Consider the following 57,671-nt stretch of genomic DNA (forward strand, 5'->3'; position numbering starts at 1 on the left):
CTTCACGCCGACACCGGCTACCCGGTGACGGGCCACGGGCTGGCCGGAGGAGCGTGAACGTCGTGCGGTGGGGGGGCGGCCCCCCCCCCCCCCCCCCCCCCCCCCCCCGGCGGGGGGGGGGGGGGGGGGGGGGGGGGGGGGGGGCGGGGCGCCCCCGCCCCCCCCCCCCCCCGCCCCCCCCCCCGCCGCCATCCGGCCCCAGGCGCACCCGTTCGGGGGCTGGCGGGCACGACATCCGCCGGCGAGTGGCGTGTCTCGATCATGCTGGCAATGGTTCGGAACGACTCTGGTCCGGCAGGGCCGGGGTCCGGGACGGCTGTGCCCGACGTGATCGAAGGAGAACGGGATGCCCAATGACACTGTCACGCGGTTCCTGACCGCCCTGAGCCCGGAGGACCGAGAAGAGGTCGGGCGACGGACGGGCAACGAGCAGGAGAGGCTGGCCGCCGCCTGGGAGGCGGAGCTGGCGAGGGACGACCTCGACACGCTGGACGAACTGTCGCCGGCCGCCGCCGAGAGCGAGGCGGCGCGGCGCGTGCTCGGCGGAACGGTGCCGGAGGCGGAGTAGCCGGCCCGTTCCGCCTGGGGGGGGAGGCCCGGTGCGGGGGTGCCACGCCGCTCACGGACGGAGGCCAGGAGGCGAAAGCCCACTCCAGCCGGTGGGGCGGGCCGGCCCCCGGTCCGTGCGGACACCGAGCACACACCCGCTACACGCGCCACCTCGTCGATGCCCCGACCCAGGTGTCGAGAACCCGGCTGGCCCAATCGGTCTACCGCCTGTTAGCGGGGAAGGCCGAAAGGGCAGCACGGGTGTGTGATGTGGATCCGCCACGCAGTCCGGCTCCTGCCCACACTGCTGATCGTCATGGGCACGGTGTACGCGCTGGCGACACCCCGGCAGTTCACGGCGGCCCCCTTGTTCGCCGCCGCGCCACTCATCGCCGCCCCCTTCTTCTCCTTCACCGGAACGCTGCTGACCGGACTCGCCGCGACGATCACGATGGCCGGCCTGCACGTAGAGGACAGCTCGCAGGACGAGGCCCATGCCTACACGGAAGAGTTCACGATCCTGACCGTCTCCGTGCTGGCGCTGGCAATCAACCGGATGATCCGCCGCGGGGGCGAACAACTGGCCTCCGCCCGGCAGGTCGCCGAAGCCGTACAGAGCGCGGTCCTGCCTCCCCCACCCGAACGGCTCGGCGGCCTGCTGGTCGCCGCTCGCTACGAGGCAGCCGCGTCGGAGGCGCTGATCGGGGGTGACTTCTTCGCCGTGCAGAACACCCGGCACGGGGTACGGGTGGTGCTGGGAGACGTGCGGGGCAAGGGCGTGGGAGCGGTGGGCACGGTCGCGGTGGCCGTGGGCGCGTTCCGCGAAGCCGCCGAACGCGAACAGCGGCTGGAGGCGGTCGGCGACTGTCTCGACGGAGCGCTGACCCGTGAGGCCGTCCGGCGCGGCGGCCAGGACGCCGAAGAACTCTTCGCCACCGCCGTCCTCGCCGAGATCCCCCACGACGACACGACGGTGCGCCTGGTCAACCGCGGCCACCCCGCCCCGCTGCTCCTCCGACCCGGACACCCGCCCCGCCCGCTGACACCCGAACGGCCGGCCCTGCCGCTGGGTATGGAGGCGCTGGGCGGGGACCCGGTCCGGGCGCGGGAGTATCCGCTGCCCGCGGGCGCGACCCTGCTGCTCTTCACCGACGGTCTGACCGAGGCGCGGAACGCCCGCGGCGCCTTCTACGATCCGGTCGCCGCACTCACGGGCCGCCGGGGCACCGATCCCGCGGCCCTGCTGGACTGGGTCGTCACCGATGTGACGCGGCACACCCGCGGCGGCATCGGCGACGACATGGCACTCCTCGCCCTCACCGCCACACCCGACCCGGAGCACGGCGCCGCCGACCGGGTCCCGCGGAACCCCACTGCGTGACCACTGGAAGGGGAAGTGGGAAGGCCGGAACATGCCTCCGGGGGCCCGTACCCGGTCGCCGATCGAGGTGCGGTACTTTCGTCCGGTCCGTTCCCGGCACCGAAGACGAACGGCCGGCCGAATTCCGGGAAGTACCGGAAACGACGGACGCGCCGGGCGTACGGTCGGTTCGCGGAGGCGTCCGTGGGGCGAGCCGCTGGCGGAGACGCCGTCGCCCGGCAGGCGCACCGGGACCATGGGGCAACCGGATCACGGCGGTACGGAGAAGGCGGGGCAGTGGACGATCTCGGCACATACCTCTCGATCGCGCTGCTGCTGGCGCTGGCCTTCGCCCTGGTCCGCGGGGTGCGGCGACTGGCCGCCGCGGGCCGCCGCCGCGTCGAACTCCCCGTGCGTCCGCCCGAACTGCCCCTCTCCCAGCCGTGGCCAGGAGAGATCTGGTGGGCCATGATGCCCTTCGCCGATGGGTCGGGAGCCAAGGACCGCCCCTGTCTGGTGCTGTCCGTCAGCGCCCACTCCGTGGTGGCCGCGCAGATCACCAGCAAGTACCACCCCCACGCGCGGGACGCGATAGCGCTGCCACCGGGCAGTGTGGATGACCGTCTGGACCGCCCGAGCTACCTCCGGGCCGCGGAACGCCGCGAGGTTCACCTGTCGGCGCTCCGGCGCAGGGTCGGACCGGTGTGTCCGGAGGTCTGGCGCCGGACGCGTTCCCGCTTCCTCTGACCGCGGTCAAGACGCCAGCAGGTCAGCCCGCGAAAAGTGGGTCGTACGGCTCGCCCTCCGAGGTGAGGACCAGGATGAAGTGCTCGCCCGACGCCGTGGCGGTCTCGCGCATGCGGCGCAGGGCGTCGACCTCGGTCGGAAGGTCGAGGCCGAGAGCCGCGGCGGCGCGGTCCCGCCGGGCCGCCAGGTCGGGCATGTCCGCCAGGTATTCGGCGGCCAACTCCTGGCTCTCCTCCGCGGTGAACTCCCGGCAGTCGCGCCACCACGGTGCCACCAGCAGGAGTCGCAACAGCTCGGGCAGGCCGATGGCGACCAAGGCCGCGCCGCCCTCGGAGTCCGCGTACAGGACCGGGCGTTCCTCGCCCCCGGCACCGCAGAAGAAGTACGTGCCCCCGGCTCCGTCGCCCGCAAATCCTTCCAGGGCCGCGCCCGATGCAAGGTGGACGTCCTCGCCGTGGTCGGCCCGGTCGGGTTCGAAGTCGCCCGGCCAGGCCAGGTACTGGGCGGCGGCGTCATACTCCCGAACAGCGGTGATCAGCGATTGCATGAGCCGCACCCTAACCGCCGGGGGTGACAGCCGGTGGCGCCGACGACCGGACCGGCTTGGGCGACGGGTTCCGGCCGCGCGGGACGCCTCGGTGGTCCGGCCCGCTGGGCGTCGGCGCATGACGGCACGCACGCCTCGTCCCCGCGGCGGCCCGGGTACCTGACCCGTGACCGTCCGCGAGGACGAGGTGTTCATGCGAGCGGTGTGCGCCGTGCCGTCAGCCGGTGACGCGGAGCAGACGGTTCGGAGAGCCCGCACCCGGGTTGGTCACGACACCGGGCGTGGCCGCGGCCACGAGCGCGGCGGAGACCTGCGCGGGCGTGGCGTTCGGGTTGGCCCCCAGGTAGATGGCCGCGGCACCCGCGACGTGCGGGGACGCCATCGAGGTACCGGAGATGGTGTTGGTCGCCGAGTCACTCGTGTGCCACGTCGAGGTGATCGAGCTCCCCGGGGCGAAGAGGTCGAGGACGGCACCGTAGTTGGAGAAACTGGAGCGGGCGTCGGTGTTCGTCGTGGACCCGACGGTGATGGCCTCGGTCACCCGGGCCGGAGAGTAGCCGCTCGCGTTGGCGTTGTTGTTGCCCGCCGCGACGGCGAAGGTGACCCCGGCCGCGATGGCGCGGCGCACGGCGGTGTCGATGGTGGTGTTGGCGCCGCCGCCGAGGCTCATGTTGGCGACCGCGGGCTTGACGTGGTTGCGGGCGACCCAGTCCACACCGGCGACGACCTGCGCGGTGGTGCCGGAGCCGCTGTTGTTGAGCACCCGTACGCCGTAGATCCGCACGTTCTTGGCGACACCGTAGGCCGTACCGCCGACCGTGCCGGCGACGTGCGTGCCGTGCCCGTTGCCGTCCTGGGCGACGTTGTCGTTGTCGACGGCGTCGTAGCCGTTGAACGCCTGACCGCCGAAGTCGCTGTGAGATATCCGGACGCCGGTGTCGATGACGTAGGCGTTGACACCGCTGCCCGCGGAGTCCGGGTAGGTGTATCTGCGGTCGAGCGGGAGGTTCGGCTGATCAATGCGGTCGAGGCCCCATGACGGCGGGTTGACCTGCGTGGCCTGGATGGAGACGGTCTGGTCCTGGGCGACGGAGACGACTGCGGGGTCGGCCGCGAACTTCTTCGCCTGTGCCTCGGAGAGTTGTACGGCGTAGCCGTTGAGGGCGGTGGTGTAGGTCCGCTTGATCTTCGCGCCGTACTCCTTCGCGAGCGCCTTGCCCTGGGCGGAGGTGGACCGGACCTCGCTGTCGTGCAGGGTGACGATGTAGCTGTTCTTGATGGCGCCGGGCGCGCCGGCGTCCAGGATCCGGCCCTCGCGCTGCTCGGAGGCGGCGTTCGCGGGGAGCGCGGAGATCAGACCGAGGGTGAGCGCCGTGACGACGGCGGCTCCGAGGGCGGCGTGCCGGCGCCCTGCACGGGCGCGGGTCGGCCGACCGGTGTGATTCAGTGCCATGTGGGGGTTCCTCCGCATCGATGGTGCGTGGGGGGAGGCGTGCGGTTCCGTCGTCCGTGGGTAGGCAGACGTACGGGCGCACGCCGGTACTGACGGTGCGATTGGCAAGTACATGTCAATCTGGCACCGGCTCAAAGATTGAGGGGTACATAGGAATTCCGCAAGGGGGTGTGCCCACGCGACACGGAGACGACACGTGCGCGACATGAATCGCCGTCACCACCGAGGCCAGGAAAGCCCTGATGGGCCGAGGGGGAAGCACCTCCCGGGTCCTGCCATCCGGAGGACGCATGTCTGTGCACCGGGGCGGCACGGGCCTCCGTGCGATCCTGACTCCGCACTCCCCCACGTGGGCACCGAGGTGGAGCGGGTCACGGTTCGACGGCCGGACCCGGACCCATGGGTGCGGCCCGGGCTCCACCGGCCGACCGCCACGGGTGACATCCGTGCGACGGCCGGCCAGTGGCGCGCTGGACCACCAGGGCGTGCCCCGGTCCGCGCCGGGCCGGGATTCCGGATCGTGCCGAAGCCGCGCGCGCTCGTCCTTCAGCAGCACCTCGCAGGAGTCTTCCGCGAGATCGAGAGCGACCAGGGTCCCGTCGGGAGTGGTCGGTCAGTCCCGCGGACCCGCGTACACCGCCCCGTGCGGGAAGCCGCGTATCCGACGGCCGGGAGCGACCCGCCCGGTGCGACGGCTGCCGCCACGGTCCGCGGATCTCCTCAGGCGGGATGTCCTCCCGTGGAGTGGCGGAACCGCGCGGACACCAGACCGTATACGCCGTCCGGGAGGGAGGTGGCGAGGTCGCATCACTGCCGGTCGATCTCGTCGGCGCCCGCGGAACCCCCTGGTGGCGCGGGTCGGCGTGACGGCCGAGATGGCGGTGGCCGTGGCGGTGGCGGTGGCCCACTGTCCATGTCGGGCGGGCCGGCTCGCGTCGGCCCCGTCACCACGCGGCCCGGGTCGAGGCCCCCGCCGCCGGAATCGGCGTGAACACCTCGCGGACGGACACCGCATTCACCGCTCCGGATCCGCCCGGTCCCGCTCCCTGGGGGGTACCTCTCACCCCAGGTTTCCTGGACGGTCCACCCCACCGGTCAGCGGCTGCTCCCGACGTCGCGGGCGGCAGTGGGCAGGTCGAGCCCGTGGCGTCGGTCGCCGAGCACCTTCTCGCAAACCTCGCGCTCGGCCCCAGCGGAGAAGGGGGCGCGGCGCGCGGCGACCGCCCGGCCGGTCTCCTCCGCGGTCAGGTTGGCGTTGATCGCCGCTGCCGCCCGTACGGCCGCGGCGGCCGCCCCGATCACCTGGTCGGTCGGGCTGGCGACGTTCCCGGCCGCCCAGACACCGGGGACGTCGGTCGCCCCAGCGGGGTCGGTGGCGATATGAGCACCGATCACGTGGCCGTTCCATTCCTGTGGGGTGGCCTTCAGCCCCAGTCCGGCCACCACGCCGGCGCGCGCAGTGAAACGTGGGGCGACCACCAGCGCCTGGACGGGTATCACGGGCCCCGCGGCGAGCCGCACGCCGGAGAGCCGGTCCTCGGTCACGTCCAGGCCGGTCACCTCGCCATCCACCACCGTGACACCGCGGGCGGCCAGTTGCTCGTACTCCTCGTCGGTGATCTCCGGCGCGGTGTGCAGGAAGAGGGTGACGTCGTTACTCCACTGCCGCCAGAGCAAGGTCTGGTGCACCGCCATCGGACCGGTGGCCAGCACGCCGATCGGCAGGTCCCGCACCTCCCAGCCGTGGCAGTACGGACAGTGCAGCACCTCCCGACCCCACCGCTCAGCCACCCCGGGAACCGCGGGCAGCTCGTCGACCAGTCCGGTCGTGATCAGCAGCCGGGCCGCCCCGACGGCGTGCCCGTCGGCCAGTTCGACATGGAATCCGCCCTCCGCCGCGCGCTCGACGGCCGTCACCGTGCCGTGCACGATCTCCCCGCCGTACCCCGTGACCTCGGCACGGCCCACGGCCAGCAACTCGGCGGGCGGGGTGCCCTCCCGCCCCAGATAGCCATGGATATGCGAAGCCGGTGCGTTGCGCGGCTCTCCGGCATCGACCACCAGCACCGAACGCCGCGCCCTCGCGAGCGTCAGCGCCCCGCTCAGCCCCGCCGCCCCACCGCCGATCACCACGACGTCGTACCGTCGTTGACCCTCGTATCCCGTCATAGGAAGTACCTCCATTCACCGGAGATCGTCCGTCCGAGCTCGCATAAATGGCAAACATATTTGCCGATACGGCAAGTCCGCGCACCCGGACGAGCCCCCCGAGCGCCGGACTGGCGGGGGGCGCGCGACGGACGGACACCCGCGGTGATCACCGCGGGTGTCAGGGGTGTCCGTCCGTCACCGGCCCATGTCGGGATGTCGCCGGCCTAGGCCGGAATGACGTGGGAGAGCCCGTGAGAGGCGAGCGGTGCCCGGAACGGCTTCCAGACAGCCGGGTCGGACAGATTGGTGAAGAGTCCTGTGCAGGTGTTCGTCTCCCCGGTCACGAGGCCGTACACGACAGCCCTTCCGGATCCCTTCATATCGAACAGCGGCCCTCCGCTGTCGCCGGGCGCAACCCTCGACTCCGCGGTGCCCGCGCAGATGAACTTCTTGTCCCAGATGCCGCCCTCGGTGTCGAACGCGGTGACGGGAAGCCGCGCCTCGCGCAGGCGGGACGGCTTGGTGGGATCGTCGAGGGTGGTACGCCCCCAGCCGGCGGCGCTCATGAGACGCCCCGGCCGCAGTGTCTTCCGCAGCGGCGGAAGGACCGCACTCGTCTGGTCCGCGGGCCTGTCGAGCACGAGGAGACCCAGGTCCGTGTTGGTCTGCGTCGAGAACGAAGGATGGCTGTAGACGGAGAACTGATCATCGGTCACCACCGTCCCCCCGGTGGCGTTCGCATCGGCCCGCCCCATGACGAGCCGGATTTTGATCTTGCCCTGTTCGGCCATGTTGGCGCAGTGCGCCGCCGTGGCGACGACCCGGCTGTCGATGAGCGCCGCGCCGCAAAATTGCGACCACGCCCCGTCGTCGCCCTGCCGTTCGATCCGCACGACGAACGAGCGTTGGCCGTCCGCGACCGGATCCCCGCCGACGATCGCCGAGGCGGAGGGCGCGGCGGTGAGCATGATGCCGAACGCCCCGACGCCGGCGAGGGCGGTGACCGCCCGTCGGCCCGCTGATCTGTTCACGAGCGAACTCACTTTCATCTGTTGCCGGGGGTGCTCCCCGGCAAGGTGCTGGTGCGGCGCCCGGCCGCTCTTACCGACCCCGATCCTGGGCCCGACAGTCATCCGTCCGGCCTCGGCCGGGTGTCGGACACGTCGGGGTATCCCATCGACCGTGTATCAGCCGCGGGCGGCACTCCCGGGCGGTCGGGGACGGACAGCCCATCCGGGGCGTCAACCGCGCCCGGGCTCGCACGCCACGTACACAGAACTCTTCGCGTGGTACGGCAATGACGGCAGCGGACAGCACCACTGCTCCCGGCGCGGTACGGCGATCACGACCGGGCGGCGGCCACCGCTTCCACCGGGCGCGGCCGTGGCCGCCGTTTGGCCGGGGGCGTGGTTTGGCCGCCAACCGGTTCGGTTAGAGCTGAGAGCGCATGTGCACCCGTCGCCGAGCCGCTCTGGGGATCGAGGGATGGATCGCCTCACCGCCCGGTGGCCGTACACACGATGGTTTCCGCTGGCCCTGATCGGCGTCGCGGCCGTCGTCGACGCGCTGACACCGAACACGTACACGGGTGTGCCACTGATCGCCTCCGGGTGTGTGCTGGCCGGTGCGACGCTGACGTTCCGCGGTGCCGTACGGGTCGGAGTGATCGCCCTGGCGGTCACGGTCCTACTGAGCTGGCGGGCCGGGGAGCTGTTCAGCACCACGGTCTGGACGGAGGACGTGTTCAACGTCCTGCTCTCCGCGCTCATCGGCCTCGACGTGAACCGCATGCTCCACCGCCACGGCAGACGCCTGGCCACCGCCCGGTCCGTGGCCGAGGCCATACAGCGCGCGGTACTGCCCACCCCGCCCGTACGCATCGGGCCGTTGGAGGTGGCGGCCCGCTACGAGGCGGCGGACGCCGAGGCGCGGATCGGGGGTGACGCCTATGCGATCCAGGACACCCCGTTCGGCGTCCGGATCCTGATCGGGGATGTACGGGGCAAGGGCCTGGGAGCCGTCTCCACGACGTCCACCCTGATCGGCGCGTTCCGTGAGGCGGTCCACTACACGCCCGACCTCGGGGAACTCGCCGTCCGGCTGGAGCACTCCCTCGAACGCGACAGCGCGCAGCGCCCGCACGACGACAGCTCTGAGGAGTTCACCACCGCCCTCATCGCCGAGATCGACCACGGGGAACACGTCCTGCGCGTGGTCAACCGGGGGCATCCGGCCCCCTATCTGATCCGCGCCGGCCGGGTCACGGCGCTCACCGCCACCACGCCCGATCTCCCCCTGGGCATGGGAGGGCTCACCGACCGGCGCGCCGGACCCGATTCCTTTCCGCTGTCCCCGGGTGATGTGCTGCTCTTCGTCACCGACGGTGTCACGGAGGCCCGGAAGCCCTCCGGGGACTTCTACGATCCGGTGACCGACCTCTGTCTCCTCGGGACCGGACCCGCGGATCCCGCCGCCGTGCTCGATGAACTCGCCGCCGCCGTCCACCACTGGACCGGCGGGGCCCACGACGACGATATGGCGACCCTCGCCGTCGCCACGACTCGGGAGACCCTGCGGACGGACCCCGGCGCCCCCGCCCCGGGGTACCGGCCGCGCCACGGGTGAGACGGACGCCGGTCTCCCGTCCCGTGCCGGTCCGGCTGTGCGGAAAGGCCGGGCGTGCGCAATCCGGTGGAGCCGCAGGGCGCCCGACGTCATGATGACGCCATGAATGATCATGTGATTCCCGTGCAGGCCCTGCTCGTTGTGGATGTCCAGTCGGCGTCCGTCCATGGTGCCGGGGCCGTGCCCGGGGCGGCCCGGCTCCTGGACCGGACGGCGGACCTGATCGCACGGGCCCGTACCGGCGGGGCGCTCGTCGTCCACATCCAGAACGACGGGGCGCCCGGAGCAGGCGACGAGCCCCACACACCGGGCTGGGCACTTCACCACGGCGTCGGGTCCGGCCCCGCGGAGACCGTGATCCGCAAGACCAGGGCCGACAGCTTCGAAGGGACCGCGCTGGGCGACCTATTGACCGATGCGGGCGTCCGGACCGTCGCCGTCTGCGGCATGATGTCCGAGATATGCGTTCAGGCGACGGCCCGCACCGCCCTCACCCTCGGGTACCGGGTCGTGCTGCCCCATGACGCGCATGCCACGCACGACATCCCGGCTGCACCCGGGATCAGCGCCGGGATCCCGGCCGCCACCGTGTCGCGCGTCGCCGCCTGGGCCCTCGGCAGCAGGGCCGATGTCACCGCGCGGGCAGCGGACGTCACCTTCACGCCCCCGCCCCTACCGGCCGCCTAAATCGAGGGCGTCGGCGTCGGGGAGGGCGTTCTCCGACGACTCCGAAGCCCCCGGGAAACAGGGGGCGGTGGGCGACGGCCGGTGGCAGGATCACCGGCATGGAGATACTCGTTATCGGCTCGACCGGGACCATCGGCGGCGCGGTCGTCCGAGCCCTGGGGACTTCCCATCAGGTGATCGGCGCGTCACGTCATGGCCGGATCCATGCGGACCTGGAGGACCCGTCCTCCCTGGACGCGCTGTTCGACGCGGTGGGAGACCTCGATGCGGTGGTGTGCTGCGCCGCCAGTGGTCCCCTGCTGGCCCTGGACTCGGCGACGGACGACGAAACCGCGTCGGGAACCCGGGGCAAACTACTGGGTCAGGTGGCCCTGGTCCGGCGGGCGGTGCGGCATCTGCGCGACGGGGGTTCCGTCACCCTGACGGGAGGCACGTTCGCCGCGCCGATGCCCGGGGGTTCGCTGGGTGCTCTGATCAACTCCGGTCTGGAGGGCTTCGTCCGCAACGCGGCGAGTGAGCTGCCGCGCGATCTGCGCCTCAACCTGGTCAGCCCCGGCTGGATCAAGGAGACCCTGCGCAGCATGGGCAGGGACGACACCGGTGGTACGCCGGTGTCCGAAGTCGCACAGTGCTATGTGCGGGCGGTGGAGGGGGCCTCACAGGGGCGGATCTTCCGCCCCTGACCCCCCCAGGCGGAGGGCGCGGGCACGACCGACGTGGCTGACGCGGGGTCACCATCCGGCGCGGGGGCTCACGGCGCCGGGTACTGAGCAGCCCGGCGCGTCACGGACGGAGCGGTGCCTCCCGCCGACGGATGTGCGTCGGCGGGAGGCACCGCTCATGTTCCCGTGGGTCTCCCACCCGGGAGGGGGAGGCATCCGGGGCCGGGCGCGTGGCGCCCCGGGGTCAGCGGACGTCGACGCGGTCGCTACCGCTGCTGCTGCCCAGCCGCACCGACGTCGCCTTGAACTCCGCCTTCCAGCTACCGTCCTTCTTCGCGGTGAACGCCTTGGAGAAGACGCCCTTGCTGTTCGTGCGCGTCGTGGACTGCTTGGTCCAGGTCTTGGCGCCGTCGGCCTTGAACAGGATGGTCAGGGACTGGCCGGAGGTGGCCTTCCAGGTACCGTCCAGGCTGCGCAGGGTCCCGGTCACGGTGATCGGCTTGCCCTTGCGGACCGGCTCCGGCTTCGCGTTGAAGCCGGCGATCTCGGTGCGGAGCTTGACGTCCACGGTGTCACCGCTGCCGACGGAGGCGGCGCGGTCGGGGGTGCCGGCGTAGCGGGCACGCCAGTCGCCGTCCTTGGTGGCGGTGGCCGTCACCGAGAAGGTGCCCTGGGAACCGGTGGTGGCGCTGGTGGCCTTGGTCCAGGTGGTGCCGCCCTTGGTGCGGAACTCGATCACCACGGCACCCTTGGCGAGCGGGCGCCAGGTGTCGTCCGTCGCGCCCGCCGTCTGGAGGGTGCCGGTGAGGGTCAGCTTGCCGCCCTTGGCGACCGGCTCCGGGGCGGCGTTGAACCCGGTGATCCGGCTCGGGACCGCAGTCACGGTGAGCGTGGCGGATGAGCTGGCCACGGAGCCGGCCGCGTTGGTGAAGACGGCGCGGTAGCGGCTGTTGTGGACGGCGGCGGTCGCCTTGACCGAGAGGGAGCCCGAGGTGGCTCCGGCGACGGGGGTCCAGGTGGTGCCGCGGTCGGTGCTGCGCTCCCACTGGACCGCGTCGGCGCCCTTGGCGGCGGCGGTGAACGTGGTGGAGGCACCCGAACGCACCGTGCGGGACTTCGGAGCGGTCGTGACCGCGGCGGAGCCGAAGAGGACATTCCGGGCGACGTCCTGGGCGCGGGAGGCCATCCAGGACTGGTCCTGGCCGTCGTGCGAGTTGAAGCTGACCACGAAGCAGGCGGTGGTGCGGCAGTCGGTGGTGGCACCACCGGCGCCACCGGCCGGGACGAAGGTCTCGGTCAGCTTCAGGGTGGTGGTGAAGGTGCCGTCGGCGCCGACCTGGCGCACATAGGCAGCGTTGCCGAAGACGCTGGGGTAAGTGTTGCCGGGCAGGGCGACGGTCTGGGCCAAGTAGAGGCCGCGGCCGGGCCGGTAGCCGGTGCCGGTGACCGTCACCTGTGTCTCGGCACCGAGGCCGGAGACCTGGCTGACGGTCAGGGCGGGGGTGGTGGCGGTGCCGTTGACGGCGAGCGTGTCGAGCACCTCACCGGGCTCGTACATGGAGTCGCCGTCGAATGCGAAGGTCTTCGCGCCCTCGGCGGTGAGGGCGGCGGAGATGCCGTTCCAGTCGAGGCGGGAGTCCTTCAGCGCGCCGGCGGTCGCCGTGAGGGTGGCGAAGGGCACGGCCTTGGTCGTGGTGGGCGCGGCACCCTCCACGGCACTGGTCACATCCAGGAAAAGGGTGCCCTTACCGTCGACCAGCTCGACCCGGGGGTTGGCCAGGGTGATTCCGGTGATCTTGTGCGCAGGGGCGGCGTAGGTGACCGAGCCGGCGAAGCGCACATCGGCGTCAAGGCCGGTCGGGTTCACCGCACCGTGCTTGACCGGGTAGGAGATGACGCCGTCGGCGGCCTTGGTGGCGCCGTCGGCCACGGTGACGGTGCCACGGGCGGGACCCGTGATGTAGCGGTACCAAGATGCCTTGAAGCCCCAGCCGGCCTGACCGGTGATCAGGATCGGGGAGGAGGCGGTGGCCGTCCCTGCCTTCGGCGCGACGGGGGCCGGGTCGGCGGCGGCGGGCGCGACGGGGGCAGCGAAGGCGGGGGCGGCCAGGACGCCGGTGCCCATCGAGACGGCGGTCAGCGCGGCGAGGGCGGCCAGACGGGTGGTACGGAACGTGGACATGCGCTGCATGTCTCCTTCGGGGAGCAAGGGCACGCGAAATGCGGGCGGGGGCTGTGTCGGTGCCCGGGTCACCTGCCTGCGCAGGCACGCGGAGCTGGGCACACGGAAAGGAAGACCGGTTCATCGGAGTGGGGGACCCGAAGTCGACACTGATCATATTAGGTGAGCCTTACCTAAATTGTCACGACCGGGGTTCCTTACGGTGGAACATGGCCTAAGCGCCCGCCACTTTCGGAGGGTCGGTGCACCGTCGGTGCGAGGGGAGATCGGCGCAGCTACATCCTTCGGTGTAGCCGTCGATCATCTCCGGTCATGACGTGTACGGCCGAGGGCGCCGAGACGATGAGGGCATGACCGAGACCCTGCCCGTACGGGCCACCCCGCCGGGGACACCGACCCGGCTGCCCCTGCTCGACGTCGTTCGCGGGGTCGCGATCCTCGGCACACTGCTGACCAACGTCTGGATCTTCACCGGCCCCGGCGCCGAGTGGGGCATTCTCAGCGGTGACATGACCGGGATGTCCTTCGCGTCGTTCCCGGAGGCGGTCGAGAGCGTCGCCCGGCAGTTGGCGAACGGCAAGTTCCTGTCGATGCTGACGATCCTGTTCGGCGTCGGCCTGGCCATCCAGTACGCCTCCGCCGCCCGGCGCGGTGAGCCCTGGCCCGGCCGGTACCGGTGGCGGGCGCTGTTCCTGTTCGCCGAGGGAACGGCGCACTTCCTCCTCGTCTTCGCCTGGGACGTCCTGATGGGGTACGCGGTGACCGCGCTGCTCGTGGCCTGGCTGCTGACCCGGTCCGACGCGGCCCGGCGCCGGGTGATGTGGTGGGCGGCGGGCTTGCACCTGGCGGTGATGGGTCTGCTGACGGCCGTCCTGGCGGCGGACGGCTCGGGTGGTGGCGGCGAACCGGTGTCGGACACGGTGATCGACCTGTACGCGCACGGGAGTTACGCGGAGCAGGTCGCGTTCCGCTTCGAGAACGCCCTGGCCCTCCGGCTGGAGCCGGTGCTGACGTGCTTCCTCCTGCTCTTCCTGTTCCTGCTGGGCGTACGGCTGATGCGGGCGGGCGCGTTCGGCGCCGACGCCACCGGGCGCCGGATCCGGTCGCGGCTGCTCATCTGGGGACTGGGCCTGGGCCTGCCGCTCGATCTCCTCGCCTCGCTGGCCGGCGCCGACTTCTTCCTTGTGGGCCGGTATGTCGCGGGCCCGCTGACGGCGCTCGGCTACCTGGGTCTCATCGGTGTGTTGATGGACCGGGTGCGACGGCCGGGCCCGCTGCTGAACGGACTCGGTTGCGTCGGCAGGACCGCGCTGTCGGGGTACGTCCTCCAGAACGTGCTGTGCGTGTTCGTCGCGTACGGCTTCGGCCTCGGGCTCGCCCACCGGCTCGGCGACGCCTGGCGGCCGTGGTGGGTGCTGGCGCTGTGGGCGGTGGTGTGTGCGGTCCTGATGGTCGGTTCGACGCTGTGGCTACGGCGGTTCCGGGCCGGACCGCTGGAGTCGGCGCAGCGGTGGGTCCTGCGGCGCTGACGTCGCGTGGCCGGGGGGCGGTCGCGAGGCGTGGGTCAGTGCGCCGAGGGGTCGGCGGCCCGGATGAGCCGGCGCAGACCGGAGTGGTAGACCTCGTGGTCCACGACGGCGGGCAGGATCGCTTCGAGGTGGCCGGTCAGGACCGGGAAGTCCCCGGGGTCGAGGGCGGCCAGTGCCGTACGGGTCGTGGTGAGCGCCGACGCGGGGTTCGCATGGTCCACGAAACTCGCCGCCCCCAGCGTGAACAGATACATCTGCCGGTAGGTGGCGATCGACTCCCCCGGGGTCATACCGGCCGCGATGTTCGCGGCGAGTTGGGGTTCGACCAGCCGGGCGAGGAGTGCGCGGCTGAGCCAGGGGCGGGTGCCCCGCAGGGCCATCAGTCCCGGGTGCCGCGCGAGCAGCTCGTACAACCGCGCGAAGCGGGTCTCGGTGGCCACCGCCCACGGAATGTCGGGGCCGACGTCCGGGAGCTGGGCGGCGAGATGGTCGGTGCACAGGTCCACCAGGCCCGCCAGGGTGGACCCGCAGCGTCGGTGGACCGTGGTGTGGGAGACCCCCAGCCGGTCCGCGAGGGCGCGCAGGTTCAGCGCCTGCGGGCCCCCTTCGTCGATCAGCGCCAGCGCGGCGATGGCGATGGCGCCGGGGGTGGCGCTGTCCAGGGATGCTGACTGCCTCGGCATGAGAAACAATGTACGTTACGTTGTAACTAACCGCTCCCGCCCCGGGGACACCGCGCCGGACGGCTCGTGACACCTCCCGGGACGGGCAGGCCCCCTCGACACCCTCGGAGGACCCGTGCAGCAGCTCAGCCACGGCGACGTCACGGCGGCGGCCGAACGCGTCCTCGGCCGTGTCCGGCCGGTCACCGTCGCCCCGCTGGACCCCGGAGCCGTACGGTCCGAGGCCCCTGGCGGCCCGGACCCCGAGGTCTGGCTCGCGCTGGAGTACCTGCAGCACACCGGGAGCTTCAAGGCCCGCGGCGCGGTCAACTTCCTCTACGCCCACCGTGCGGCCGGTACGCTCCCCGACACCGGTGTCACCATCGCCTCCGGCGGCAACGCGGGTCTGGCCTGCGCATGGGCGGCCCGGACCCTGGGGGTGACCGCCACGGTCTTCCTGCCAGCCGGGGCCCCGCCCGTCAAGATCGCCAAGCTGGAGGAGTACGGCGCCTCCGTGCGACTCGTCGACGGGGAGTACGCGGACGCCGCCGACGCGTGCGAACGCTTCGCGGAACAGTCGGGTGCGCTGCGCAGCCACGCCTACGACCATCCCCTGGTGGCCGCCGGGGCGGGCACCCTCCTGGAGGAGCTGCGCGCACTGATCCCCGGTCTCGACACCGTCGTCGTCGCGGTCGGCGGCGGCGGGCTCTTCGCCGGTGTCGCCACCGCAGCGCAGCGCCACGGCCTGCGTACGATCGCCGTGGAGCCGGAGAACAGTCGCGCGCTCAACGCCGCCCTGCTGGCCGGGCGGCCGGTAGACGTCTCGGTGGACAGCATCGCCGCCGACGCGCTCGGCGCGCGGCGGGCCTCACCGATGGCGCTGCGCGCGGCCCAGGACCCCGGCTCACGCTCCGTCCTGGTGCCCGACCGGGCCATCGCCGCCGCCCGGCGCGCGCTCTGGGACCGGAGCCGGATCGTCACGGAGCTGAGCGGCGCGACCGCGCTGGCCTGTCTGCCGCTGGCGGGCACGGACGGGGCCGGGTACACACCCGCCCCCGGCGAGCGCATCGCGGTCGTCCTCTGCGGAGCCAACACCGACCCGTCGGACCTGGTCGCCCCGGCTCCCGGCCGGCCGGCCTGACGGTCCGTACCCCCCGGCGGGGGGACCGACGGCGCGGCCCCACCGAAGGTCGGGTGGTCGACCTCGACACCGGTGTCGGCCCTCCTGGCGTGCCGGCACGGCTTCCCCAACCGCTGCTGCCACCGATTCCGTCGATCTCACGGGTCGGCGTGGTGGCGCCGGTCCGGCCTGCCCGAGGCTGACGACGCGGCGCGGCCGGCGGCCTGACGATCCGCACCTGTAGCGCTCTCCTCACCCATGACCCGACCGGCCGGGACGGCGGTGTGCCGGCGCTGTTCCTCGCGGAGGTGGGTGGGGCGGGCGCGGCCGGCACCGTGCCGCGCGGGCGCCTGACCGACCGCGCCGGGGGGCTGACCGGACACCGCTGGCGGCGTTCAGCAGGTCGGGCGGGGGCACCGGTGTGGCTGGTGGCGGGGTCAAGAGCGGGGGCCGTCCTCGGGTCGGACGGATTCTGTGACGGCCGCCGCCACTCCGTCGCTGTGCCGGGCCAGCCGGTCCCGCAGCTCCCGCAACCGGGCGATGCGTTCGTCGATCAGGGCCAGTCGCCGTTGGGCCGTGTCGAGTTCGCCCGCGCAACGGTCGACGTCGACCAGCGGCCGCTCCAGGCAGCCGTGCGCGATGTACGGACGGAGGTCGTCCACGGTCAGCCCGGCGTCCAGCAGGCCCTTGATGTCGCGGGCGCGGACGGCGCCGTTTCACCGTACTCCCGGGTAACCATTGGCGTTCCTGGCGGCTGGAATCAGCCCCTGCTGCTCGGAGTAGCGCAGCGAGCGGGGGTTGGCGCCGACGCGTTCCGCGAACCGGCCTCTGCACATCTTCGTCTCGGTGTGCATGACGGCACCTTAGCGGGATCGACCCCTCGGCCACCGAGTCAGAAACCCTGCACCCGACCGCAGTTAGCACGGTCACGTTCGCAACGAACCACCCGATAAACGCCCCTGACCAGGCCGTACTCACGACTGGGCACGGATAGCCGGTCCGTGCCACAGGGGAACCGTCGACTCCGACCGAGAACCCTCACCGCCGTACGAGGCCCGCTGGCGTGGACCCCTTGTGTGCCCCCGGGGGCACGGTTACTTTTCTCTCAGCCACGACCCGATCTTCGTCTCGGGGGACGCGGCCACTGCTTGAGGGACATCATTCGAGCCACTGAACAAGGGAGTTGCTCCACCGCTCCGACCCCGCTGCGACCCCGCCCCGGTCGTGTCGTGGAGCCGTCTCCCGAGCCACCTCGCGGGAGGCGGCTCCGTCATCGCACAGGAGGGCGACACCTCGCCGCGTTGGCCGAAACACCCCCATCCCGGGCAACCCGCGCAGTCATCAACGAGGAACTGGTCCAGACCTATTGACCTACTGGTCTAGTCCTTTTAATCTCTGCGTCACCTCCTCCGAGGACCGGTTCCGGGTGTGCGCACCACCATGGCGCCCACTCCGCCTTACCCCCCGCACTTCGAACGAGGCCGAACATCCCGCACCCCCCACGGGTGCGGCCCCCCACCAGGAGGATCCGACCGTGCAGTCCCCCTTCCGTACCAGAGCCTCGCTGCTCGCGGTCGGCACAGCAGCAGCCGCGCTGCTCGCCGGCTCGCTCTCGGCGGGCGTCTCTCAGGCCGCCACGCCGACGGCCACCACGGCCACCACGGCCGCCACCCAGGAGTCCTGTCGCCCCGACGGCCTCTACGCCACACCGGGCGTCGACGTCCCGTACTGCTCCGTCTACGACGCCGAGGGCCGCGAGAAGATGGGCGCGGACCACCAGCGCCGCGTCATCGGCTACTTCACCGGATGGCGCACCGGCAAGGACGGCACCCCGGCCTACCTCGCCAACGACATTCCGTGGAACAAGATCACCCACATCAACTACGCCTTCGCGCACGTCGACGGCGCCAACAAACTGTCAGTGGGCCCCGATGGCGTGAACAACGCCGCCACCGGGATGACCTTCCCCGGTGTCGCCGGTGCCGAGATGGACCCGGCCGTGCCGTACAAGGGTCACTTCAACCAGCTCACCAAGTTCAAGAAGCTGCACCCGAACGTGAAGACGCTGATCTCCGTCGGCGGCTGGGCCGAGACCGGCGGCTACTTCGCCGCCAACGGCGACCGGGTCAACTCCGGCGGCTTCTACTCGATGGCCACCAACGCCGACGGTTCCGTGAACCAGGCCGGCATCGACACCTTCGCGGACTCCTCCGTCGCGTTCATCAAGAAGTACGGCTTCAACGGTGTCGACATCGACTACGAGTACCCGACCACGATGAAGGACGCCGGCAACCCGCTGGACTGGCAGGTCGCCAACGCGCGCCGCGCCGGTCTGGTCAAGGGCTACGCCGCGCTGATGAAGACCCTCCGCGAGAAGCTCGACCGGGCCGGTGCCGCCGACGGGAAGCACTACCTGCTGACCGTGGCAGCGCCCTCCTCCGGGTACCTGCTGCGCGGGATGGAGACCTTCCAGGTCCAGAAGTACCTGGACTACGTCAACATCATGTCCTACGACCTACACGGTGCCTGGAACGAGCACGTCGGTCCGAACGCCTCGCTCTTCGACGACGGCAAGGACAGCGAACTCGCCGCCGCCGGCGTGTACTCGACCGCGCAGTACGGCGGGGTCGGCTACCTCAACACCGACTGGGCGTACCACTACTTCCGCGGCTCGATGCCGGCCGGCCGCATCAACATCGGCCTGCCGTACTACACCCGCGGCTTCAAGAACGTCCAGGGCGGCACCGACGGCCTGTGGGGCAAGGCCGCCGCGAGCACCTGCCCGGCCGGGGCGGGCCTGACCAAGTGCGGTGACGGCGCCGTCGGCATCGACAACCTGTGGCACGACAAGGACACGGCGGGCCAGGAGTCCCCGGCCGGCTCCAACCCGATGTGGCACGCCAAGAACCTGGAGAAGGGTGTCGTCGGCGACTACATCACCCGGTACGGCTTCGCCGCCAACACCCAGCTGACCGGCACGTACGTCCGCAAGTACGACGCGACGCTGGTCGCGCCGTGGCTGTGGAACGCGCAGAAGAAGGTCTTCCTCTCCACCGAGGACGAGCAGTCGGTGGCCGCCAAGGCCGACTACGTCGTGAACAAGGGCATCGGCGGCACGATGATCTGGGAGCTGGCGGGCGACTACCGCTGGAACGCCGCCAAGGGCCAGTACGAGGCCGGCGACACCCTGACCACCGCGATGTACGAGAAGTTCAAGGCGGCGACCCCGTACGGCGCCAAGAAGTCGAACATCGCGCTGCCGACCGAGGCCATCAAGGTGGACGCCGACTTCGGTCAGTTCGCGCTCGGTGACTCCAACTACCCCATCAGCCCCAAGCTGACGATCACCAACCGCACGACCACGGCGCTGCCCGGTGGTACGGAGTTCCAGTTCGACTACGCCACCTCGGCCCCGGCCAACGCGAAGGACCAGTCCGGCTTCGGCACCTCGATCATCCGCAGCGACCACACCGGCAACAACGTGGGCGGCCTGAAGGGCGACTTCAACCGCGTCTCGCTGAAGCTGCCGGCCTGGCAGTCGCTGGCCCCGGGCGCCTCCGTCGCGCTGGACTTCGTCTACTACTCCCCGACCTCGACCCCGTCCAACTGGACGGTGACGTTCGGCGGCAAGACGTACGCGATCACCGGCGACCTGGCCCGCGGCACGACGGTCGTCGAGCCGGGTGGCGGCAACGGTGGCCCCGGCCCCGGCAACGGCACCTGCACCGCCCCGGCCTGGACCCCGGCCGGCGAGTACGGCACCGGTGTGACCGTCTCGCACACCGGGCGCAACTGGAAGGCCAAGTGGTGGACGAAGGGTGACGCGCCCGGCACCACCGGTCAGTGGGGCGTCTGGCAGGACCTGGGTGCCTGCTGACCTCTGACCCATCGACGCGAAGGCCCCTCGACGGCACGGTCCCTGACCCCGCCGCCGTCGAGGGGCCTTCGTCATGCCCGGCACCCCTGCCGGTGCGGAGGGGCCGACAGCCCCCGGGGGGAGGCACCTTCCGGGGTCGCCGCACTGCCCCCCGGCTGGGGGCAGCCGTTCCGCCGGGGGGCGCGGACCGGCGTGACCGTCCACCCATGGGTGGACGCGACGGCCTCGGAACAGCGACCGCGGTCTGACGCGCCAGGGTACGGCGCCGGTCTACCGTCCACGCATGGTCAGACTCACTCGGGCGGCCACGGCCGTCGCACTCGCGTTGACTCTCGCTCTGCCCGTCGCCGTGGCGTCCACCGCCTCCGCCGCCCCACCGACCGCACCCGGCCCCTCCGCCGTGGCGGCCGATCGCCCGGAACTCCCCCGCCCGACCGGGAAGCACGCCGTCGGAAGCACCGTGATCCCGCTCCTCGACAGGGCGCGCACCGACCCCTGGGTGCCCACCGCGGCGGGCCGTGAACTCATGGTCACCGTCCACTACCCGGCCGCGCGCCCGGGAGCCGGACGGCCTGCCCCGTACGCCACCACCGAAGAGGCCCGGCTCTTCGCGAAGGGACTCGGTTTCGACGCCGCCGTACCGGCCGCGGAGCTGAGCGCGATGCGGACCCACGGGCGGACCGGCGCCCGCCCCGCCCCGGGGACGTACCCCCTGGTCGTCCTCTCCCCCGGCTTCAGCGTCTCCCGGTACACGCTCACCCATCTCGCGGAGGACCTCGCGAGCCGGGGTTACGTCGTCGCGTCCGTCGACCACGCGTACGAGTCCTTCGGTATCGCCGTCCCCGGCCGGCAGATACTGACCTGCGTCGCCTGCCCGGCGCTGGAGTCGGGTACGACCCATCCCGGGGTCGTCACGGCGACCCGCGCCGACGACGTGTCGTTCGTGCTGGACAAGCTCACCGGGCACCGTCCGGTGTGGCGGCACGCCGGCATGATCGACAAGAAGCGGATCGGTATGGCGGGCCACTCCATCGGTGGCGCGAGCGCCGCCACCGCGATGGCGGGCGACCACCGGGTGCGGGCGGGCGTCAACATGGACGGGGCGTTCTGGGAGGAGCTGCCCCCCGAAGGGCTCGGCGGGCGGCCGTTCATGATGCTGGGCACCGACGACGATGTGCACCGGCCGGGGGGCCGGGACGCGACCTGGGACCGGATGTGGCCCAGGCTGGACGGCTGGAAGCGGTGGCTGACCGTCGCCGGTTCCGAGCACTTCACCTTCTCCGACAGTCCGGTCATCCAGCGGCACTTCGGGCTGCCGCAGCCACCACTGTCCGCCCGGCGCGCGCTGGCGATCACCCGTACCTATGTCGGGGCCTTCTTCGACCAGCATCTGCGCGGGAAGCAGCAGCCGGTGCTGTCGGGGCCGGGCGCCGCCAACCCCGAGGTGGTCTTCCACCATCAGTGAGCCCCCCGCCGGAGGGCGCGGCCCCGCGTGGTGCCGTCCGGGAGGGTCCGGACGGCACCACGCGGGGCCGCGGGCCCACGCCCGCTCCGATCCGTGCCGCCATCGGAGGTGTTGTTGGCGGTGTCCGCGGTGTTCACGGTGTCCGCACCCGTGATCACGCGGGGGCCGCGTCATCATGTCCGGAAGCACTCGCGGACGATCGAGGAGACCACCTTGGACAGGACCATGAGAGCCGTCGTGCTCGACGAACCGGGTCCGGTGGAACGCCTGCGGGTGCGGGAGCTGCCGATCCCCGAACCGCCCCCGGGCTGGGTGCGCGTCAAGATCGAGGCGTTCGGTCTCAACCGCTCCGAACTCCACACCCGGCTCGGTCTCGCCGAGGGAGTGACCTTCCCCCGCGTACTCGGCATCGAGGCCGTCGGTACCGTCGACGCCGATCCGGACGGCGGCCTGGAGCCCGGCCAGCAGGTCGCCGCCCTCATGGGCGGCATGGGCCGGACCTACGACGGCGGCTACGCCGAGTACACGGTGGTGCCGCGCTCCCAGCTCGTCCCCTTCCGTTCGGGACTGCCCTGGGAGACGCTCGGGGCCATCCCCGAGACCCTGCAGACCGCCTACGGATCGCTGACGACCGGACTCGATCTCCGCCGGGGGCAGACGTTCCTGGTCCGGGGCGGCACCTCGGCGCTGGGCCTCGCCGCCGCGGCGCTCGCCAAGGACCTCGGCGCGACCGTGCTGTCCACCACCCGCAACCCGGACCGCGTCAAGGCCCTCGCGGCGCACGGCGTCGACCATCCGCTGGTGGACGACGGCGATATCGCCGCGCGGGTGCGGGAGATCGTGCCGGAGGGGGTGGCCGCCGCGCTGGAGCTGGTCGGCACCCCCACGCTGCCCGACACCCTGGCCGCCACCCGCGTCCACGGCACGGTCTGCTTCACCGGGATGCTCTCCAACCAGTGGATCGTCCGGGACTTCTACCCGATCGACTATCTGCCCACCGGCGTGCAGCTCACCGCCTATGGTGGTGGCGCCGCCGACCTGCCCGCCAATGTGCTCCAGGGTTTCCTCGACCGCATCGAGGCCGGAGAGCTCTCCCTCGGGCCCGTCCATGTGTACGCGCTGGACGACATCAGGAGCGCGCACCAGGATCTGGAGAACGGGCGGCGCGCGGGGAAGCTGGTGGTCCGCACCGCGACCGATGGTGCCGCCGGAGCCGATTGAGCGGGCTCACGGCCGGGGCAGTGCGCGGGGTTCGATCCGTTCCTCGACCGCCGTGTCTCCGTCGCGGGTGACGAGATAGGCGCCCTTACCCGGGATCTCGGTGACCGCCTCGGCCAGTTCGGTGCCCCGGTAGACCAGGCCGACCCCGTCGTCGGTGCAGTGGGTGGTCGGCAGGGTGCCGTCCGCCACGAGCTGGTGGATGAGGGGCCGGCGGCCCTTGTCCACGTCGTAGTGCACCCCGTTGCCGTACGGCAGCAGGCCGAGTGCGTCGGTCAGCGGGCGCAGTTCGGGGCCGAAGGAGTCGGTGGTGCCACCGGTGAACCAGCAGAGGGAGCCCGCGCTGACCCCGCCCAGGACGACCCCCGCCCGCCAGGCGCGCCGGAAGATCGCGTCGAGGCCGTGGACGCGCCACACCGCCAGCAGGTTCGCCACCGAACCGCCCATGACCCAGACGAGGTCCTGGTCGAGGACCGCGCCCTCGATATCGTCGAGGTTCGGCATGGGGAAGAGGTGCAGGGGCGTCAGATCGAATCCGGCGACCCGGGCGGCCTCGGTCATCCGGCTGGTGAAGTGCTCGGCGTCGCCGATGGCGGTGCCGACGTACAGGACGCGGGGGCGGCGACCGTGGGCCCCCGACAGTTCGACCCCGTGGTGCACCAGGGAGTTGAACTCCACCATGGTGCGCCCGCCCAGGCGGTGTCCTCCGGAAGTGGCCAGGATGGTGGGCTCGGATGCGCTCATGCTTCATGATCCTATCGACCCGCCGTCCCCCGCGCGGGGGCACGGCCCCCCGGTGGTCAGCCGCCGAAGAGCCTGCGCCACCAGGACGGGTCGGCGGCCCGTTCCAGCGACGCCTCGGCCCCGTCCGCGGGCGTGGCGGCCGGCAGGGGTTGCGCGGCCGACGGGGCGGTGTCCCCAACCGCAGGTGTGGCCTGCTGGGCCGAGGGGCCCGAGAACCGTACGGGCAGCGTGGTGAGCCTGCTCGACATCCAGGACGCGGTCATCCGCAACTCGGCCTCGGGCACGGCCAGCCGCAGGTCGGACAGGCGCGAGAGCAGGGTGTCGATACCGGTGTCGATGATCGCCCGGCCGACGTCCATGCCCGGGCATTCGTGCGGTCCGCCCCCGAAGGAGAGGTGTGAGCGGTTGCCGTGCATCGAGGCGCCGAGATCGAGCCGGATCTCCGGGTCGACGTTACCGGCCGCGATACCGAGCATCACCATGTCCCCGGCCTTGATCCGCTGGCCGCCGAGGGAGGTGTCGCCGGTCGCCCACCGGTTCGGGATCACGGCGAGCGGCGGATGGTTCCAGAGCACCTGGTCCAGCGCGTCCGGCAGGGTCATCTGGCCGCCTGAGAGGTTGCCGCGGAAGCGGGGGTCGGTCAGCGCCATCCGCAGCGTGTCGGAGATCAGGCTGACCGTGGTCTCGTTCGACGCGACCAGCGCGTACCGCAGGTGTTCACAGACCTCGTCCTCGGTCAGGGCCGACGGATGGGCGAGGAGTGAGCTGATGAAGTCCTTGCCCGGTTCGTCCTTCTTCCGCTGGACCACCCTCCGCATGACGTCCATGACGTAGTCACTGCTCCGGAAGGCCGTCCCGGTGCCCTGAACCAGGTCGCGCACCGCGGCGCCCAGTGGCACGCAGTACCGCTCGGGTATGCCGAACAGCCGGCTCATCACGAGCACCGGCAGCTTCTCGGCGAAGTCGACGACGAGATCGGCCTCACCCCGCCCGGCGAACTCGTCGACGAGCTGGTGGGTGTAGCGGACGACATGACGGCGGACGCCATGGCGGTTGAAGAGCGCCAGGCTGTCGGTGATCGCGCTGCGGAGCCGGGCGTGCTCCTCCCCGTCGGCGAAGGCCAGCAGTGGCTGCCATGCGGTGACCAGGCGCAGTGGGGAGTCCGCGGAGACCCGGCCCTCCTGGAAGGCGTTCCAGCGGCGGGAATCGCAGGAGTAGAGCGACGGGGCGCGCATCACCTCCAGGTTCTCCCGGTGGCCGAGCACCAGCCAGGCGGAGAGGTCTCCCGGGAGGAGGACCGGCGCGACCTGTCCGTGTTCCCGGCGCAGGCTCTCGTACAGCGTGTGCGGAGAGCCCTCGGCCTCGGCCCCGTACAACCGCCGTGGACCGCCGAGCCCTTGGGCGTGCGCGGGGCACTCCGGGGGTGGGACGGGCACGGGTGAGGTGCCGGTCGGGTCTGGGTACGGGCTGGTCACGATGCCTCCGGGGAGCAAGGGCACGGGTGGTACGGCCGGGAGCCGGCAGCATATCGCCGGACGATCATCCACCCGTATGTGATCCCCCCGGCGTGAATTCAGCTCCTCGAAGGGCGACTTGGCCACCGCCCCCCGCCCGGCCGGAAACACCCCCTGTCGGTCCGGCCGCGCCGGCCCTGAGCCGCGCTCCCACCGGGCCGGTCTGGCCGGCGCCTGGCGGCTGACCCACACTGTCCCCATGACGGATGAGGTCACGCTTCAGCTACTCGATCGGTTCGTCGGTGATGTCCGGGACCTCCTGTCGCCGCTCTCGGTCTGGGCGCATGGGTCGCTCGGCGGCGGCGACTACCGGCCGGGCCGTAGCGATCTCGATCTGATCGCCGTCCTGGCGCAGCCGTGCACGCACGCGGAGCGGGAGCGGCTCGGCGGACTCCATCGACGGCTCACGGCCGATCTGCCGCTCGCGTCCCGGCTGCACTGCGGCTATCTCGTGGCCGCGGAGGCGGATGACACCGACCGCGCTCATCTCACATGGGCCCATGAGGAGTTGTCCGAGCGGCCGGTGAGCCCGGTGACCCGGCGCGAACTGCACGAGTTCGGTGTCGTCCTGTACGGCCGGCCACCGGCAGGAGTGCTGCCCCCGGTGACCGACCGCCGGCTCACCGAGCATGTCCTGCGGGATCTGGGGGGCTACTGGCGCCCCCTCGTGGACCGGCCCGAGCTGTGGCTGGCGGACATCTGGGTCGATCTCGGCCTGCTGACCCTGGCCCGGGCCACGGTGACCCTGCGGACCGGCGCGCTGATCACCAAGGCCGCGGCGCTCGATGTGCTCGCCGGGGAACTCGGTGCCCCCGCCGAGGTCGTGGCGGACATCCGACGGCGCAGGTACGGCGATCCCGAGCCGGCCACCCCGGAGTGGCTCGCCCGCCGGGCGGAGCTGACCACGGCCTTCCTCGGGCCGGCGATCGACCGGACGGTGCGGGACGGTCGCTGAACCCGGGCCGTACGGGAGAGCGGTCCCCCCGGCCGGGTGCCGGGATCAGCGGGAGCGGATCGCGGTGCCCCCCGGCGGTGCCCGGAGCGGGGGCCCTGCGCGATCGGCGCCGAACCGCCGTGAAACGTGGGCTGGTTCACACCCGGTCCGCCGGGTGAAACATTTCCGGGGCACCACCGCATCTCTGAGGTGAGGGGCGAATGAGCCCCCGCACAACCACAGGGATGGACGGGGAGGGCATGAGAAAGTCCCGCGAGGACGAGTTCATGGAGTTCGCCAGCGGTCTCACAGGCCATCTGTATCGCTCGGCGTGCCTTCTGACCAGCGGTGACACCTACCTCGCGGAGGATCTGGTGCAGGAGACCCTGGGCCGGATGTACGCGAGGTGGGGCCGGATCTCCGAGGTGGACAACCCCACCGCATACGCCCGGACCGTGCTCGTCCGCACCTACCTCTCCTATCGGAGGAGGCGGTCGTCGGACGAGCGGCCCGTCGGAGAGTTGCCCGACCTCCCCATCGTCTCGGGCAACGATCCGCTGCTGCGCCTGGCGCTCCTCGAAGCGCTGCGGCGGCTGTCGCCCAAGGACCGCGCCGTGGTGGTGCTCCGCTACTGGGAGGACCGCAGCGTCGAGGAGACCGCGGAGGCGATGGACACCAGCCCCGGCTCCGTACGCACCCGTTCCACCCGCGCGCTGGCACGGATGCGCATGCACCTCGGCGGCAGCCTCTCCGCCTTCTTCTCGGTCACCTGAGACCTCCGCCCCACCCGTACCCGTGTCACCGACAGGAGACCGTGATCCACCATGCCCATGGACGACGACCTGACCTCTGAACACGACCACGACCACGACGAGTTCGCCCACCGGCTCGGCGAGGCGATGCAGCGGACCGGTGGCACCTTCCCCATCGATCGGATCGCGCTCCTGGAGGAGGGGGTGCGCCGGGGCCGGTCGCGGGTGCGCCGCCGCAGAGTGACCGCCGTGACCGGCGGGCTGCTGGCCCTCGTCGTCACCGGTACGGCCGGGGCGTACGGGACCGGGGTGTTCGACTCCTCCCAGGAGGCGTCGGTGGCCTCCTCGGGGCCGAGCGGGGCCGCGAGCTGGCGGCCGAGCCCGGATGCGAGGAATCCGGACGATCCCAAGAATCCCCGGACGACGGAGAAGTCCGACCCCCGCTGGAACGACCCCAAATGGCATATGCGCGCCAGCGCCCGCGAGATGATCCGCCTGCTGGAGATCGCGCTGCCCGAGGGGAGGTTCAGCGAACAGCGCGGCACCAGCCACTTCGGCGGCCCGGACAATCAGGCCGAGGCGTCGCTGGTGTACGACGACGGCTACGGCAAGGCGCTCGTCCAGATCTCCGCCCGGCGGGCGGATCCGAAGAGCGCGGCGGAGCAGAAGTCGATGAAGTGCCATAAGGGAAGGGGCCTCTTGAAGGATTGGGTGGACTGCGAAGCGGAGACCCGGCGTCCGGTGCCCGGCTCGCCGGGCGTGGTCGTGGCACAGAGGTCCCGGCTCGTCAACGCCGGTTTCCGGGTGGATGTGCGGCAGTACAACGCGCCCGCGGCGAAGGGCGCCGCGCCCAGCCGGAGCAATCCGCCGCTGGACCCCGTGCAGTTCATCAATCTGGCGCTCTTCGTGGGGAGCTCGTTCACCGAATTCGGCGTGCTGAACGCCGGCGTCTTCGCCGAGCCGAAGCGATATCAGCTCACTCACGACGGTCAGCGCCTGCGGGAGACTCTCGCCCGACTGATCCCCCCGGGGCACTCGCCCCGGGGTGGCGGTGGCTCCCGCGACGAGGCATATCACCTGGTGTACGACATCAAATTGAAGGTCAAGACGTATCTACGGGTCACCGTCGAGAAGGCCACTCCGGACGGCGGCAAGGTGACCACCGAACAGAAGGCGGGTCAACGGGAGGGCGTCAAGGAGTGGTCGGCGTCCACCGTCACGCCGGACGGGCTGCGGGTCACGGCCACCTCCTTCAACGCGGAGTATCCGCACTCGGCCGCGGTCCGGGAGAACCCCGCCCTCACCCTGGAGCAGTTGTCCGGGATCGTCACCAGCCCGCGCTGGCACCGGTTCAAGTAGCGGCACGGACCGGGCGCCCCCGCGGCTCATGGGCCAAGGACTCCCGGTCGCGCGCCCTCACGAACGGCCGGCACCGCGCGCCCTCGTCCCGTTTCCGGGCGCGCGGTGCCGGTCCGCTCCCCGTGGCCGGCCCGGGTCGCCGCGGAGAGAGGGTCCGGCGCTCTTCCGCCGACCGCGGCCCGTCAGGAACACTCCAGGGGGATCAACCACCACGGAGGACCCGGTGACGGGAGTGACGGGAAGGGCGGGAGTGACGGTGTCGAGCAGGCGCACGGCCCGGGGAACCCACCCCGGCCCCCGACCCGTCGTCGCTCCCGTCCGAGGGACGCCGACACCGCCGACGGACGCCCCCGCTCCCCGTGTCGGGACACCCGGACGCGTCCCTCGCCTCCCCGCCGAGGGGGCCGGCGTCCTCCGGATGGTCCTCCCCGTCCGATGTGTCCCCCGCCGCCCCCACGGCGGCGTGGCGGACGCGACCCGTCCCCTGAGGAGCCAGCGTGACCCGGTCCCCCCTGCCCGTCTTCCGGGCCCAACCGAAATCGATCCTGCTGTGGACGACCGTCGCCGTGGCCGGCGCGATCTGCTGGGGCGTGCTGGCCCTGGCCCGCGGTGAAGAGATCTCGGCCGTCTGGCTGGTCGGCGCCGCCCTGGGCTCGTACGCCATCGCCTACCGCTTCTACTCGCGCTTCATCGCCACCCGGGTGCTCAGGCCGGACGACACCCGAGCGACTCCCGCCGAGCGGCTGGAGGACGGCGTCGACTACCAGCCGACCGACCGCCGGGTGCTGCTCGGTCATCACTTCGCCGCCATCGCGGGCGCGGGCCCGCTGGTGGGTCCCGTACTGGCCCTGCAGATGGGCTACCTGCCGGGCACGATCTGGATCGTCTTCGGAGTGATCTTCGCCGGGGCGGTGCAGGACATGGTGGTCCTGTTCCTGTCGATGCGCCGGGACGGCAAGAGCCTCGGGCAGATGGCCCGGGAGGAGATCGGCGCGGTGGGCGGCGCCGCGGCACTCATCGCCGTCTTCATCATCATGATCATTCTGCTGGCGGTGCTGGCACTGGTCGTGGTCAACGCCCTCGCCCACTCGCCGTGGGGCACCTTCTCGGTCGCCATGACCATCCCGATCGCCCTGTTCATGGGCTTCTATCTGCATATCCTGCGCCCGGGGCGGGTGTTGGAGACCAGTCTCATCGGGGTGGTCCTGCTGCTGCTCGCGATCGTCGGCGGCGGGTGGATCGAGAACTCGGGGCTGAAGGACACCTTCACGCTCAGCCCGACCACGCTGGTCTTCTGTCTCGTCGGGTACGGATTCATCGCCTCGGTCCTGCCGGTGTGGATGCTGCTGGCGCCCCGCGACTACCTCTCCACCTTTATGAAGATCGGCACCATCGCGCTGCTCGCCCTCGGCGTGCTGTTCGCCGCACCGGTGCTCCAGGCGGACGCGGTGAGCTCGTTCGCGTCCTCCGGGGCGGGCCCGGTGTTCGCGGGGTCCCTCTTCCCGTTCCTCTTCATCACCATCGCCTGCGGCGCGCTCTCCGGCTTCCACTCGCTCGTCTCCTCGGGCACCACTCCGAAGCTGATCGCGAAGGAGTCCCAGGTCCGCATGATCGGGTACGGCGCCATGCTGATGGAGTCGTTCGTCGCCGTGATGGCGCTGATCGCCGCAGCGGTCCTCGACCCGGGCCTGTACTACGCCATGAACGCGCCGGCCGGTCTACTCGGCTCGACCGTCGAATCCGCCTCCCGGGCCGTCGCCGATCTGGGCTTCACCATCTCGCCGGAGGAACTGGCCGCGGCGGCGAAGGCGGTCGAGGAGAGCACGCTGGTCGCGCGCACCGGCGGGGCACCGACGCTCGCGGTCGGCATGTCGCAGATCTTCTCCGACGTCATCGGCGGGGAGGGCATGAAGGCGTTCTGGTACCACTTCGCCATCATGTTCGAGGCCCTGTTCATCCTGACGACCGTGGACGCCGGTACCCGGGTGGGTCGCTTCATGCTCCAGGACATGCTGGGCAACGTCTGGAAGCCGCTCGGCCGGGTCAACTGGAAGCCGGGGATCTGGCTGGCGAGCGCGCTGGTCGTGGCCGGGTGGGGGTACTTCCTGCACGCCGGGGCCACCGACCCGCTCGGCGGGATCAACCAGCTCTTCCCGCTGTTCGGGATCGCCAACCAACTGCTCGCCGCCGTCGCCCTCACCGTGGCGACCACCGTGCTGATCAAGTCCGGCCGGTTCCGCTGGGCGTGGGTGACCGGTGTCCCGCTCGCCTTCACCGTGGCCGTCACCTTCACCGCGAGCTGGCAGAAGGTCCTCTCATCCGACCCGCGGGTGGGCTTCTTCGCCCAGCGGGACAGGTTCGCGGACGCCATCGACGCCGGCAAGGTCCTGCCGCCCGCCAAGAGCATGGACGATATGCACACCATCGTCACCAACTCCACCGTGGACGGGGTGCTGATCGTCCTCTTCGTGGTGCTGGTCAGCACGGTCATCGTCAACGCGGCGGTGGTCTGCGTCCGGACGCTGCGCTCCTCGGTGCCGCCGACGACGTCCGAGGCACCGTATGTGGCCTCGAAGCTCGACGCCCCGGCCGAGGAACTCACGGGGGTCCGCCCATGAGCGCGGGAAGCCTGCTGCGGGGCGTGGGCCTGCGCGTGCGCGCCGTCCACCGGTATCTGCGGGAAGTCACCGGGGAGACGGCGTACGAGCGGCACTGCGAGCGGCTGCGCCGCGACCGTCCGGGGGTACCCCCGCCGACCAGGCGCGAGTTCCAGCGGATCCTCGCCCGCCGGCAGGAGGCGGAGCCGGGGTCCCGCTGCTGCTGACCGGCCCGCCACTGCGGTGGTGGTGGCACGTCCGGCAGGGCGCGCCACCACCACCGCCGTACTCCCTCCGCCCCCGTACGGACCCGGCTCCGCCCGCTCCCCCGGAGCGCGGCGCTGCCGCCTCGTCGGCTACTCGTCCAGGCGTCTACTCGTCCATGGTCGGGGAACTCAACCAGCGGGCGACCGCGTCGGCGATCGGCTGCCCGGTCTGCAGCTCGATGAAGCCGAACTGGCCGCCCTGGTTGCACTCCAGGAACCACCAGGTGCCGTCGCCGTCCTCGGCGAAGTCGAAGGCGCCGTAGGCGAGCCCGGAGAGCTTCCGGTACAGCGTGACGGCCCGCTGGACGCCCGCGGGCACGGCCACGGCCTCCCAGTCGTGGCCGGTCTCCCCGTACCGGCCGTCCACCTGGCCGGGTTCGGCGACCTTCCGCGCCGCGAACGTCTCGTCACCGACGCTCGTCAGCCGGATGTCCGCCCGTTTGGCGACGTACCGCTGGAGCAGCGTGGGGCCGGCCGCCACCTCGGAGAAGTCCGTGCCGGGCGGTACGAGGGTGGTCGGCAGCGCCATCGGCGGATCGTTCGGCGGCTTTCCGGACACCGCCTTCACCACGACGTGCCGGTACTGGTCCGCGAACTGCTGGGCGACCCGCGGATAGGTGGTGACGACCGTGGCGGGCACGGGGAACCCGCTGCGGTGCGCGAGGCGTAGCTGCCACGGTTTCAGTCGCGCCCTGGCGGCCGCGCCGGGATCGTTCATCCAGCGGGCCGCCGTGCACTCCAGCACGCCGTACAGCGCCTGTCCGCTCTCCGCGGTGAGCCAGGGCGAGGGCTCGCCGGCATGGGCGGCCGGCTCACCGGGTCTGCGCACCCAGATGGAGCGCAGACCGTCCATGCTCACCACGCGTCCGCCCGTGGACAGATAGCCACGGAACTCACCCCGGACGAACTCGGCGGACAGGGCACCCTCGCCAGGAAGGTCGGCGGGGTCGAAGCGGACCAGCGGGGCGCCTCGCTTGTGTAGCTGAGCCACCACCATGTCCGCGGTCACATCCTGCTCACAGGTCAGGATCAGAACGGTCATCGTGTGTCGTGAAATCTCGGTCGTGATACTCGGTCGCGGCTTCTCAGTCGTCGAAGTGGGTCGCCGAACCGGCGGTCGACGTGGTGGTGCCGACCGCGGCGAGCAGCGCCCTGTCCATGATGGCGGGGCGCCCGTCGGGCAGCACGTTCAGTTGCAGAGTGGCGTCATACGAGTACTGGTCGATGACAGGCGCCAGCTCGGCCGGACGTGCGTAGTTCCACGCGAACGGTTTCATGCTTTCTCCCTGGCCCACATAAGACTGTCCGGGGGCCACTACGTGGCCACAATGAGGAGCAATACACGGATGCGATGTAGTCGTTTCATCACGTACCGTCATATTGCCGAAAACTGCCAGCCAGTCGTACGTCCTCGAACCGAGTGGCTGTACACCCACACCGCGAACACCTACACGCGCACGGGTCGTTGACGTTTTCCTGACACTTATAGAGACGCTCGAACACGCAATTCCGTGCACCGGATCGGGAGGTGACCTCCGTCACCATTCGCCACAGCAGTCACTCTGGGCACGATCGCACCAATAGTCATATGGATCTCCCCTCGTTCCATGAGCACAGCGTGATATCGCGTTTCTGATGCGTGAGCCCCAGCCGCGGGCCGCCTGGGCGACACGGGCCCCGACCTGATGATTCCCCCTTGTCGGCGAGGGATCCCCCGGAACCGGCAGGAGCTGACAGGATCGACGGAACCCAGCGGGATCGTACGAGGAAAGGCTGTGAAGACGGTGACGAGCACCCATCCCCCGACCGCCGGCGTGCGGGTACCGGACACCCGGCTGGCCCGGGAGGCCACCGAACTGGTCCGTGACACCACGAGCCGGCTCATCTACGACCATTCGCGCCGGGTCTACTTCTTCGGCGCGCTCCAGGGCCGCGCACGAGATCTCTCCTTCGATCCCGAGCTGCTCTACATCGGGGCGATGTTCCACGATCTCGGTCTCGGCGAACGATTCCACGACAGTGGCCGGCGCTTCGAGGTGGACGGCGCCGACGAGGCGCGCCGCTTTCTGCGGAGCCACGAGGTTCCCGAGGACAGTGTCCGCCGAGTGTGGACCGCCATCGCCCTGCACACCACGCCCGGCATTCCCGCGTTCATGGAACCCGAGGTGGCACTGGTGACCGCGGGAGTCGAGTACGACGTACTCGGTATCGATTTCACCGGAATCTCCGCGGCGGACCGTGCCGAGGTCGTCACTCTGCATCCCCGGCCGGACTTCAAACGACGCATCCTGGATGCCTTCGCCGAGGGAATCCGGCCGAAGCCGGAGACCACGTTCGGCAATGTGAAGGCGGATGTCCTCGCGCACTACGCGCCGGGATTCGAGCGCGGTGATTTCGTGCAAACGATTCTGGACTCCCCCTGGCCCGAATGAACTCCGCCCGGAAGTCGCGCCGCGGCCCCGGCCCGGCCGATCCGCCGGGGTACGGGGGCGGCGACCGGATCCGGCCGGGGCGCGGGCGCGCGAAGTGACGCCGGCGCCCCCGGCCGGCCGGGCACACGGCACCAGGGGCGCGGTCCCTCCGGACTCATCCCTCATACGGCCGAAGCTAACCCGGGGACCACCGTCCTGGCACCGGGTTATCGGTGCGTACGTCGGGCCGCGCCCCGGCCCACCGTTGTGACCAGCACGGCGGCAGCGGCGGACCAGGAGCACGGCGGCCGCCCGTACGCCCTCCCCGAGCAACCACGCGCCCGGCCGCCGGGGGGATACATCATGACGCGGCGAAGGCAGGGCGGGCCGACGGGGCGCGGCGTTACGGGACGGCCCGCGGTCAGGGGGTGAGCGGTTCCTCCGCCGCGGGGGCGCCGAGGAAGTGGAAGCCGGGCCGGGGGTGCATCAGGAAGTCGTGGTGGGAGATGTTCCAGGCGTACGCGCCGGCCAGGGCGAACACCACCCGGTCCCCCGCCCGCAGTCCGTCCGCCGGGACACCGCTCGCCAGAACGTCCTTCGGGGTGCAGAGCTGACCGACCAGCGTTATCGGTCCGTCGCCGGCGGCCGGGCGGGGCCAGGGATGGGGCCAGTCGGCGACGGGCAGCACGGCGCACGGCTGGTCGTGGCCCTTGGTCGCGGGGGTCCGCAGATGGTGGGTACCGCCGCGGACGACCGCGAAGTGCTCCCCGTGGCTGCGCTTCACATCCAGGACGTCGGTGGCGTACCAGCCGCAGTAGGCGGTGAGCGCCCGGCCCGGTTCGATCCGGAGGACGGTGTCGGGGTGGTCGCCGGCGAGCCGGGCGAGGCCCGCGCCGTAGGCGGTCCAGTCGAACCGGCTCGCCGGGCGGGCGTAGTCGACGGCCATCCCGCCGCCGATGTTCACCTCGCGCAGCGGGACGCGGTGGCGCGCGGCGAGCGCGGCGGACCAGTCCAGGACGGAGCCGGCGACGGCGAGCTGCGCCGGGGCGTCGAGTCCGCTGGCGAGATGGGCGTGGACGCCGTGCGGCTCCAACCAGGGGGTGCCGGTGAGGCGGTGGAGAACGGCGTCCGCCTCGGTGGGATCGATGCCGAAGGGCGCGGGCCGGCCGCCCATGGCGAGCGCGCTCCCGGCGAGCAGCCCCGCCGGCACGGGCAGGTTGACGCGGAGCAGTACGCCGACCGGGGTGGCGGCGCGGGCGGCCAGCTCCGCCAGCACGGCCAGTTCGTGGGCGCTCTCCACATGGAACCGGGCCACCCCCAGCCGCAGGGCTGACTCGATCTCGGCGGGTGTCTTGCCGGGTCCGCCGAAGGCCAGCGGGTGGTCCGGCACGGCCGCGCGCACATGGGCGAGTTCACCGCCGGACGCGACCTCGTAGCCGTCGGTGTACGGGGCGAGTGCGGTCAGGATCTCCGGTTCCGGGTTGGCCTTGGCGGCGTAGTACAGCTCGACCCGTTCGGGCAGCGCGGCCCTGACGGACGCGGCGTGTCGGCGCAGCGCGTCCAGGTCGTACAGGTAGGCGGGCAGCCCGGTGGCGGGCAGGGACCGGGCGAGGTCCCGGACGGCGGCGGTGATCATCGGGGGCTCCGGTCGGCGTCGGCGCGGGTCGCCCCGGACAGGATGTCCGTGGCGAGGGGGGACGGCAGCCGCACGTATCCCGCGTTGCGGTCGGCCGAACGCTCCCAGCGGGCGAGCAGATTGGCCTTGGCGGGCAGCGGGCCGCCGGCGAGCAGCGCCGTCAGCGGCCGGGGGCGGCCGAGGTCGTCGGCGCACCGGTCGAGGGTGTGGCGGACCGCGGCCCAGAGGGCGGGTTCGGCCCGGGGGTGCAGGTCGGCGAGGGCGGCGAGCAGTTCGGCGACGTGGTTGACGAGCAGGCAGTACACGACCCGGTCCCAGCCGCGCCGGGCGTCGTAGGTCATCGGTCCCGCGACTTCGGGGGGCAGCGCGGCGAGGGCCTCGGCGTGGTGCTCCGGGAGCAGCTTGGTGCCCTCCAGGTCGCGGAAGAGGATCTGGGCGGGGCCGCCGTCGGGGCCGACGCAGACGATGACGTTCTGGAGGTGGGGTTCGAGGACCAGACCGTGGTCGAAGTAGGCGGCCAGTACGGGCGGTACGAGCAGGTCCAGATAGGCCCGCCACCAGCCGAGGGCCGCGGCGGGGTCCCGGCCCACCAGGCGGGAGACATGGGCGGGCCCGGTGGGGTACTCGTCGGCGACCGCGGCGGCCAGCAGAGGGGTCACACCGGGCCGCAGCCGTCCGCCGAGCCCCTCGCGCACGATCACTCCGAAGCCTTCGAGGAGTCCGGTGTCGCGCCGGCCGTCCGGGCCGGTGAGGGAGACGCTGCGGTAGGCGGGTTCCCGGAGCATCCCGGTGTGCGGGAAGCGGGCGGCCAGGTCGGCGAGGGCGGGGGCGAGCAGTCGGGTGAGGGCGACCGCGCCGGAGAGTTCGTAGTGGGCGTTCTTCCGGACGCAGTTGGTGATCCGGACGTTGAGGCTGAATTTGAGGAAGGTGTCACCGTCGTAGAGGGTCCGTACGGATGCGGTGGGGGTGAAGTGCCCGCCGCCGGGGCCCAGGTCGAGGATGTCTCCCCGGTCGAGCGCGGCGCGCAGTGCGGGCCGGTCGCTGAGCTGGTCGTACTGCCAGGGGTGGGTGGGCAGCAGCCGGTACCCGGGGGGCACCGGTCGCAGTCGGTCCAGCGGATCGGCGGCGCCGGGCTCGGCGCACTCCTGGGCGATCAGCGGCTCGCGCACGGCGAGCAGCCGGAGCGGGAAGGAGACGCCGGCCTCGGGGGCGTACGCGGACCAGGCCGCGGGGTCGCCGCCGTGGGCCTTGGGGGTGGGGTGGAAGCGGTGGCCGAGGACGAGGGACTGTTCGGAGGCCAGATAGGTGGCGAGCGGGTCGCCGCCGGTGGCGCCGAGGCGGCGGTGGGCGGCGAGGGCGGCGGAGACTCCCCGGTGGCTGGCGGCGATCTGGGGCAGGAACTCGTCGTTCCGTACGCCGGTGCGGAGGGAGAGTTCGGCGTGGGTGTACTCGGCGAGCCGGCGCCAGCCGACCTCGGTCCAGCCGGTCCCGGTCCGTTCGGTGACGGGTCCGGTGAAGCGGTGGGCGCCGAGGAGGGAGGTGCGGCGCAGGTCGACGCGGAGCAGCACGCCGCGGCGGGGCAGGCGCAGCAGCAGCCGTCCGCCGCTGACGGCGGTCTGGTGCTCCAGGCCCGAGACCTCTCTGAGCAGGCAGTTGAGCAGAGTGTGGGCGACCGCGTCGGATGCGGTGGGCAGGCCCGGCGGGGGGCCCGCCGCCTGGGTGGGGCGGTCGGGTGTGGTGCTCGTCATCGTTCGCTCCCCCGCAGCAGATAGTTGGGCCCCGTGCCGTAGTGCTTGTTGATGTCCAAAGCCCCTGATCTCTCCTTGGCGAGCAGTGTGCCCGCCGTGATCATTGCCTTGATGGGCAACTGTGCCGCGTCCAGGACGTGGGTCCGTAGGAGGGCGCCGGGCTCCCCCGGGCCGGTGCCGAGCCGGTCGGCGGCGGCGGCGAGCCGGTCACGTATGAGAGCCAGCAGCCGTTCCAGCGGCGCGTGTCCATGGCGGGCGAGTCCGAAGGCGTAGGCGCCCGCGCAGAGGTGGACGGTGATGGTGGTGAACAGATCGAGTATCGGCCCGTCGTGTTCGGTGCGGACGCGGGGGTCGTGGAAGTCCGCCGCGTCGTCGCCCAGGGTCTCGCGCAGCCGGACCGTGTTGACGCGCGGTCCGTCGTTGTCCTTGAGCAGCAGCCGCAGCCGGGTGCGGTCGCCGGGCCGGTCCAGTATCAGGGAGATGTTCTGTTGGTGGGACTCCAGCGCGATGCCATGGCCGAAGAGGGTGGTCTGCCAGTCGAAGAGGAGGGTGAGAACGGCGTCGAGGAGGGTGAGCGGATCGCCGTCGTAGAAGCGGTCGGCGAGATCGTCCACGAGCGGCCTCCCGGCGGGGGATTGGCTCAGCAGGGCCGCCATCGGCAGGACGACGGCGTTCTCCAGGTCGTCCGGATAGCGGCGTACGAGGACGGCGAGGAGTTCGTGGCCGGCGTGGGCGTACCGGGTCTCGTCGGCGTGCAGGACGGTGCCCTGGAAGCGGGGTTCGTGGGCGATGACCTTCTCCAGCAGGCGCTGGCCCGCCACCCCGTCGGCGAGGGTGCCGGGTTTGATGGTGCGCCGGTTGAGGCGGCCGAGGGTGGAGGTGGCCAGGGGGAGCTTGAGGTGGGTGCGGGGGTCGGCGGTGAGGGCGACGGTCCGCATGGACAGGGTCGGTACGGCCTGCGGGTGCGGCCCGTCGGTCAGGGTGGCGCTGCCGTCGAGCCCGGCGGCCCGCAGGGCCTGGCGCAGGGTCGCGCCCGCGGTGAGCGGATGGACGGGGAGGACGATGTGGTCGTCGGCCACGCCGGGGGGCCGGGGGAAGAGGTCGTCCGGGCCCCAGCCGTGGGTGGTGACCCGGTCCCGGGGCAGCACCAGACCGCGCAGCGGGAAGCGGGGGTGGAATTCGGGCGCGTAGGCGCGCAGGTCGTCGTCGGTGAGCCCGGACCGGCCGCGGGAGGTGGGGTGGACGGGGTGGTCGTGCCGGGCCGCGAGGGTGTCGAAGGCGAGTCCGGCGCCGAGTCCGGTCCAGTGGGCGGGCCGGTCGCCGTGGTGGGCGACGAGCCGGCCGACGACCTCGTCGCGGGTCGCGGTGTGCAGGCGGCGGGCCGCGAGTGCCTGCCGGCATTCGGTGGCGAAGTCGGCGAATCCGCCACGGTCGCGGGGGTCGGCGAGGGCGGCGAGGGCGGTGAGGATGGAGTCGGCCGTGGTCAGTTCGGTGCCGTCGGACTCCCGGCGCAGCAGGGGCAGCCGGGCCTCGGTGGCGCACTGGAACCCGGGGGTGACGGACCGGACCGGCAGCAGGAGGGCGTCGTGGTCGGTGGTGGCGAGCCGGAGCCAGCCGCCGTCCGGGCGTTCCAGTGGGGTGCTCCGGGTGCGCAGGCCGACGACGTCCTCGCGGAGCAGGGCGTCGAGGACCGGGAGCAGCGGGTCGGTGGCGTGGTCCCGCCGGGTCACGGTGCGATCTCCCAGGTCTGCCGGGCGAGGAAGTCCTCGGCGGCCCGGTCCACGGCCGTCCGGTCCGTGCCGGTGGCCCGGAGGATGCCGAGGAAGTCACGGTTGGTGTGGTGCAGCGCGCGGCGTTCGCCGACGGCACGGGTCGGACGGTAGGTCAGCCGTACGCCGTCGACGGTGCTGTCGACCGGGCCCGGCGCGGCCGTGAGGGTGCCGGCGCGGTCGGCGCAGGGGTAGTCGAGGCGGGCGGCTCCGTCGGTGCGGGCGCCGAGGTCGGCGGGGAGCGGCTCGCCGAGGTGGGTGCGGAGGATGTGGTCGAAGAGGGGGATGCCGAGGACCTCGGCGAGGAGGAGGTCGCACTGGTCGCCGATGGCCCGGTAGTTGACTTCGATGATCCGCACCCTGCCCTCGTGGACGACGAACTCGGTGTGGCAGGCGCCGAGCCCCACCCCGAGCGCGTCCAGCCGCTCCCGTACCTGGTCGACGACGGACTCCGGGTGGGCGGGGACGAACGACAGCCGTTCCTCGATGAAGTACGGCAGGGGGGAGAGCCGGGTGTGGAATCCGCCGAGGACGTGGAGGCGGGTGCCGTCGCCGAGGGTTTCCAAGGTGTACAGCTCGCCGGGCAGGTACTCCTCGGCGACCAGCGCGGCCCCCGGGCGCCGGGTCCGGATCTCACGGCAGTGGCGGACGAGGTCGCCGGGCCGCTCGACCCAGATGACGTCCTCGCTGGCGACCCCTTCGCGCGGTTTGACCACACAGGGGTACGGGAGGTCGAGCGCGGCCAGTTCGGCGGGGTCCTGATCGCCCGCCAGCTCCACCGAACGCACCGTTTCGGTGGCGGCGAGCCCCCGGCGGGTCTGTGCCTTGTCCTTGGTCCGGAGCGTGGCCCGCCAGTTCTTGGCGGGCAGGCCGAAGAACGCGGCGGCCAGCGCGGTCTGGGTCTGGAGGTGGTCGCTGTTGCTGAAGACGGCGTCCGGGGCGCGGTGGGTGGAGATCCTGGTGATGACGGCGTGGAAGTCGCGGACGTCGCACGGCAGGATCTCGACGCCGGGATGGGAGTGGCGGTAGCGGTCCCGGTGCGCCTCCGGCTGATCCGTCAGCAGGGTGACACCGAGACCGAGTCGGCGTGCGGCGGGAAGGAAGCCCTCGGTGACCGAGTCGGTGGGATTGAGGGCGAGCACATACATCTGCATGGGTGAAATACTTCCGCGCGCGCATTCGCTGGGCAGGGGACAGGCAGGAACGGATAAACGGCAGGACCGACCGGGGCGGCCCGGCCTGCGGCGCAGGGACGAACTGCCTGGTCGCGGGGGCTCCGGTCGCTCCGGATCATCAACCGGAGCTTAGGTTAGGCATCCCTAAGAATGCCAATTAGCCACGTCGCGACCCCAGTTAACGATCCGGTCCGAAGATGTGGTTAAGGTGAGCCTTACCTACACGCCCCGCCCGGTTGACCACCCCCGGCGGTTCCGCACCTCCGATCGTGCCCGGGTTCCGATCGTTCCCGGGTTCCGATCGCCCTCCGGTCGTGCTTCCCCCCGGCCCCCGCCGCTGTTCCGCCCCTTGAGGAGTACCCGTGACCCTGGCCCCGGCGCTGGCACCTGCCGGAGCTGCCCTCAGCTGCTCCACCCTGCTCGCCGCCACCTACCGACGGCTGGCATCCCTCTGCGACGCCCTTGACCTGGTGGTGGCGGAACCGCACACACCCGCCGCCCAGGGCTGGATCGACAGCTCGGAGCTGTCGCACCGCCCCGAGCTGCTCGACTCGTTCCTGGATGCCGAGGCGGACCGCGTCCAGGAGCGCTACGCGCACACCGCCCGGCCCGATGTCGTCGCCTCCCGGACGCTGCACGGCCTGCTCTGGTCGACCTGTCTGCTGCTGAGCGGCCCGTGGTATCTGGAACGCCGGGTGCCGCTGCTGCGGCAGGATGCGATCAGAATCAGCCGAACGAGGGACGCGTACGCGGTCGTCCCCGGCGGGTTCTCCTGTCTCCCCGACGATCCGGCCGCCGGGCTGCCCGGGGTACGGGTACTCCGCGACGCCGCCGCGCTGCGGGACACGCTGCGGACCGCGGTGGCCGATCAGGTGCGCCCCTTGCTGGCGGCGATGGGACCCCGGCTGCGGCGGGGGCCCCGCGCGCTCTGGGGCATGGTGACCGACGACCTGATCTCGGGCGTCTGGTACGCGGGACGAATGCTCGGCGACGAGGAGCGGGCGATCCGGGCGGCGGACGCGCTGCTGCCCGGGGCGGTGGGGCCGTTCCCCGGCGGTGCGGACTTCCGCGTGCTGACCGGCGGGGACGGGCGGACGTACCCCACCCGGACCCGGATGGGCTGCTGCCTCTACTACACGATCCGCCCGGCCGAGGCGTGCGGCACCTGCCCCCGGGTCCCCGATGCGGAGCGGCTGCGCCGGTTCGAGGAGACGGCACCGTAGAGGCTGTCCCGTGGTCCCCCCGGCGGGGGGCGCCGGCGTCAACGCGGGCGGTGCCGCGTCACCCCCGGAACGCGGGCGCCCCGGGGCGAAGGCCGGGCGGGCGGCGGGCCCGTCCGCTACCGTCGTGCCGACCCTTCGGGTGACCGTGGACGGGCAGCCCGCCCACGGTCACCCGACCCGGATCCGCCCCCGACACGGCAGCTGTCCGATGTACCCGGGCGATTCGGCCGATTAGAGCGCTGCGGAACAGCTCGTTGTCCACGATCGTGGACAGATATGCCGTTCCGGCCGAGCCGCTGGCGACGGGAGGCAACGGGTGTCCGGTTTCGTGCAAGCGCCCGACCGCGACGGGAAACTGGCGTACGAGGAGTGGGGAGACCCCCGGGGTCACCCCGTGTTCCTCCTGCACGGCACGCCCGGAAGCCGGCTGGGTCCCCGGCCGCGCCCCTTCGACCTCCACAAGCTCGGGATCCGGCTGATCGCCTACGACCGCCCGGGGTACGGACAGTCGGACCGTCACGCGGGCCGGAGCGTCGTGGACGCCGCCGCCGACGTCCGGGCCGTCGCCGACGCGCTGGACATCCCCCGGTACTCCGTGGTGGGTCGTTCCGGGGGCGGTCCGCACGCGCTGGCCTGTGCCGCGATCGACCGTGACCGGGTGGCCAGCGCCGCCGCCGTGGTCTCCGTGGCCCCGCCGGACGCGATGGGCCTGGAGTGGCTGGCCGGCATGGCCGAGTCCAATGTGGCGACCTATACGCTGATGGCCCGGCACGCTCCGGATCTGACCCAACTGGGTGCGCAGCTCGCCCGCAACGCGGATGCCATCCGCAGGAACCCCTCCTCGCTCCTCAGCTCGCTCTCCCGGGAGATGCCGGAGGCGGACCGCCGGGTCGTCGAAGACGCCGGAATCCGCGATCTGCTGCTGGTGAACTACCTCTCCGCCGTCGGAGAGTCCACCGCCGGCCGGACCGAGTGGGACGACCCGCCGGAGCCCACCGGCTGGGTGGACGATCTGGTGTCGCTCCGCAAGCCCTGGGGGTTCTGTCCGGAGCTGATCCGGGAGGTGCCGGTACTGCTGTGGCACGGCGAGCATGACGTGTTCGCGCCCGTGAGCCATTTCCACTGGCTGGCGGAGCGGATCCCGGGCGCGGTCGCGGTGCTCCAGCCATCCGCCGCGCACTTCGCGGCCCTGCCCGCCCTGCCGCCGATCCTGGCGTGGGTCCGCGACCGGGGCTTGCGCGCCGCCCCGACCCGCTAGGCCCTGTCCGGGCCGGGCCGGGGGGCCCGTGGTGAACGGCCCGGAAGTCGGTGCGGCGGAGGGCCGTCAGATGGGGTGCGGTTCGATCTCCAGTCCGCTCCACCGCCACGACTGGAGGGCCACCGTCCGCGGGTGGTCGGCACCGAGCTGTTTGATCATCTCGGTCAGCGCCCGGTCGCGCAGGGCGTCCGCCGCGGGGGCGTCGCCCAGCTCCCGCAGCACGGCCGCGAGATTGCCGGCGCACACCAGGGTCGTCGGATGGCTGGACCGCAGGACTTCGCGGAGTCGGTCGAAGATCGCCTCATAGGCCCCGCGGGCCTGCTCGAACCGCCCGCGCGCGGCACGGGCGTTGGCCAGGTTGAGCCGGCAGACCAGCACATGGGGATGGTGGTCGCCGAGCAGTCCGGTGAAGTCGGAGACGGATCGCTCCAGCATCGTCTCGGCCTCCGCGGCGTCGCCGCTCCGCAGCAGATGGACGGCGTGGTTGGCGGCGCACGCCACGGTGGAGGGATGGTGCGCGCCGAGGGCGCGCCGGAGTCCCGCGAGCACGTCGCGCACCAGATCCAGCGCCTCGGCCGCACGGCCCAGCGCCATCAGATCGCCGGCGAGGTTCATCTCCATGAGCAGCCGCTCCGGGGACTCGCCCGTCTCCCCCGACGGCATGTGCTGGAGCACGTGCCGGGTGAACTGCTCGGCCTCCCCCCGGCGCCCGGCCGCGCGCAGCGATCCCGCCAGCCCCTTGACGGTGTTGAGCACGGTCGGCGCGCCCTCGGTGAGTTCGACATTGCGCAGACAGCGGTCGTGGGCGCGCTTGAGCAGATTGACCGAGGCCGTGAAGTCACCGCAGTCCCGCAGGTCACGTCCGAGGTTGACGGCCGATTCGATGGTCAGCGGATGGTCCGGAAAGAGGATCTCCTCCCGGGTCTCCAGGGTGGCGCGGTCCAGGTCCCGGGCGGCGTAGTAGTCACCGGACGCCCGGAGCGAGACGGCCAGGTTGTTGGCCGAGGTCAGGGTGCGCGGATGGTCGTCCCCGTACACCTCGCTGTATCTGCCGTGCGTCTCCCGGTCGTACCGCAGCGCCTCGGTGAACCGTCCGAGTCCCCGCAGGTCGGCGGCGATGCTGCTGGTGGTCATCAGGACGTGCTGGTCGTCCTGGTCGCCGAGGATGTCGAGCTGTCGGGCCAGCACCTCGCGGTCGAGGGCGAGTGAGTCCTCGTACCGTCCCTGCGCGCGCAGGATGTTGCTGATCTGGAAGCGCATGTGGAGCGTCCAGCGTTCGTCCGGATCACCCGCCGCGCTCCAGCCGGCGACGCACTTCTCGCTGAGTTCGCGGGCCTGGGCGAGTTCGCCGCGACGGCGGAGCTGGCGCACCCGGTCGACGATCAGCTCGCGGACGCCGTCGTCGGGGGTGACGAGGGCCCAGGGGGTGCCGAGGTGCGGCCAGATGATCCGGTACCTGTCCCAGGTGCTGGGGTCCTCGGGGTCGTCCTTGCCTGGCCGGGCGGCGATCAGCGCGCGGTAGACCATCTCCCGGGCCTCCGCCCCCTCCTCCTCGGTCATGCTGTGGCGCATGGAGAGCTGGATGAGCCGGTGCACCTGGACGCTCCGGGCCTTGCGGTCCACCCGGAGCAGGGCGAACCGGCTCAATTCCTGGTAGGCGCGGGCCACCGTCCGTCCGCCCCCGAGCGCGCGGGCGATCTCGACTCCCTCCAGGAGGTCCATCGAGATGGGTTCGGGGCCGAAGTAGGAGCAGAGTTGGAGCAGCCGGACCGCCGGCGGGTAGTTCTCCCGCAGTCGTCCGATGGCGAAGTCCCAGGTGCCGCCCGTGGTCTTGGTGAAGTCGGCGACCTGGTCGCCCTCGTCCGGCGTGCCGTCGGCGGTAACGGGCTTCTGGAGCAGGCGGACGTACTCCCGGGCGCCCAGACCGGTCTGTTTGATTCCGGCGGCGGCCTGTTCGACGGCGATCGGCAGATCGCCGAGGGCGTCCGCGAGGAGATCGGCCTCGTCGGGGCCGATATCGGGGAGCCGGCGGCGCAGATGGCTGATGCTCTCCGTACGGGTGAACACCCCGACCTCGACGGTCTCGGCCCCACTGCCCCAGCCCTCGGAGCGCTGGGTGGTGACCAGGATGTGGCCGGACGGGCCGTGGGCGAGGAAGTCGGTGAGGCTGTCGGCCTCGTCGGCGTTGTCGAGGATGAGCAGCCAGCGGTGGAACGGCTCGCCCCGGTCGAGGGCATCCCGGACGCCGCGTGCCGTGTCGGTGGGGTTCTTCCGTTCCGTCAGCCCGAGCCACGGGGAGAGCGCGGCGTACTGTTCGACGGCGAGGTTGCGCTGTTCGGCCTGGATGTGCCAGACCACGTCGTAGTCGCCCTTGTAGCGGTGGGCGAACTCCTGGGCGAGCAGGGTCTTCCCGACGCCGCCCATGCCCCGGAGCAGTATCGTCCGCCGCCCCGTGCGCAGCCGTTCCCTGATGGTCTCCAGGAGTTGGGTGCGGCCGGTGAAGGACGTGGTGCGCAGGGGAACCGACCAGACGGGCGGCTCGGCCCCGGGGTAGCGGGGGGCGAGCCGGTCGGCGCCGGTGTAGTGGCCGGACGCGCGCGGTTCGGGTGCCACGTCGAAGGCGGCGAGCAGGGCCTCCCGGGCGGAGTCCTCGGTGGCGCAGCGGGTGAGGTCGACGAGCTGATCGGTGAAGGGCGAGCTGAGTGCCACCTCTTCGACGCGGACGGGCACCAGATGGCGGCGGTTGCCGAGGCGGTCGGGCGAGAAGACCGTCTCCCAGGTGGCCCGGAACCGGGAGGAGCGCAGATACGCGCCGGAGAGGACGGCGAGGGTGTGGGAGGTGGCCTCCACCCCGCGCTCGGTGTCGGCCTTGAGCCGTACGCCGTCGTCGGTGCCCTCCTCGGTCAGATGGACCCGGAATTCGGCGGCTTCGAGGACGGACCGGATCCAGTCGGCCCAGGTGCGGTCCTGGGGGGCGTGGCTGATGTAGACGTCGGAGACGTCGAGCGGGCGCCGGCGGGTGAAGAGATCGAGGTAGCGCTGGCGGGTGCCCTCCTCCATCCGGGGCATCGCGGTGACCTCGCCGTCGGAGACGACGGCGGTGAGCCGTTCGTAGGCGGCGAGCAGGGAGGAGTGGCTCCCGGGGGTGTCCCGGAACGGGGCGAGCAGTTCCTCGTACGAGTACGCGGGCCGGTACGGGATCTCGACCGTGCCCCAGTAGTCGTGCGGCGGGACGGAGCTGTGCCGTTCGAGGAGGCGGCCGAAGCGCAGCCGGATCTGGGCGCGGGCGGCATCGAGCCGGTCGGCCTGGCCGTTGGTGTCCTCGACCCGCATCGGCACGGGCAGGATGCGGATGTTCCGGTTCCCGTACATCGCCTCGATGCGCTCGGCGACCGCGGCGGCGCCGTCGATGCTCTGACTGCTCGGGGTGAAACAGGCGATCAGGGTGTGCGGCAGATTGACGGTGCAGATGTCGGAGATATCGCTGAGGCCGGTACGGCTGTCGATGAGGACGTAGTCGTAGTTCTGGGTGAACTGCCGTTTGACGGCCTCGATGAATTCCGTCGCGAGCGGGCCCTCCATGAAGGGTTTCCAGTCGAACTGGGAGAAGGCGCTGAGATATCCCTTGTTCTTGGTGCCGGCGGGAAGGAAATCGAGCCGGCCGTTCCGCGGGAATTCCCAGATGACCGGAATGAGGCAGTGGTTGAAACGGGCCCGCTCGGCGACCCACTCCGCGTCGACCGCGGGCGGGCGCTCACCGCCCCAGCCCGGGTACGCGGCCTCGGCCGGCCGCAGCTGTTCCAGCAGGGCCTGGTTGAAGCGGCTGACCAGGTCGAGGACGCCGGGTGTGGAGTCGAGCTTGTCCCGGTCGAGGAAGGGGTGCAGGAAACGGTCGAGCCCCGGGGCGTCGAGGTCCCAGTCGACCACGAGGACCCGCTGGCCGGAGGAGGCCAGGATCCAGGCGGTGTTGGCGAGGGCCATTGTCCGGCCCGTGCCCCCCTTGTACGAGTAGAACGTGATGATCCTGCCCGCGTGCTCACCGGTCATGGCCTGGCCTCCGCGCCGCCCTCGTCCGTGCCGGGCGCGCCGGCACCGGCCGCCGGCGGTGTCCCCGGGGCGGGCCCCGTCGAGGGGCCCGGTGGGGACGATCGCGGCTGAATGTATCGCAGGTATCGCATATACGCGGACTCCGCCAACTCCCCGAACCAGAGCGCGAATACATCGGCGGTGCGAAGACCACGAACGGCTGATTGCTGCCCTATTCTGCCTTCGCGCAGATGTCGGGGGAAGGTGGATTCCAGTAACTCGCGCAGCCGTTCGGAATGCTCCGTGGTCTGGGGGTCGTTGTCGGCCAGCGCGGTCAGTACGGCGGTCCAGGGCCGGCGCGCGGTGTCGAACTCCCGCGCCTGGCGGGCCGCCGTGACGTCCTGGAGCGCCCAGGGGTCCACGATGAGGACCCAGGGCGCGGTGGGCGCCCCGACGCTCCGGAGTTCGACGAGCGCCTTGTCGAAGGAGACCACTTCCGGGGCGAAGCCCAGATTGCGGGCCAGCTCCCCGGCTTGTTCGGCCACGGGGCCGCCAGCGGCCGGGCCGTACGGGCGCCAGTCGAGCGGGCGCGGGCCGTAGCGCGCGCTCCCGCGGCCGATCGGCAGCCGTTGCTCGGACGGGGCGAGGACGGTGAGGCGCAGCGGGGGCCGGGGCGGCCGGGTCGCGAAGGCGTCGGGCAGCCGGGCGAGGCCGGCGGAATCGAGACCGGCCGGGTCGAGGCGGGACGGCGCCCAGTCGGACGGGCCGGGGTCGGACGGCGCGCGGTGGACCGGCGGGGTCCCGGCGATGCGGCGGGCGAGCCAGTCGACGATCCGGAGGGCCTGTTCCTCCTCCAGGTCGAGCAGTTGGTGGAGCCCCAGCGCGGCATAGCTCTCCTCCGCGTCACCGGCGCTCTCCGGTACGGCGGGGGTCTCATGGACGGCTTCGGGCACCGATGCGGCCGGATAGGGCGTCCAGAGCACGGGCACGATCCGGGGCGCGGGCGCCGGGGCGGACCGCCTCGTGATCGCGGTCCACTGGCGTCCGCACCGCGGGTCGGTGAAGTACCGCTGGGAGTAGAGCGGTACGAAGGCACGGCAGTCGGAGAGCGCCCGGACGACCTGCTCTCCCGTGGTGTGGGGCCGTTCGACGAATCCGGCGTCCGCGCCGCCCGCCCCGGCGTGCGCGGCGACCCGGTCGCTGAGCGCGCCGTAGAAGTCGAAGACCAGCCGGTCGGGGTCGGGTCCGGTGCGCCGGTCGCCGGGGATCCGCGCGTAACTCAGGAAGAAGAGCGGCATCCTACGGTCCCTCCTCGAACACATTGCGGAGATGGTCGAACAGTCCGGTGTCACAGGGATCGAGGCGGGCCTGCTGGGCGACCTTCACGATGGTCTGGGCGATGCCCCAGACGACGCGCCGGTACTGGATGGCGTAGCCGGCCTCCCGCAGTCCGTAGAGGCCCATCGTGAGGTAGGAGGGGCCGAGGTCCGGGTGGAGGTACTGGACCGCCTCGGCGACCGGCGGCAGATCCAGATGGGCGGGGCTGAGCCACAGGACGGGAACGATCGCGTTGACCGTATAGGGCCGGGTCTCGTGCTGGCGGGCCTGCCGCCGCGCGAAGGCGTCCCACTCCTTGCCGCACCACTCCCGGGAGAAGTAGCGCTTCGTGTAGACGGGGACGAAGACCTGACAGGTCGCCAGGGCGTGTTTGAGGTTCCTCTCCCAGTCGGCGCCGATACCCATCTGCCGGTCGAGGAAGCCGGGCGGTTCGGTGCCGTCGTGGTCGGTGAGCTGCATGATGTGGCGGCACAGCTCCCGGTGGAAGTCGACCAGGTCCTGGTCCGGGTGCCCCCGGCCGCGTTCCTCCTCGGTGGCGGGGACCCGGGCGTAGCTGAGGAAGAAGTACGGGTCCCCGGCGGTGGGCAGCGCCCGCGCGGCTGCCAACGGATGGGTCACGGCATGGCCTCCCCCGAGATCGCCGCCCGTCCGCCGGGGGGCGCGGGGCCCGGGGGCAGACGCTGAGAATCCATTGGAACGCGAAAACGAGCATCGGTACTAGAGGCGGGAGCGGGACAGTTGTCGCGCGGACCGGTTCACGACCTCCCGCCGGGCGACACTCCGGCGTACGCCGGTTCGCGCGGCGGTTAGCGCTGTGGTTCAACAAGAGGTACCGAGCGCCCGCGCCGTCGTCCGCATCCCGGCGAGCAGCCGCGCCCCGACGGCTGTGGGCGCGCCCGCCCCGGCCAGGGTGTCCAGCGCGTCGAGCAGCTCCGCCCGCCGGGGACCGGTTCCCCGGTCGCCGAGTGCGAGCCGGGTGTACGTCTGCCGGAGCACGGTCTCCAGCGGGAGGGGTTCCGCGCTCCAGGCCACGCGATGGCTCCCGCCGCCGGGGGCGAGCAGGTCGTACAGGTCCGCCAGGGCGTCGAGTTTGAGGTGCTGGCACCCCTCGATCAGCAGCCGGGCGAAGCTCCCGGCCGAGGAGGGCGGCGTGATACCGATGGCGCCGAAGGCGTGCCGGGAGGTCTCGACGCCGACCGCGCCGGGGGCTGCGGAGAGCGGAACGACGGCGGTCAGCGCGGCGGCTACGCCCCCGGCGTGGCGGGGGAAGTCGGTGCGGACGATCCGCCAGGCTGCGTGGAACAGCTCCTGCCAGTGGCGGTGTTCGGCATCGGTCTGCCGAGGGGCGGCCCCGGTCGGGAACGGGCACCGGTACGGGTCGAGGTCCTCCAACGCGATCCGTACCCCGTCCGCCTCCAGATGGCGCAGGGGTTGCCAGCGGACCCGGTCCGCCGGGGTGTCCCGCGCCTCGTCGTGGACGCGGAACCGCCCGCCTCCGGTCGTGATCGTCAGTGTCGGGCTCGTACCGTCCGTGGTCAGCAGTCCGAGACCGGGGAGGTGTACGGTCCCGCACCGGGTCGGGACCGTCAGGGTCAGCGGCTCCCCGGCGCGGGTGGCGGCCGACAGCGCGATCTCGGCGGGCCGTCCGGGGTCGCCCGGGCCGGTCTCGCGGGCGGCCAGCGCCCACGGCCGGATCCAGGGGTCGGCGAGCGCCGTCTCCAGGGCGGCGGGCGACAGGGCGAGCACGGCGCGCCAGGCGGCGGACGGGGGTGGGGGCAAGGGGGGTTCATGGGGTTCGGCCGGGCGGGGGGCGGGTTCATGAACGGCGGGCGTCCCGTCCACGGAGACCGTTCCGCGCGGTGCGGCCGGGTCGGGGGCCGGGACCGGGTCGGGGGCTGCGGGGGCGCCCGCGGCCGATGCGTACCGGGCGGCGGGGTCGTACCGGGCTGCCGTGTCGTGGGCCGCGGCCAGCAGGACCCGGCGCAGTCCGCTCTGGGAACGGGCCAGTTCGCGTACGGCCGCAGCGCCGCCGAACCCGGCGGCCAGTTCGTCGAAGTGCCCGGGTCGGAGTCCGTGGGTGGCCGTCGCGGTATCGGCCCCGGCCACGTACTCGATGAGTTTCAGCAGGTCGGCGCAGTAGACGGAGGGATTGTCGAACGCCTGCCCAGCGGGCGATCGCGGCGGGGTGCGGAAGCGGTGCGCGTAGAGTCCGCCGCCGCAGACCGCGACCACGGGGCAGGCGCGGCACTGTGCCGCGAGGCCGTCCAGGCCCTGCCGCTGGGCGAGGATCCCCGGGTGGCCGGCGGCCCGGTCGAAGCTGTCGCGCGCCACATGGAAACCAGTCGCGGGCGCTCCCTCCGCGACGGTCTTCAACCAGTCCGCCTGTTCCACCGCGCCGTCCGTCTCCACCACCAGCAGATCCGAACTGCCGAGCCCCAGCGCCTCGGTGAGACTGATACCACCGTGTGCGAGCCGGGTGATCGATTCAAATATCCGAATGCGGACGGGCCGCCCGTCGGCCGTCCACCGCCGGTGGACGGCGATCAGCCAGTCGGCATACTCCGTGGCACCCGCCCGGCGCGGCGGCGGCCGGTCCCAGGTGGCGTGGGGCAGCAGGAAGTCGATGCCGGGCGGGTCGAGACCGGCCAGGGTCCGGTAGACGGCGACCGGATCGTTGGTCACGTCGACGGTGCACAGCAGTCCGCCGAAGGCGCGCCGATGCGCGGGGGCGCCGATGCGGCGGATAGCCCGTACGACGGACGCGTAGCTCCCCGAGCCATCGGCCCTGATCCGGTGCCGGTCGTTCGCCGACCGGTCGCCGTCGAGCGAGACGGCGGTGACGATCTCCTCCTCGGCGAGCATGGCGCAGAACGCGTCGTCGAGGCGCAGCCCATTGGTCTGCATCCGCAGATCGAGACCGCTGACACCGTCCAGCGCGGCACGCAGCTCCCGGGCGAAGCCGCGCAGCCGCTCCCGTCCGGCGAGCAGCGGCTCACCGCCGTGGAAGACCACATGGACGCGGGCGAGACCGTGCGCGCCGGCGTGCTCGGCGATACGGGCGGCGGTGCGGCGGAAGGTCTCGTCGGACATCGTCGGCGGGCGACCGCGCCAGCTCTGGTCCGCGTGCCGGTAGACGTAACAGTGGTCGCAGGCGAGGTCACACCGGCTGTGCACCTTGACCACGAACTGACGGAAGGGCCGCGTCCGCGGGGGCATGGGGGGACCCGGCTACGGTGCGGGCTCGACCGATCCCGAGGACTGGAAGGCGGATCCGGTCTCGCGCGCAGGCCCCAGCCGGGCCAGCACGGCGATCCGGTCCCGCTCCGGCACCCGGTGGAGCGGCGTACGAGTGTGGTCGGGGAGCTGACCACGGATCGTGCTGTGGTCGGGGAGCTGACCACGGATCGTGGTGGGCTGAGCGCTGTCCATGGAGCTCTCCTCGGCGTGTACGGCTCCGGTCGGCACTGCCCATCGTGACGACACCGTCACCCCGGCGGCAAGGCGCCCACCGGCCAATTCAAACGTGCTGCTCACGGCGGTGAGCCGGCCACTCCCCAGGCGCGACGGCAGCGGCTGGGGAAGGATGGAACGTGGCAGTGTCCGGCCGCCGGCAGGCTGTCAGGAGGCCCCATGGAGTACGCGGAGAGCTATGAGCTGGTCTTTCCGGCATCGGGGACGGAGGACGACGTCGTGGTCGTCCGCCGGACCGAGCGGGCCGGCGCGGGCGGATATCCGGTGTACGAGGACGACACCGGGATCGTGCGGGCCGAGATCAGCGAACGCGGCGAAGTCCGGATGCTGGCGAGCGGCGCCCATCAGGCGCCCGGGTTGCCGGTGACCGTACGGCCGCTGGAGCGCTGACGGCGGCGGGAGTCCGCGGCGCGGCGCGGACCGTCACGTCCGGGGGTTAATCGGTTGCCGCCGCGGGGGCGGCCCTGCTGAACTGCCGGACGACGGCGAATCGATCGAAGGAGAACAGTCGTGTGCGGATCTCTGGTGTCCATCGCGAAGGCCATCACCGTCAATCCGAAGGACATGACTGTTCGTGCGCACACTGAACGTCGGAATTCTGGCCCATGTCGACGCCGGTAAGACCAGCCTGACCGAGCGGCTGCTGCACGCCGCCGGGGTCATCGACACCGTGGGGAGCGTCGACGACGGCAGCACCCTCACCGATTCCCTCGCGCTGGAACGGCGGCGGGGCATCACCATCAAGTCCGCGGTCGCATCGTTCGCGATCGGCGACCTCACGGTCAATCTGCTCGACACCCCCGGCCACCCGGACTTCATCGCCGAGGTGGAGCGGGTGCTCCGGGTGCTCGACGGCGCCGTGCTCGTCGTCTCCGCCGTGGAGGGGGTGCAGGCGCAGACGCGGGTGCTGATGCGGACCCTGCGCCGGCTGTCCCTTCCGACCCTCGTCTTCGTGAACAAGGTCGACCGCCGGGGCGCCGACACCGGGCGGGTGCTGCGGAGCGTCGCCGAGAGGCTCACCCCCGCGCTGATCAGGACCTCGGACGTGCACGGGGAGGGCACCCGCGACGCCTCCGTCGTCCCGCGCGGCGCGACCGAACCGGGTTTCGTCCAGGGGCTGGTCGACCTGCTCGCCACCGGGGACGACGCGCTGTTGGCCGCGTATGTCGCGGACGAGACGACGGTGTCGTACGACCGGCTCCGCACCGCCCTCGCCGAGCAGACCGCGCGGGGAGTGACGCACCCGGTGTTCTTCGGCTCGGCCATCACCGGCACGGGGGTGGCTCAGCTCATGGCCGGGATGGCGGAGCTACTGCCCGGCGGCGAGGGGGACGCCGCCGGGCCGGTCTCGGGGACGGTGTTCAAGGTCGAACGCGCCCCCGGTGGCGAGAAGATCGCCTACGTCCGGATGCGGAGCGGCACCGTACGGGTCCGGGATCGGCTGCCCGTCGGGCGTTCCGCCTGGGGCAGGGTCACGGGGATCGAGGTGTTCGACCGGGGACCCGCCACCCGGCGCGGGCGGGTGGCGGCGGGGCAGATCGCCAGGCTGCGGGGGTTCGGCGAGGTACGGATCGGGGACACGATCGGGGACCCGACGCCGTCGGGCGAGATCGCCGCGGCCGGTCATTTCGCGCCGCCGACGCTGGAGACGGTCGTCGTCCCCGAACCTCCGTCCACGAGCGGGGCGATGCACGCGGCGCTCACCCGGCTCGCCGAGCAGGATCCGCTGATCGACCTGCGCCAGGACGACCGACGGGGAGAGGTCTCCGTGTCCCTCTACGGAGAGGTGCAGAAGGAGGTCATCCAGACGACCCTGGCGGACGATTTCGGGGTGGCGGTCACCTTCCGCGAGACGACGACGGTCTGCCGGGAGCGGCCCGTCGGCACGGGGGCCGCGTTCGAGATCATCGACAAGGAGCCGAACCCGTTCCTGGCCACCGTCGGGCTGCGGGTGGAACCCGCCCCGGACGGCGCCGGGGTGGAGTTCCGCCTGGGGGTGGAGCTGGGGTCGATGCCGTACGCCTTCATGGTGGCGGTGGAGGAGACCGTGCGGGAGACGCTCCGGCAGGGTCTCCACGGCTGGGAGGTCACCGACTGCGTGGTCACCCTGACCCACTCCGGCTACTGGCCGCGCCAGAGTCATGCCCACGCCGTCTTCGACAAGGGCATGTCCAGCACGGCGGGCGACTTCAGGAATCTGACACCGCTGGTGCTGATGGCCGCGCTGCGCCGGGCCGGGACGCAGGTCCTGGAGCCGATGCACCACTTCCGACTGGACGCCCCGGCCGACGCGATCGGTGTGCTGGTTCCGGTGCTGGGGCGGCTGGGGGCGGCCACTCTGACTCCGGTCCGGGCGGGCCGCGACGGTGTGCTGGAGGGGAGGATCCCGGCCGCGCGGGTGCGTGAACTCCAGCGTCGGCTGCCTTCGCTGACCCGGGGTGAGGGGGTGCTGGAGGCGGCGTTCGACGGCTATCACCCCGTCATGGGGGCCGTGCCGACGCGGCCCCGGACCGACCACGATCCGCTCGACCGGAAGGAGTATCTGCTGAAGGTCCTCCGGAGAGTGGGCGGACGGGCGCCCGGGGCCTGACCGGGGGCGCCGGCCTCCGGACCCGCTGGGGGCGCGCTGTCCGCACGGGGCCGTACGGGCGGGGCCGTCGGCGCGCCCCGACAGGCTTGGGCGGGACGCCTGCCGGGGCCCGCGGGCTTGGCGGGAGGACCACCCTGGGCTTAGGTTAGGCATACCTAAGTTCCTTCGAGTGTGGAGTTCTGGATGCGCCGCCTGTTCACCGCCCCCCGAACGCAACCGACGAGCGCGGAACGAATCCGGTCGATCCTGACGGCGGCCGACTCGATGACCGTCGTCACCGACGCCGGGCGCACCGAGGTCTCCCGGCTGCACGGGCCCGGTGAGACCGAGCAGATCCATCTGCACCCCGCGCTGCCGGCCGAGGGGGGCGGCCTCGGCGCCGGCCCGCCGGGGGCCGATCCCGTACCCGCCACGCTGGAGTTCACCGATATCGCGCCGACGCCGGTCCGTGACCGGGTCCGCGCCCGGGTCCTGCTCGTCGGCCGGCTACTGGACTCCTCGCGGCACCAGGCGCCGGACGGCAGCCGCTGCATGGAGTTCGCCCACGCCGTCCTGGACACGGCGGACGGGCGGGCGACGGTGGACCTGCACACACTGATGCGGGCGGACACCGATCCACTGGCCGTCTGCGAGGCGGGAATGCTGACCCATCTGATCGACGACCACAGCGATGTCGTCGGCCTGCTGCTGCGCCTGGTGAAACCACGGGTGACGCAGGGGGTGCGGCGGGCGCTCCCGGTCGCCATCGACCGCTACGGCATCACCCTCCGGCTGGAGCACGCGCACGGCCACGAGGACGCGCGGCTGCCGTTCGCCTCCCCGGTCAAGGACGCCGACCACGCGGGCGAGCACATCCACGCACTGCTGGAATCGGCCCGACACCGGTCGCGGAGCCGGCTGTTCAGCGACTCTTAACGGCCGCGGCCACCCCCCGCCGGGGGTGGCCGCGGCGGGGGGGGGGTGGCCGCCATCAACCGCGCGCGTCCGGCGCGGGACGTGATGCCGGCTCAGCGGCTCAGGCTCGGGATCGGGATGGGGATCGGCCGCTCCGGCCACCCCGCGCCGACGCGGCCGTACACGCCAGGCCCAGCAGGAAGGTGAGGCCGCCGAGGACGATGTTGGTCCAGATGACCCCCTTGTCCGGGCCACTGCCCACGATCCAGGGTGCGATGATCAGCCACACTCCCATCGCGCACATGGCCCAGCTCAGCCCGTACATCCGCGCCGGCGCGGCGGTGAATCCGAGCGCGAGCACGACGATCGCCACACCCATGATCAGGTTGTGGGTGGCGAGGGCGGGCTGACTGCCGGAGAAGTGGACCACCCATGGGGAGATCGCGCACGCCAGGCCGACCAGGAACACCGGGCCGTCCATGAGCGCGACATCGCGCCCGCCGAGCACGCGGGCGTAACGGTCCCGCATTTCCGTGATGTCGGGGTGATCCGCCAGATCTCCCCGGTGTGAGACGCCGGCCATACGACTCGCCTCCTTCTGCTGCGCTGTCCATCTGGCCGTGGTGCGGGACGCGCGGCCCCGCCTCTCCATTTTGCTCTTATCTGTTCTTTATGGACAGTCGAACGGAGCAATGGATTCCGCTTGGTTCGCGGGGGATCCACGGCGATCCACGGCGATCACCGTCGCGGACGTCCGACCGTCGACCCGCCGCGCCTCGCGGACCCTCGGGGACCCTCGGGGCGCCGGTCACAGCGGGAGGACCGTGCGGGCCCAACGCCGCCGCCCGACCTCCGGAAGACCGCTCGGCCGTCCGGATGATCTCGGCCGGACCGCGCTCACACGGATGGCAGCACCCGCGCCACGACTGACCGCGTACGGCGAAGACGCAGGTCAGGTGCTACGGGACGGAGAAGACGCGCCAAGGGGTCGGAGCATGGCGCGGTTGCGGCGAGAGGTGGGACTTTCGACGGTGAGCGAGCGACCGACCCCTCGTCCGGAAGGAATTCCCCATGCGTCTCGCCCCGCTGTCCCGCACCCTCGTCCCGCCCGCCCTGTGCGCCGCGTTCGTCCTGGCGGCCATCGGCCCCGCGTCCGCGCTCACTTCGGTGCCCGACCCCTCCCCCGCCACCGCGACCTCCACGGGGGTGTCGATTCCCGGTGCCGCAGAGCTGAACCAACGGATCGATGCCCTGCGGGAGACCGGGAGGGTGCCGAGCGCCGTCACCGACCTAATCGACGGCCTGCTGGCGGCGGAGGGCGGGCGACTGTCGGACGCGGCGGCACTCGCACAGGACGCGTCGCTCGCCCTGACGTCCGCGACGGAGACGGCGACCGCCACGGCGGATCGAGCCGCCCGCGCCGACGAGCTGACCGACTCGATCGATGCGTTCGGGACGGCGTTCGCCGACCTGATCGACATCGCCGGTACGGGAACGGCCGACGCGGCCACGGTGACGGCCGCGGTACGGGACACGCTCGCGAGGTGGGAGGAGCTCTCGGCGATCGATGTGTCGGCGGTTCCGGCGACGCCCACCACTTCTGCCACTTCCACCACTCCGGCGGCACCCGCCCTCACCACGACTCCCGCGTTCCCGGCACTCCTCGCGACACCCACGGCGCCGGACTCACTCAGCACTCCGGCGGTGCCGGACCTGTCCTGGCTGGCGGATCTGCCCGGCCTGGAGACGGCCGTCACCGCACCGGCGCTCCGCTGACCCACCCGGGTGGCGGGTCCCTAACGGAGCCCGCCACCCGGGCCGCCCGCGCTACGACCGGCGCCCGGAGGCGGCCGACGGGACCGCGGCGACGACCGAGCCCGTGACCAGCCGGCTGGGCGTGGCCTTCCTACGGCGCTCCAGGGCATGGGCAACGACGGCCAGCACGAGGGCCGATGCGGCGAGCGCGGCGCCGAGGGCGTTGGGGGCGGTGTAGCCGAGTCCGGCCGTGATCACCGCTCCGCCGAGCCAGGCGGCGAGGGCGTTGCCCAGGTTGAAGGCCCCGATGTTGACGGCGGACGCGAGGGTGGGGGCGCCGGACGCCTGGTCGAGAACGCGCTTCTGGAGCGGGGGCACGGTCGCGAAGCCGCATGCGCCGATGAGGACGATCGAGATCGCCGCGGTGACCTTGTGGTGGGCGGCGAGGGTGAAGAGGGCGAGGACGACGGAGAGCGCGCCGAGTGACACATAGAGCAGGGGCATCAGGGCGCGGTCCGCGAATCGGCCGCCGATCAGATTCCCGGCGACCATGCCGAGGCCGAACAGGACCAGCAGCCAGGTGACGGACGAGTCGGCGAATCCCGCGACCTCGGTCATCATCGGAGTGATGTAGGTGATCGCGGCGAAGACTCCGCCGAAGCCGAGCACCGTCATCGCCATGGCCAGCAGGACCTGGGCGTTCCGAAAGGCGGCGACCTCGTGTCGCAGCCGACCGCCCCCCTCGGGCACGGGCCGTTCGGGCACCAATCGGGCCACCCCGAGCAGTCCGACCACACCAAGGGCGGCGACGACCACAAAGGTGACGCGCCAGCCCGCGTTCTGGCCGATGAAGGTGCCCAGGGGGACCCCGACGACATTCGCGACAGTCAGTCCGGTGAACATCGTCGCGATGGCCCCGGCCCTCTTCCCGGGGGCGACCAGATCGGCGGCGACGACCGACCCGATGCCGAAGAACGCCCCGTGCGCGAACGAGGAGACGACCCGGCCGGCCAGCATCGCCTCGTACCCCGGAGCCAGCGCGGAGAGCAGATTGCCGACGATGAACAGGCCCATCAGCAGCATCAGCATCCGCTTGCGGGAGATCCTCGTGCCGAGAGCGGTCATCAGCGGGGCACCGAGCACCACACCGAGCGCGTAGCCGGTGACGAGGAAGCCCGCGGTCGGGATCGAGACCCCGAAGTCCGTCGCGATCTCGGGGAGCAGCCCCATGATCACGAACTCGGTCATGCCGATCCCGAAGGCTCCGACGGTCAGGGCGAGCAGGGCGAGGGGCACAGGAGACCTCCGGGGTGATCGCTTCGGCGGACCGCGGGGTGACCGCCTTCAGCACTTCGCAGGCGCTCACAATAATTGCAG

45 protein-coding genes and 1 pseudogene are annotated in these 57,671 nt (G+C 72.0%); 23 read left to right on the plus strand and 23 right to left on the minus strand.

The annotated features are described in order from the left end of the window. Window positions 1-346 precede the first annotated feature (346 nt). The 3 genes from ACH4S7_RS19865 (at window position 347) to ACH4S7_RS19875 (ending at window position 2,656) form a co-directional block, all read left to right on the plus strand. A complete protein-coding gene (locus ACH4S7_RS19865; protein ID WP_398522521.1) occupies window positions 347-568 on the plus strand; it encodes a hypothetical protein in 222 nt (73 codons plus the stop codon). A gap of 249 nt (window positions 569-817) precedes the next feature. Continuing rightward, window positions 818-1,930, plus strand: coding sequence for a PP2C family protein-serine/threonine phosphatase (locus ACH4S7_RS19870; RefSeq protein WP_398522802.1), 1,113 nt, complete (start codon window positions 818-820; stop codon window positions 1,928-1,930). 276 nt (window positions 1,931-2,206) lie between these two features. Next, window positions 2,207-2,656 (plus strand): type II toxin-antitoxin system PemK/MazF family toxin, encoded by a 450-nt coding sequence (locus tag ACH4S7_RS19875; protein ID WP_398522522.1) that lies wholly within the window; start codon window positions 2,207-2,209, stop codon window positions 2,654-2,656. A gap of 22 nt (window positions 2,657-2,678) precedes the next feature. On the opposite strand, the gene ACH4S7_RS19880 is transcribed toward ACH4S7_RS19875, so the two are convergent. The 4 genes and pseudogenes from ACH4S7_RS19880 to ACH4S7_RS19895 form a co-directional block, all read right to left on the minus strand. Continuing rightward, window positions 2,679-3,203 carry a hypothetical protein gene (locus ACH4S7_RS19880; RefSeq protein ID WP_398522523.1) on the minus strand — a complete coding sequence of 175 codons (525 nt, stop codon included), beginning with the start codon at window positions 3,201-3,203 and terminating at the stop codon, window positions 2,679-2,681. Between the two features lie 226 nt (window positions 3,204-3,429). Continuing rightward, window positions 3,430-4,656, minus strand: a pseudogene (locus tag ACH4S7_RS19885) (S8 family peptidase); the annotation flags it as partial. 1,095 nt (window positions 4,657-5,751) lie between these two features. Further along, window positions 5,752-6,825 carry an NAD(P)/FAD-dependent oxidoreductase gene (locus tag ACH4S7_RS19890; RefSeq protein WP_398522524.1) on the minus strand — a complete coding sequence of 358 codons (1,074 nt, stop codon included), beginning with the start codon at window positions 6,823-6,825 and terminating at the stop codon, window positions 5,752-5,754. Between the two features lie 206 nt (window positions 6,826-7,031). Then, a complete protein-coding gene (locus tag ACH4S7_RS19895; RefSeq protein ID WP_398522525.1) occupies window positions 7,032-7,838 on the minus strand; it encodes a S1 family peptidase in 807 nt (268 codons plus the stop codon). A 454-nt stretch (window positions 7,839-8,292) separates the two neighbouring features. Between ACH4S7_RS19895 and ACH4S7_RS19900 the strand changes: the two genes are divergently transcribed. The 3 genes from ACH4S7_RS19900 to ACH4S7_RS19910 all read left to right on the plus strand — a co-directional run bounded on the left by ACH4S7_RS19900 (window position 8,293) and on the right by ACH4S7_RS19910 (window position 10,802). Next, on the plus strand, window positions 8,293-9,432 hold the full coding sequence (locus tag ACH4S7_RS19900) for a PP2C family protein-serine/threonine phosphatase (RefSeq protein ID WP_398522526.1): 1,140 nt from the start codon (window positions 8,293-8,295) through the stop codon (window positions 9,430-9,432). A gap of 102 nt (window positions 9,433-9,534) precedes the next feature. Then, window positions 9,535-10,119 carry an isochorismatase family protein gene (locus ACH4S7_RS19905; protein WP_398522527.1) on the plus strand — a complete coding sequence of 195 codons (585 nt, stop codon included), beginning with the start codon at window positions 9,535-9,537 and terminating at the stop codon, window positions 10,117-10,119. Window positions 10,120-10,217: 98 nt separating this feature from the next. Beyond that, the gene (locus tag ACH4S7_RS19910) at window positions 10,218-10,802 is read left to right on the plus strand and encodes a short chain dehydrogenase (RefSeq protein WP_398522528.1); all 585 of its coding nucleotides are present in this window, start codon (window positions 10,218-10,220) and stop codon (window positions 10,800-10,802) included. A 223-nt stretch (window positions 10,803-11,025) separates the two neighbouring features. On the opposite strand, the gene ACH4S7_RS19915 is transcribed toward ACH4S7_RS19910, so the two are convergent. After that, window positions 11,026-12,963 (minus strand): HtaA domain-containing protein, encoded by a 1,938-nt coding sequence (locus ACH4S7_RS19915; RefSeq protein ID WP_398522529.1) that lies wholly within the window; start codon window positions 12,961-12,963, stop codon window positions 11,026-11,028. Window positions 12,964-13,313: 350 nt separating this feature from the next. On the opposite strand from ACH4S7_RS19915, the gene ACH4S7_RS19920 reads away from it, so the two are divergent. Then, entirely contained in the window at window positions 13,314-14,492 is a 1,179-nt protein-coding gene (locus ACH4S7_RS19920) for a DUF418 domain-containing protein (RefSeq protein ID WP_398522530.1), read from the plus strand. A 35-nt stretch (window positions 14,493-14,527) separates the two neighbouring features. Here ACH4S7_RS19920 and ACH4S7_RS19925 read toward each other — a convergent pair whose 3' ends face one another. Further along, the gene (locus ACH4S7_RS19925; protein ID WP_398522531.1) at window positions 14,528-15,175 is read right to left on the minus strand and encodes a TetR/AcrR family transcriptional regulator C-terminal domain-containing protein; all 648 of its coding nucleotides are present in this window, start codon (window positions 15,173-15,175) and stop codon (window positions 14,528-14,530) included. A gap of 115 nt (window positions 15,176-15,290) precedes the next feature. On the opposite strand from ACH4S7_RS19925, the gene ACH4S7_RS19930 reads away from it, so the two are divergent. Then, a complete protein-coding gene (locus ACH4S7_RS19930) occupies window positions 15,291-16,295 on the plus strand; it encodes a serine/threonine dehydratase (RefSeq protein WP_398522532.1) in 1,005 nt (334 codons plus the stop codon). Between the two features lie 416 nt (window positions 16,296-16,711). Here ACH4S7_RS19930 and ACH4S7_RS19935 read toward each other — a convergent pair whose 3' ends face one another. Further along, window positions 16,712-16,936: a hypothetical protein gene (locus ACH4S7_RS19935; protein ID WP_398522533.1), complete on the minus strand. Its 225-nt coding sequence runs from the start codon at window positions 16,934-16,936 to the stop codon at window positions 16,712-16,714. 54 nt (window positions 16,937-16,990) lie between these two features. Next, window positions 16,991-17,128 (minus strand): MerR family DNA-binding transcriptional regulator, encoded by a 138-nt coding sequence (locus tag ACH4S7_RS19940; protein WP_398522534.1) that lies wholly within the window; start codon window positions 17,126-17,128, stop codon window positions 16,991-16,993. A 680-nt stretch (window positions 17,129-17,808) separates the two neighbouring features. On the opposite strand from ACH4S7_RS19940, the gene ACH4S7_RS19945 reads away from it, so the two are divergent. The 3 genes from ACH4S7_RS19945 to ACH4S7_RS19955 all read left to right on the plus strand — a co-directional run bounded on the left by ACH4S7_RS19945 (window position 17,809) and on the right by ACH4S7_RS19955 (window position 22,837). After that, complete coding sequence (locus ACH4S7_RS19945) at window positions 17,809-20,151, plus strand: chitinase C-terminal domain-containing protein (RefSeq protein WP_398522535.1); 2,343 nt, start codon at window positions 17,809-17,811, stop codon at window positions 20,149-20,151. Window positions 20,152-20,434: 283 nt separating this feature from the next. After that, complete coding sequence (locus tag ACH4S7_RS19950) at window positions 20,435-21,616, plus strand: alpha/beta hydrolase family protein (protein WP_398522536.1); 1,182 nt, start codon at window positions 20,435-20,437, stop codon at window positions 21,614-21,616. Between the two features lie 225 nt (window positions 21,617-21,841). Next, window positions 21,842-22,837, plus strand: a complete 996-nt coding sequence (locus tag ACH4S7_RS19955) for a zinc-binding dehydrogenase (protein WP_398522803.1) — start codon at window positions 21,842-21,844, stop codon at window positions 22,835-22,837. 6 nt (window positions 22,838-22,843) lie between these two features. Here ACH4S7_RS19955 and ACH4S7_RS19960 read toward each other — a convergent pair whose 3' ends face one another. Together ACH4S7_RS19960 and ACH4S7_RS19965 are read right to left on the minus strand one after the other, a co-directional pair. After that, on the minus strand, window positions 22,844-23,578 hold the full coding sequence (locus ACH4S7_RS19960; RefSeq protein ID WP_398522537.1) for a Type 1 glutamine amidotransferase-like domain-containing protein: 735 nt from the start codon (window positions 23,576-23,578) through the stop codon (window positions 22,844-22,846). A gap of 56 nt (window positions 23,579-23,634) precedes the next feature. Next, window positions 23,635-25,053, minus strand: coding sequence for a cytochrome P450 (locus ACH4S7_RS19965; RefSeq protein WP_398522538.1), 1,419 nt, complete (start codon window positions 25,051-25,053; stop codon window positions 23,635-23,637). Window positions 25,054-25,291: 238 nt separating this feature from the next. Here ACH4S7_RS19965 and ACH4S7_RS19970 point away from each other — a divergent pair, with 238 nt between their 5' ends. The 5 genes from ACH4S7_RS19970 to ACH4S7_RS19990 all read left to right on the plus strand — a co-directional run bounded on the left by ACH4S7_RS19970 (window position 25,292) and on the right by ACH4S7_RS19990 (window position 30,961). Then, a complete protein-coding gene (locus tag ACH4S7_RS19970; RefSeq protein WP_398522539.1) occupies window positions 25,292-26,047 on the plus strand; it encodes a nucleotidyltransferase domain-containing protein in 756 nt (251 codons plus the stop codon). 239 nt (window positions 26,048-26,286) lie between these two features. Next, window positions 26,287-26,799, plus strand: coding sequence for a SigE family RNA polymerase sigma factor (locus tag ACH4S7_RS19975; RefSeq protein ID WP_398522540.1), 513 nt, complete (start codon window positions 26,287-26,289; stop codon window positions 26,797-26,799). 51 nt (window positions 26,800-26,850) lie between these two features. Further along, the gene (locus tag ACH4S7_RS19980) at window positions 26,851-28,137 is read left to right on the plus strand and encodes a hypothetical protein (protein WP_398522541.1); all 1,287 of its coding nucleotides are present in this window, start codon (window positions 26,851-26,853) and stop codon (window positions 28,135-28,137) included. Between the two features lie 497 nt (window positions 28,138-28,634). Continuing rightward, the gene (locus ACH4S7_RS19985) at window positions 28,635-30,755 is read left to right on the plus strand and encodes a carbon starvation CstA family protein (protein WP_398522542.1); all 2,121 of its coding nucleotides are present in this window, start codon (window positions 28,635-28,637) and stop codon (window positions 30,753-30,755) included. Then, window positions 30,752-30,961: a YbdD/YjiX family protein gene (locus ACH4S7_RS19990; protein ID WP_398522543.1), complete on the plus strand. Its 210-nt coding sequence runs from the start codon at window positions 30,752-30,754 to the stop codon at window positions 30,959-30,961. Before ACH4S7_RS19985 ends, ACH4S7_RS19990 begins: the two co-directional genes overlap by 4 nt. Window positions 30,962-31,106: 145 nt before the next feature. On the opposite strand, the gene tgmB is transcribed toward ACH4S7_RS19990, so the two are convergent. Next, the gene (gene tgmB / locus ACH4S7_RS19995) at window positions 31,107-32,042 is read right to left on the minus strand and encodes an ATP-grasp ribosomal peptide maturase (protein ID WP_398522544.1); all 936 of its coding nucleotides are present in this window, start codon (window positions 32,040-32,042) and stop codon (window positions 31,107-31,109) included. A 43-nt stretch (window positions 32,043-32,085) separates the two neighbouring features. Further along, window positions 32,086-32,277: a putative ATP-grasp-modified RiPP gene (tgmA, locus tag ACH4S7_RS20000; protein ID WP_398522545.1), complete on the minus strand. Its 192-nt coding sequence runs from the start codon at window positions 32,275-32,277 to the stop codon at window positions 32,086-32,088. A gap of 498 nt (window positions 32,278-32,775) precedes the next feature. Here tgmA and ACH4S7_RS20005 point away from each other — a divergent pair, with 498 nt between their 5' ends. Further along, window positions 32,776-33,432 (plus strand): HD domain-containing protein, encoded by a 657-nt coding sequence (locus ACH4S7_RS20005; RefSeq protein ID WP_398522546.1) that lies wholly within the window; start codon window positions 32,776-32,778, stop codon window positions 33,430-33,432. A 400-nt stretch (window positions 33,433-33,832) separates the two neighbouring features. On the opposite strand, the gene ACH4S7_RS20010 is transcribed toward ACH4S7_RS20005, so the two are convergent. Genes ACH4S7_RS20010 through ACH4S7_RS20025 form a run of 4 tightly spaced genes read right to left on the minus strand, consistent with a single transcriptional unit; the run spans window position 33,833 to window position 39,718 of the window. After that, window positions 33,833-35,047 carry a type III PLP-dependent enzyme gene (locus ACH4S7_RS20010; protein ID WP_398522547.1) on the minus strand — a complete coding sequence of 405 codons (1,215 nt, stop codon included), beginning with the start codon at window positions 35,045-35,047 and terminating at the stop codon, window positions 33,833-33,835. Continuing rightward, a complete protein-coding gene (locus tag ACH4S7_RS20015; protein ID WP_398522548.1) occupies window positions 35,044-36,795 on the minus strand; it encodes an IucA/IucC family protein in 1,752 nt (583 codons plus the stop codon). Before ACH4S7_RS20015 ends, ACH4S7_RS20010 begins: the two co-directional genes overlap by 4 nt. Continuing rightward, window positions 36,792-38,525, minus strand: a complete 1,734-nt coding sequence (locus ACH4S7_RS20020; RefSeq protein ID WP_398522549.1) for an IucA/IucC family protein — start codon at window positions 38,523-38,525, stop codon at window positions 36,792-36,794. Before ACH4S7_RS20020 ends, ACH4S7_RS20015 begins: the two co-directional genes overlap by 4 nt. After that, window positions 38,522-39,718: an acetyl-CoA carboxylase biotin carboxylase subunit family protein gene (locus tag ACH4S7_RS20025; RefSeq protein ID WP_398522550.1), complete on the minus strand. Its 1,197-nt coding sequence runs from the start codon at window positions 39,716-39,718 to the stop codon at window positions 38,522-38,524. The genes ACH4S7_RS20020 and ACH4S7_RS20025 overlap by 4 nt, the downstream gene beginning before the upstream one ends. Before the next feature lie 383 nt (window positions 39,719-40,101). Between ACH4S7_RS20025 and ACH4S7_RS20030 the strand changes: the two genes are divergently transcribed. Both ACH4S7_RS20030 and ACH4S7_RS20035 read left to right on the plus strand, forming a co-directional pair. Next, the gene (locus tag ACH4S7_RS20030; protein WP_398522551.1) at window positions 40,102-40,962 is read left to right on the plus strand and encodes a (2Fe-2S)-binding protein; all 861 of its coding nucleotides are present in this window, start codon (window positions 40,102-40,104) and stop codon (window positions 40,960-40,962) included. A 316-nt stretch (window positions 40,963-41,278) separates the two neighbouring features. After that, complete coding sequence (locus ACH4S7_RS20035; RefSeq protein ID WP_398522552.1) at window positions 41,279-42,220, plus strand: alpha/beta fold hydrolase; 942 nt, start codon at window positions 41,279-41,281, stop codon at window positions 42,218-42,220. A 66-nt stretch (window positions 42,221-42,286) separates the two neighbouring features. Here ACH4S7_RS20035 and fxsT read toward each other — a convergent pair whose 3' ends face one another. The 5 genes from fxsT to ACH4S7_RS20060 all read right to left on the minus strand — a co-directional run bounded on the left by fxsT (window position 42,287) and on the right by ACH4S7_RS20060 (window position 51,013). Then, window positions 42,287-46,267 carry an FxSxx-COOH system tetratricopeptide repeat protein gene (gene fxsT, locus ACH4S7_RS20040; RefSeq protein ID WP_398522553.1) on the minus strand — a complete coding sequence of 1,327 codons (3,981 nt, stop codon included), beginning with the start codon at window positions 46,265-46,267 and terminating at the stop codon, window positions 42,287-42,289. Beyond that, the gene (gene fsxC / locus ACH4S7_RS20045) at window positions 46,264-47,544 is read right to left on the minus strand and encodes an FxsC protein (protein ID WP_398522554.1); all 1,281 of its coding nucleotides are present in this window, start codon (window positions 47,542-47,544) and stop codon (window positions 46,264-46,266) included. The genes fxsT and fsxC overlap by 4 nt, the downstream gene beginning before the upstream one ends. A gap of 1 nt (window position 47,545) precedes the next feature. Continuing rightward, window positions 47,546-48,202: a TIR-like protein FxsC gene (locus ACH4S7_RS20050; protein ID WP_398522555.1), complete on the minus strand. Its 657-nt coding sequence runs from the start codon at window positions 48,200-48,202 to the stop codon at window positions 47,546-47,548. Between the two features lie 201 nt (window positions 48,203-48,403). Further along, window positions 48,404-50,800: an FxsB family cyclophane-forming radical SAM/SPASM peptide maturase gene (locus ACH4S7_RS20055; RefSeq protein WP_398522556.1), complete on the minus strand. Its 2,397-nt coding sequence runs from the start codon at window positions 50,798-50,800 to the stop codon at window positions 48,404-48,406. A 12-nt stretch (window positions 50,801-50,812) separates the two neighbouring features. Then, on the minus strand, window positions 50,813-51,013 hold the full coding sequence (locus tag ACH4S7_RS20060; RefSeq protein WP_398522557.1) for a hypothetical protein: 201 nt from the start codon (window positions 51,011-51,013) through the stop codon (window positions 50,813-50,815). Between the two features lie 201 nt (window positions 51,014-51,214). On the opposite strand from ACH4S7_RS20060, the gene ACH4S7_RS20065 reads away from it, so the two are divergent. The 3 genes from ACH4S7_RS20065 to ACH4S7_RS20075 all read left to right on the plus strand — a co-directional run bounded on the left by ACH4S7_RS20065 (window position 51,215) and on the right by ACH4S7_RS20075 (window position 54,560). After that, on the plus strand, window positions 51,215-51,445 hold the full coding sequence (locus tag ACH4S7_RS20065) for a DUF6296 family protein (protein ID WP_398522558.1): 231 nt from the start codon (window positions 51,215-51,217) through the stop codon (window positions 51,443-51,445). Between the two features lie 184 nt (window positions 51,446-51,629). Further along, window positions 51,630-53,645: a GTP-binding protein gene (locus ACH4S7_RS20070; protein ID WP_398522559.1), complete on the plus strand. Its 2,016-nt coding sequence runs from the start codon at window positions 51,630-51,632 to the stop codon at window positions 53,643-53,645. Window positions 53,646-53,828: 183 nt separating this feature from the next. Continuing rightward, window positions 53,829-54,560, plus strand: coding sequence for a DUF2470 domain-containing protein (locus ACH4S7_RS20075; protein WP_398522560.1), 732 nt, complete (start codon window positions 53,829-53,831; stop codon window positions 54,558-54,560). Window positions 54,561-54,660: 100 nt separating this feature from the next. On the opposite strand, the gene ACH4S7_RS20080 is transcribed toward ACH4S7_RS20075, so the two are convergent. Beyond that, window positions 54,661-55,122 (minus strand): SPW repeat protein, encoded by a 462-nt coding sequence (locus ACH4S7_RS20080; RefSeq protein ID WP_398522561.1) that lies wholly within the window; start codon window positions 55,120-55,122, stop codon window positions 54,661-54,663. A gap of 488 nt (window positions 55,123-55,610) precedes the next feature. Here ACH4S7_RS20080 and ACH4S7_RS20085 point away from each other — a divergent pair, with 488 nt between their 5' ends. Further along, entirely contained in the window at window positions 55,611-56,315 is a 705-nt protein-coding gene (locus tag ACH4S7_RS20085) for a hypothetical protein (RefSeq protein ID WP_398522562.1), read from the plus strand. A 51-nt stretch (window positions 56,316-56,366) separates the two neighbouring features. Here ACH4S7_RS20085 and ACH4S7_RS20090 read toward each other — a convergent pair whose 3' ends face one another. Next, window positions 56,367-57,590 (minus strand): MFS transporter, encoded by a 1,224-nt coding sequence (locus tag ACH4S7_RS20090; protein ID WP_398522563.1) that lies wholly within the window; start codon window positions 57,588-57,590, stop codon window positions 56,367-56,369. Between the last annotated feature and the right edge of the window lie 81 nt (window positions 57,591-57,671).

This window comes from Streptomyces sp. NPDC020965 (assembly GCF_044333555.1).
In the GTDB taxonomy this organism is placed as follows: domain Bacteria; phylum Actinomycetota; class Actinomycetes; order Streptomycetales; family Streptomycetaceae; genus Streptomyces.

Bases quoted from the DNA above. Each gene is read 5' to 3' on its own strand.
- tgmB (WP_398522544.1), bottom strand. From the start codon at position 32,042: ATGACCGTTCTGATCCTGACCTGTGAGCAGGATGTGACCGCGGACATG.
- ACH4S7_RS20010 (WP_398522547.1), bottom strand. From the start codon at position 35,047: ATGATCACCGCCGCCGTCCGGGACCTCGCCCGGTCCCTGCCCGCCACC.
- ACH4S7_RS19880 (WP_398522523.1), bottom strand. From the start codon at position 3,203: ATGCAATCGCTGATCACCGCTGTTCGGGAGTATGACGCCGCCGCCCAG.
- tgmA (WP_398522545.1), bottom strand. From the start codon at position 32,277: ATGAAACCGTTCGCGTGGAACTACGCACGTCCGGCCGAGCTGGCGCCT.
- ACH4S7_RS20080 (WP_398522561.1), bottom strand. From the start codon at position 55,122: ATGGCCGGCGTCTCACACCGGGGAGATCTGGCGGATCACCCCGACATC.
- ACH4S7_RS19975 (WP_398522540.1), top strand. From the start codon at position 26,287: ATGAGAAAGTCCCGCGAGGACGAGTTCATGGAGTTCGCCAGCGGTCTC.
- ACH4S7_RS19900 (WP_398522526.1), top strand. From the start codon at position 8,293: ATGGATCGCCTCACCGCCCGGTGGCCGTACACACGATGGTTTCCGCTG.
- ACH4S7_RS20055 (WP_398522556.1), bottom strand. From the start codon at position 50,800: ATGCCCCCGCGGACGCGGCCCTTCCGTCAGTTCGTGGTCAAGGTGCAC.
- ACH4S7_RS19870 (WP_398522802.1), top strand. From the start codon at position 818: ATGTGGATCCGCCACGCAGTCCGGCTCCTGCCCACACTGCTGATCGTC.
- ACH4S7_RS19990 (WP_398522543.1), top strand. From the start codon at position 30,752: ATGAGCGCGGGAAGCCTGCTGCGGGGCGTGGGCCTGCGCGTGCGCGCC.
- ACH4S7_RS19920 (WP_398522530.1), top strand. From the start codon at position 13,314: ATGACCGAGACCCTGCCCGTACGGGCCACCCCGCCGGGGACACCGACC.
- ACH4S7_RS19915 (WP_398522529.1), bottom strand. From the start codon at position 12,963: ATGTCCACGTTCCGTACCACCCGTCTGGCCGCCCTCGCCGCGCTGACC.
- ACH4S7_RS19970 (WP_398522539.1), top strand. From the start codon at position 25,292: ATGACGGATGAGGTCACGCTTCAGCTACTCGATCGGTTCGTCGGTGAT.
- ACH4S7_RS19890 (WP_398522524.1), bottom strand. From the start codon at position 6,825: ATGACGGGATACGAGGGTCAACGACGGTACGACGTCGTGGTGATCGGC.
- ACH4S7_RS19865 (WP_398522521.1), top strand. From the start codon at position 347: ATGCCCAATGACACTGTCACGCGGTTCCTGACCGCCCTGAGCCCGGAG.
- ACH4S7_RS19960 (WP_398522537.1), bottom strand. From the start codon at position 23,578: ATGAGCGCATCCGAGCCCACCATCCTGGCCACTTCCGGAGGACACCGC.
- ACH4S7_RS20075 (WP_398522560.1), top strand. From the start codon at position 53,829: ATGCGCCGCCTGTTCACCGCCCCCCGAACGCAACCGACGAGCGCGGAA.
- ACH4S7_RS20015 (WP_398522548.1), bottom strand. From the start codon at position 36,795: ATGACGAGCACCACACCCGACCGCCCCACCCAGGCGGCGGGCCCCCCG.
- ACH4S7_RS20085 (WP_398522562.1), top strand. From the start codon at position 55,611: ATGCGTCTCGCCCCGCTGTCCCGCACCCTCGTCCCGCCCGCCCTGTGC.
- fxsT (WP_398522553.1), bottom strand. From the start codon at position 46,267: ATGACCGGTGAGCACGCGGGCAGGATCATCACGTTCTACTCGTACAAG.
- ACH4S7_RS19905 (WP_398522527.1), top strand. From the start codon at position 9,535: ATGAATGATCATGTGATTCCCGTGCAGGCCCTGCTCGTTGTGGATGTC.
- fsxC (WP_398522554.1), bottom strand. From the start codon at position 47,544: ATGCCGCTCTTCTTCCTGAGTTACGCGCGGATCCCCGGCGACCGGCGC.
- ACH4S7_RS19955 (WP_398522803.1), top strand. From the start codon at position 21,842: ATGAGAGCCGTCGTGCTCGACGAACCGGGTCCGGTGGAACGCCTGCGG.
- ACH4S7_RS19925 (WP_398522531.1), bottom strand. From the start codon at position 15,175: ATGCCGAGGCAGTCAGCATCCCTGGACAGCGCCACCCCCGGCGCCATC.
- ACH4S7_RS19910 (WP_398522528.1), top strand. From the start codon at position 10,218: ATGGAGATACTCGTTATCGGCTCGACCGGGACCATCGGCGGCGCGGTC.
- ACH4S7_RS19940 (WP_398522534.1), bottom strand. From the start codon at position 17,128: ATGCACACCGAGACGAAGATGTGCAGAGGCCGGTTCGCGGAACGCGTC.
- ACH4S7_RS19950 (WP_398522536.1), top strand. From the start codon at position 20,435: ATGGTCAGACTCACTCGGGCGGCCACGGCCGTCGCACTCGCGTTGACT.
- ACH4S7_RS19980 (WP_398522541.1), top strand. From the start codon at position 26,851: ATGCCCATGGACGACGACCTGACCTCTGAACACGACCACGACCACGAC.
- ACH4S7_RS20060 (WP_398522557.1), bottom strand. From the start codon at position 51,013: ATGGACAGCGCTCAGCCCACCACGATCCGTGGTCAGCTCCCCGACCAC.
- ACH4S7_RS20025 (WP_398522550.1), bottom strand. From the start codon at position 39,718: ATGCAGATGTATGTGCTCGCCCTCAATCCCACCGACTCGGTCACCGAG.
- ACH4S7_RS20065 (WP_398522558.1), top strand. From the start codon at position 51,215: ATGGAGTACGCGGAGAGCTATGAGCTGGTCTTTCCGGCATCGGGGACG.